Genomic DNA, 55,374 nt, shown 5'->3' with positions numbered 1-55,374 from the left:
ACGAGATGCAGATCGGGCAGCGCCGCATTGGCAAAGCGGGTCGGCAGGTGAATGCGCCGATACCGGCCGGCCTGGCTGTTCACCTGGCTTTCGACCGACGGGGTGGCCGAGACCAGGACGACGGGAAAGCCGGAGATCCTCGCCCTGACCACGGCCATGTCGCGCGCATTGTAGAAGACCCGGTCTTCCTGCTTGAAGGCTGGATCGTGCTCTTCGTCGACGATGATGAGGCCCAGTTCCTCGAAGGGCAGGAACAAGGCCGAGCGCGCGCCCGCGACGACGCGGATCTCGCCCGTCGCCGTCTGCCGCCAGACCTTCTCGCGGGTGCGGGTCGCCAGATCGGAATGCCATTCGCCGGGCTTGGAGCCGAACCTGTCCTGGAAGCGTTCGAGAAAATTGGCCGTGAGCGCGATTTCCGGCAGGAGGATAAGCACCTGCTTGCCCCGCCGCAGCGTCTCGGCGATCGCCTCGAAATAGACCTCTGTCTTGCCCGAACCGGTGACCCCGTCGATCAACGCGACACAAAAGCCGCCCTTGGCGATGCCGTCGAGGATTTCGTCGGCAGCTTCCTTCTGCGGACCGGCAAGCCGATGAGCAGCGAAATCGGGATCCGGTCGCGCCACCAGCGGCGGCGGCGGCAGGAAAATCGTCTCGAACACGCCCTGGGCGGCGAGGCCGTCGATCACGCTCGCCGAAACGCCGCTCGCGTGTGCCAGCCCGCTCTTCGTCCAGGACAGCCCGTCGACCGCAAGATCGAGCACCTTGCGGCGGGCCGGCGTCATGCGCTCGGGTTCGACGCCGGAAAAGCGGAACCCTTCGACCATCGGTTCCGGGTCGAAGGCCGCCGGTGCCCGCAGCGCCATGCGCGCGACATAGCCGGGCGGGGAAAGCGTATAGGCCGCCACCCAGTCGAGGAAGGTGCGCATGTCCTTGTCGAGCGGCGGGCAATCGAACACTTTGCTGATCGGCCGCAGCTTCTTCGGATCGACCGATCCGCCGTCCGGTCCGTCCCAGACCACGCCGATGACCTGTCGCGGACCAAGCGGTACCTGAACGATCGACCCTGCCTCGACAGCCATTCCGGCCGGAACGCTATAGCTATAGGCAACGGGTGCCGGCATCGGCACCAGCACGGGCACGACACGGGAGGTTGGCAGCGGGCCGAAAAGTCCGGGCGAATCGTCTTTCATGGGACGTCATGTTTGCCCTTGCCTCCCACGAAAGGAAACCCAAAAGACTGCCCCTAAGAGAAAGGCCCGCAGCGACGGCTGCGGGCCTTTCGGGTTTCGCCCGGTCTTCCCCGGATAACTGCGGAACTTAGCCGTAGGTCGCGTATCGCGGCCGCGCCGCAGCCATCTCCGCACCCGCCTGCCGCAGCTGGGCAACGGCATTGCGGTTGCTGTCCGCAAGCTGGAACTGGCGAATGAGTTCACGCAGCCGCTGCGATTCCACCGCGAGCGTGGCACTCGACGCATTGGCCTCCTCGACCATGGCCGCGTTTTTCTGGGTTACCTGGTCCATCTGGTTGACCGCGCTATTGACCTCGGAGAGCCCGACCGACTGCTCGCGAGCGGAGGTGGCGATCGCGTCCATGTGCTGGTTCACGGTGACGATATAGGCCTCGATGGTCTTCAGTGCCTCGCCGGTGTCCTTGACCAGCTTGACCCCGCTTTCGACCTCGGTGCTCGAATTGCGGATCAGATCCTTGATCTCCTTCGCCGCATGGGCGGAACGCTGGGCGAGCTCGCGCACTTCCTGAGCAACGACCGCGAAGCCTTTGCCGGCCTCCCCTGCCCTGGCCGCTTCAACGCCGGCATTGAGTGCGAGGAGGTTTGTCTGGAAGGCGATCTCGTCGATGACCCCGATGATGTTGGCAATCTGGTTGGAGGACTGCTCGATCCGCAGCATCGCATCGACAGCACTCGCCACCACCTGACCAGAATGGGCAGCACTGGCATTGGCCTGGACGGCGACGGAGCGCGCCTCATCGGCACGCCGGGACGAATTTCCAACGTTGACGGTGATTTCGTCCAGGGCAGCCGCGGTCTCCTCGAGTGAGGCCGCCTGCTGTTCTGTCCGCTTTGACAGATCATCGGCGCTCTGGCTGATTTCGCGGGTTCCCGAGTCGATCGAGCGAGAGGCCTCGGCAACGGAGCTGAGCGCATTGCCGAGCTGGGCGACGGCGGCGTTGAAATCGCTGCGCAGGCTTTCGAATTCAGCCGCGAACGGTTCACGCAGCTGATAGGTCAGATTGCCGGCCGACAGCTGCTTGAGACCATCGGCAAGCCCCGCGGTCGCATGGGTCATGGCTTCCGCGCGGGCACGCTCGATTTCGGAATTGCGCCGGCGCTCACGCTCGCTCGCCTCCTGGCTGGACGCGGCCTCCTCCTCCAGCCGACGATTGGCGATGGCATTGTTTCGGAAGACCTCGACGGCTGCGGCCATGGCCCCGATCTCGTCCACGCGCCCGATGCCCGGGATGTCGCAGGACGTGTCGCCATCGGCGAGCGTGCGCATGCTTGCCGTCATCTGCCGGATCGGTCCGGAAATGCTGCGCGCAACCAGCCACATGGCGGCAACGCCACCGAGCGCGATCACCGTCGCCACTGCGATCTGCAGCACGCCGTCGCTGGCATTGCGTTCCGTCAGGTCCTGATCAAGCCGGGTGGCCTCGGCCATGGCAACCTCACGCGGCACGTCGATCATCACGGCCCAAGGGGTTGTGGTGCGGCCGATGACAATCGGCGAGAAGGCTTTGAAGAAGTCGCCATTGGCCTGGACTTCGTCCCTGCCGGAGCGAATGACGTCGATATACTTCGACAGATCCTTGTTGGAAGCATCAAAGGGCTGCCCGATTGTTTCGGGCTTTTCACTGGAAGCGACAACGAGCCCCATGTGACTGACGATCGAGACAGAGGCGTTTCCGCCGTAGATCGAAGCCTTTACCTGTTCGGCAAGCTTCTGGACGAAGGCGAGATCGAAGTCGGCCCCGGCCACGCCGGCAAACTTGCCGTTGACGGTGATCGGCACGGACATAGTTGCCAGATAGACGCTCTTACCCTGGACAATGTAGGGGAGCGGATCGAGGATGCTTTCGCCCTGACCCTTCTGCGGACCTATGTACCAGCCGCCTTTCATGACACCGTTCGGATGGTGGTCGGCGCTGTCATACTCGACGAGTGGCTGCAGTGCGACTTTGCCGGCGGCATCACGGGTCCAGTAGGGCAAGAAACGACCTGTGGCGTCCGACCCCATATCACGACGATTGCGGAAAGCCTCATCGGCACCATCGAGGGCATTCGGCTCCCAGGCGCTGTACGTACCGTTAAAGCGAGGGTTGTCCTTGAGCACGTTGAGAAGGATGGCATTGAGCTGGTCGCGGCGCGTTGCGGCCGGGGTCGAGGCTGCCTCGCCGGCCAGCATCTCGAAGCTGCGCGCCATGACACGAGCAGCATCAAAGGCGCCGTCAAGCGACGTGCGGATGATGCCGGCTTGGGTGGACGCAAGAGTCTGGAGACTCTGCTTGGTTTTCACGTCCGTCAGACCGGTCACGGCTCCGGCGACGAATTCACGGTTGTTGCTTGCGGCCACGATACCATAGCCGACCAAGCCGGCGGTGGCGGCCATCACGCAGATGCCGGAAAGAACCGCAATTTTAAGCTGTATAGACTTGAAGCGCATTCGCATTTCCCTTCACCGAGCGCGTGAGACAAGGGACCTGCGAAGGACGCTTCTAGCCCCTTTGTACGGGACTAGCTTGGGGGCGAGACTGGTTAACAAAGATCGATCGCCAAGACCCCACACAAAGGAGCTAATAAAGCAAATTCGAAAATTGTCGCAAAAGCGCGACATCTTGCCAATCAACGCTTCCCGACGATCAGTTCCCTGGTTTCCGCCACCTGCGTCTCACTGCACCGACGCCCGCCCTTGGACTGCAACCGGCGACAGTTCAAAGCGTGGAGGTAGGGCCTCTCTCAGGGCAGAAAGCGGACGTCAGAACGAAAAAGTCGCATTGCCATCCGCCGCAAGCGCATGAACGGTATGCCGTTCGAGCGCGGCCGTCACGTCGGCCGGATCACCGCTCAACTGGTCCGGCTGGATCATCCGGCCAACCGTGAAGTCGAACCGGTCGCCCTTCTTGTTCAAGAGTTCGTGGAATACCGTCATGTCGCGCAGTTCCGTCGACCATTTGGCGAACCAGTAGAAGAGCCCCGAATTGCGTGCCGCCATGTGAACCGGCAGGATCGGCAGATTGTATTTGCGCGACAGTCCGACCGCGGACGTCTTCCACGGCCTCTCATTCAACCGGCCGTTCGCCCAGTAGGCGATGCGCCCGGAGGGAAAGAGAACCGTCGCCTTCTGCTCCTCGACCGCCCGCGTCGTCAGCTTGAGCGTCTCGCGCGCCTTCAACTTGCTCTTGTGCTCCTCCCGCCACTCGACGGGAATGACCATCTCCGCAAAGCGCGGATTGACGCGCAGCGCATCACGATTGGCAAAGAACATCATGTCCGGCCGGCGCTCCTTGAGGAGGTCGAACATGGCGATGCCGTCCGCGATCCCGGTCGGATGATTGCTGACCAGGATGAACCCGCCACGGTCGGGGATTCGTTCGCCGAACCTGACATTGGTTTCAAGCCTGAGGATATCGCTGAGATATTCGAAGGCCTGGTAGCCGGGCATGTTGGCGATGTCGTTGGCGAACTCGATCGCCTTGGCATAGCGCAGCAATGTGTAGAGGAAGGGCCGCATGACCGGCCAAAGGGGGCTCTTGACGATCTTCTGGCCGCGCTCGGCAATCAGGGTATCGACGATGTGGCCGGGCTTGCCATGCGAAACCAGGGCCACGGCCTCGGCGAATTGCTCGAAAGTGGTCATCGAATCACGCCGCGTCATGCAAAACTCCGATCAAACCGGGCTCAATTCTATCGCAGTCCAATGTGATCGAAGAATGACAGACAATTCCTGCGTTAGCCATTCCCTAACGATCGGGATGACATGCTCCGCCGACATGATTTTGCAAAGGAAACAGCGTGGACAAGCTGCTGATTCTCGCCGCGGAGGACCTGCTGGCCGAACGGGCCGCCTGGCTGGAGAGTCTTGCCGGCGAACGCCGGCTCGCCGCCAACACGCTCGATGCCTATGAGCGCGACACCCGGCAGTTCCTGTCCTTCCTGACCGCCCATGTCGGCGGGCCGGCGAGCATCGGCGATGTCTCGGCCCTGCGCCCGGCGGACCTTCGATCCTTTCTGGCCTTCCGCCGCAAGGAAGGGGCCGGCGCCCGCTCGCTCGGGCGTCATCTGGCGGGTCTCAGGTCATTCCTCAGGCACCTCGAACGCAAGGGCCTGGTCAACGCCGCCGGCGCTGGCGCGATACGCTCCCCGAAGCAACCCAAGTCTCTGCCCAAACCGCTGTCCGGCAGCCAGGCGATGACCATCGTCAGCCGCGAGGCCCAGATACATGAAGAGCCCTGGATCGCGGCCCGCGATGCGGCGGTACTCACCCTGCTCTATGGCTGTGGCCTGCGCATCTCCGAGGCGCTCGACCTCACGCCGGGTGATTTCACCGGCCATCCGACTTCACTCCGCGTCACCGGCAAGGGCTCGAAGACCCGGCTGGTGCCCCTGCTTCCCGCGATCCACGAGGCCGTAGACGCTTACGTCAAACTCTGCCCCTATCACCTGCCGGCCACCGAACCGCTGTTTCGCGGGGCGCGCGGCGGCAAGCTGCAGCCGGCCATCATCCAGCGCGAGATGCAGCGCCTGCGCTCGGCCCTCGGCCTGCCCGATTCGGCAACTCCGCACGCGCTCAGGCATTCCTTCGCGACCCACCTCCTCGGCAGCGGCGGCGACCTGCGCACGATCCAGGAACTGCTCGGCCATGCAAGCCTTTCGACGACACAGGTTTATACCGGCATCGATGCCGCGCGCCTTCTCGACGTCTACGACAAGGCCCATCCTCGCGCCTGAGAAGCCGCCCGCATTAACCAAACCTCTTAAGGGAACGTGAGGGGCCCCGTCGTTAGAGTGCCGCGACCGAAAAACGGACGGGCTGATGATCGCGCTTTCCTTCGACCGCTTCCGCCACAGGCTGACGATGACGTCGCCGGGCGATGTTCTCCTCTGGCTCGCAGCAGCCCTGCCGCTGGCATTGCTTGCCGCGGTCGTCGTTGCGCTCCTGTCGGTCGCGCCGGCGAACGCCGCCGAACCGGTCACTTGCAACGGCAAGGATCTCTTGCCCGGCCTTCAGCAGAGTGACCCTGCCGCCTATCGGAAGATCCTCGCCGAGGCGGAGAAGACGCCGAACGGCAAGGGCCTCTTCTGGAAGATCGAAAAGGAGGGCCTCAAGCCCTCCTATTTGCTTGGCACGATGCACGTCACCGACCCGCGGGTGCTCACGATGCCGGCGGCGGCGCGCTCGGCGGCTGTCGAAGCCTCGACCATCGTCATCGAATCCGACGAGATCCTCGACGAGAAGAAGGCTGCCGCGGCGATGCTGATGCATCCGGAACTCACCATGTTCATGGACGGCACGACGATCCGCGACCATCTTTCCGCTGAAGACGCGACACTGCTGGAGGACGGCTTGAAGGAACGCGGGCTCGCCCTTGCCGCAGTCGCCCGGATGAAGCCGTGGATCATCTCGAGTTTCGTCGCCTTGCCGGCCTGCGAAATCGCCCGCAAGGCAGGCGGCGCCTCCTTCCTCGACAAGCTGATCGCCGAAGATGCGATCAAGTCCGGCAAGAAGGTCGCCGGACTGGAAACGCTTGCGGAGCAACTGAAGGCCATGGCCGACCTGCCGGTCGAATTCCATCTGCAGGCCCTGATCGAGACACTTGAACTTGGCGACCGCATGGACGACGTGATCGAAACCATGACGACGCTCTATCTTGCCGGCGAGACCGGCATGACGATGCCGATGCTGGCGGCAGTCACCCCAGGCAAGCCCGGTGAGGACGAGAGTGGCTACGCCGCCTTCGAACAGCGCATCGTGCTCGACCGCAACAAGGTCATGGCCGAGCGAGCGGCGCCGATGCTGGTCGAGGGCAATGTTTTCGTCGCCGTCGGCGCGCTCCATCTTCCGGGAAAGGACGGGCTGGTGGAGTTGCTGCGCAAGCAGGGTTTCACGGTCACCGCCGTCAACAGCTGAGCACCGCCGGATCGGCCAGGCGCGCCAGCGTCGTGCGAACGATCAGCCGGTGGAACGGTGTGACCGCCAGGATATAGAGCCGGCCGAAGAGATTGTGGCGGTCGACCAGCGTCGTCACCGCGACCCTGCTCCCCTCCGCTCCGGCAGGAAGCACGTCGACCACGATGCGGAAATCCAGATGCCGGTCATCGAAGCCGAGCACAACTTGGTCGTCGCGCACGCTGACCACCGGAAAAGCCCCGACCGAGCCCGCTTCACCGAGCTTCATTTCCGCGGCCTTCAGGCCGAACGGCGCCACGATGCGGTTGCGCAGCATGAGAAGCCCCCGGACCCAGGCCGGCGATTGGCCGAGCGCCAGCCGCGCCGCGCGGATCGCCGGCATGCCGCGCTCCGGCGACAGGACGACATAGCGATCGGCCCAGTCGGCGTCCGGCAGGGCGGAATGCGGAAGCGCCGGGTCTTCCGGAACAATATGCACCATGGCGCTTCCTCTTTTCTTTGCTGAACCGCAGGCCGTACTCTCAGCCCTTGGTCATGCGCTGGGCAACGGTGGTCTTCCAGACGAACTGATGCACCAGGACGGCCGCGACGTGCACGACGATGAGGATCCACATGAGCAGCTTCATCGGCCCGCCATGGATGCCGCCGGCAGCGCCGACGCCACCGTAATAGGCCAGCGCACCGGTGATCGGCAGGGCGAAGAACAGCAGGTAAAAGGCGCCGTGAGCAACCTTGGCGGCGATCTTACCCAGCGGCGGCTCATCGGCCGGAGCTTCCGGCGCGCCATGCGTGAGGCGCAGGATGACACGGATAATCGCAAGACAGAGCACCGCAATCCCGACATAGGCATGAATATTGGCCGATGCGATCATGTCCGCAGAGGGGGCCTGGCCCTCTTCGAAGGCTTCAGTCACCTCTTCCATGGCTTCGGCGAAGAGGAGATTGAAAAGGATCAGACCGGCCATCAGCCAATGGATCAGACGCTGGGGAATGGAATAGGAAAGAACGGGGGAGGAGGACATCAGAGTTGCCTTTTATCAATAGGTTGAGGGCAATTACCTCCGAATGATAAGGGCCGCGCCCTGCTAAGCAAGACGCGGCCCTCAACATGGAGAACTTTTAATCTCTGACCTGGATCACATGTGGATCGGTTTGAAGAAGGTCGCGAGCGCGGCTTCCTTGACGGCCTCCGACATCGTCGGGTGGGCGTGGCAGGTGCGGCCGAGGTCTTCCGACGAACCACCGAATTCCATCAGGACGGCCGCCTCGTGGATCATCTCGCCGGCACCGAAACCGACGATGTGCACGCCAAGCACGCGGTCCGTTTCCTTGTCGGCGAGAACCTTGACGAAACCGTCGGTGGCCAGCATCGCACGGGCGCGGCCGTTGGCGGTGAAGGGGAACTTGCCGACCTTGTAGGCGACGCCCGCGGCCTTCAGCTCTTCCTCGGTCTTGCCGACCGAGGCCACTTCCGGCTGCGTGTAGACCACGCCCGGGATGACGTCGTAGTTCACATGCCCATGCTGGCCGGCGAGGATCTCGGCGAGCGCCACGCCTTCGTCTTCCGCCTTGTGGGCGAGCATCGGGCCCTTCACGACGTCGCCGATGGCATAGATGCCCGGGACATTGGTGCGGTAGTGGCCGTCGATCTCGACGCGACCGCGGCCATCGAGGGCAACACCGGCTTCCGCCAGGCCGAGGCCTTCGGTGTAGGGCTTGCGGCCAGTGGCGATCAACACGACGTCCGCGTCGACGGTCTGCGCCTCACCGCCGTTGACGGGTTCGAAGGTGACCTTTGCGCCCTTGTCGGACTTTGCGACGCCGGTGACCTTGGCACCGAGGTTGAACTCCATACCCTGCTTGGCGAGCATGCGCTGGAACTGCTTGGAAACTTCGCCGTCCATGCCGCCGAGAATGGTGTCGAGATACTCGACGACCGTCACCTTGGCGCCGAGGCGCATCCAGACCGAACCGAGCTCGAGGCCGATAACCCCGCCGCCGACGACGATCATCTTGCCGGGAACCTTGTCGAGCGCGATGCCGCCGGTGGAGGACACGATGACCTTCTCGTCGATCTCGACGGCAACGCCCGGAATGCCGGCGACGTCCGAGCCGGTTGCGATGACGATGTTCTTGGTCTCGAGGATCTGCTCCTCGCCCTTGTCGTTAGTCACAGACACCTTGCCGGCCGAAACCACTTTGCCGGTGCCCTGGAAGCCGTCGATCTTGTTCTTCTTGAACAGGAAGGAAACGCCCTCGACGTTAGACTTAACGGTCGCGTCCTTGTGGGCCATCATCTTGGCGAGGTTGAGCTTCGGCGCAGCAACCTCGACGCCGAGCGCATCCATGCCGTGGGCCGCGTGATGAAAGGTCTCCGAAGCGTGCAGGAGGGCCTTGGACGGGATGCAGCCGACATTGAGGCAGGTACCGCCATAGGTGGCGCGCTTCTCGACCACCGCGACCTTGAGACCAAGCTGGGCGGCCTTCACTGCGCAGACATAACCGCCGGGGCCGGAGCCGATAATGATGACATCGTAAGACATGGGCTGCTTCCTTCGTTTCCGGCGACTAGCGTCCGCCGCTGACATTCAAGATGGCGCCAGTCACATAGGATGCCTGGCTGGACATGAGATAGAGAACTGCGTCGGCAACCTCGCCGGCCTGGCCGGGACGTTGCATGGGGATCGCCGAAGCCATGGCACTCGCCCGGTCGGGTATACCGCCGGACGCGTGGATATCGGTATCGATGATGCCGGGGCGGATCGCGTTCACGCGGATGCCTTCGGCTGCGACCTCCTTCGACAGGCCGACCGTGAAGGTGTCGATCGCGCCCTTGGAGGCGGCGTAATCGACATATTGTCCCGGACTGCCGATGATTGCCGCCATGGAGGACAGGTTGACGATCGAACCGCCTTGTCCGCCGTGCTTCGTCGACATCCGCCGGACCGCCTCGGCCGCGCAACGGATCTTGCCGATCACGTTGATCGCGAACATGCGGTCCAGGCGTTCCCGGCTGAAATCCTCGACGCGCTCGGCCTGGTCCACGACGCCGGCGTTGTTGACCAGGGCGTCGAGCCGGCCGAAGCGCTCGTCGAGAGCTCCGAAGATAGCGGCAATGCCCTCTTCGGTGCCGGTATCGCCCTGCACGATCTCGGCACGTCCGCCGACCGCCTGGATCTCATCGGCGAGCGCCTGCGCCGCTTCCTTCCGGGTGACATAGTTGATCAGGACATCCCAGCCCTGGGCGGCGGCCTTGCGGGCAACCGCTGCGCCGATACCACGGCCTCCGCCGGTGATCAGGACGACGGGCCGGCCGGTCATTTCGAGCACTCCTGACGCTCGAACACATCCCAGGACATCGCGTTCAGATCCTTGCCGATCACTGACCGTGAAACGGCGGGACCGAAGCCCGGCAGCAGCAGGCTGTCCGGCGCAGCGGCTCCTTCGGCCGGCAGGAGATCGATATGACCGGTCGCCTTGTCGGCAGCGTAGATGATGCCGGTCCAGATCGTGCAGGCAGCGAGATCCGCCCCCGTCACATCCCCTTCCGGACAATTATGCATCACCATCGCGACGGGGCGTTCGATTTCCGGGTCGAACATCACATGGCCTTCGACGGTCGTCTTGTTCGAAGGGGCGGTGAGCGTGAAGCGGTGGCTCACAGGCGTGTTTTCGCCGCTCGCCGCCTGGAAACGGATCTCCATGTTGGTTTCCGCTTCCCGATAGACGGCCCGTTCAATCGGGCAGTCTGCGGCGATCGCCGGCAAAGCGCCGCCGCAGAAAGCCAACGCGGTCCCCAGCGTCCGGCGGCGCCTCATCTCAATTCGCCTTTGCCGCGGCAAGCTTCAGCCCGAAGGCGATGAACACCAGACCGGACGCCCGGTTGATCCACTTGCTCATGCGAGAAAAGACCGCACGCATACGCGGCGTTGTCATGAAGAAGGAAACGCCGACGAACCAGGTGATCAGGCAGGTTGCCATCACGAGACCGTAGCCGAACTTCACCATGCCCGGCGTCGAGGCGCTGACGAGCGCCGAGAAGATCGACAGAAAGAAGAGAACCGGCTTGGGGTTCAGCGCATTCGCAAGGAAACCGAGACCGAAGGCCCGGAACGCGCTCTGGCGCGGCGCTTCCTTGTCACCGACAGAGGGCTCCAGCTCGGTCTTGCCGGCACGAAGCGACATCACGCCCATGTAGATGAGGTAGGCGGCACCCACCCATTTGATGATGCCGAACAGGAGAAGCGACTGCGAAATGATGATGCCGAGGCCGAGGATCGTATAGGTCACATGGAACATCAGCGACGTGCCGATCCCGACGCTGGTCAGGATCGCCGCGCGGCGCCCATGCACCATCGCCTGCCGCATGACCATCGCGGTGTCGGCGCCGGGCGCGACGATCGCGAAGGAGAAGACGGCCATCAGAGATGCGAGTTCCAGGAGATAGGCGTGCATCGTCGTTTCCCTTCCGGCGCAGCGCAAGTATGCGGCTGGCCGCTATGCCGGATTGCACGAGAGGCTGCCGGGGCAGCCTCTCGCAAGTGTTGTCTTAGAGATCGAGAACCAGGCGTTCCGGATCTTCCAGGCTTTCCTTGACACGAACGAGGAAGGTCACGGCTTCCTTGCCGTCGACGATCCGGTGGTCGTAGGAGAGCGCCAGATACATCATCGGACGGATGACAACCTGACCGCCGATGGCGACCGGACGATCCTGGATCTTGTGCATGCCGAGGATGCCGGATTGCGGCGCGTTGAGGATCGGCGAAGACATCAGCGAACCGTACACACCACCGTTGGAGATGGTGAAGGTACCGCCCTGCATGTCTGCCATCGACAGCGCGCCGTCACGAGCGAGCTTCCCGAGACGGCCGATATCCTTCTCGATTTCGGCGATCGACATCTGGTCGGCATCGCGCACGATCGGAACGACCAGGCCCTTGTCGGTGCCGACGGCGACGCCGATGTGGCAGTAGTTCTTGTAGACGATGTCGGTGCCGTCGATCTCGGCGTTGACGGCCGGGAGTTCCTTGAGCGCATGGGTCACGGCCTTGGTGAAGAAGCCCATGAAACCGAGCTTCACGCCGTGCTTCTTCTCGAAGATGTCCTTGTACTTGTTGCGCAGGCTCATCACGGCCGACATGTCCACCTCGTTGTAGGTGGTCAGCATGGCCGCGGTGTTCTGGGCGTCCTTCAGGCGCTTCGCGATTGTCTGGCGCAGGCGGGTCATCTTGACGCGCTCTTCGCGGACGGCGTCCTCGGCGGCCGAAGGTGCGCGCGGAGCGGCTGCCGGGGCCGGAGCGGCGACGGCAGTCACGCCCTTGGCGACGGCGGCGATCACGTCGCCCTTCAGAACCTGGCCACGCTTGCCCGAACCTTCGACCTGGTCGGCCGAGAGATTGTTTTCGGCAAGCATCTTGGCGGCGGCCGGAGCGGCCGGCATTGCGCCTGCGGCGGGAGCCGGAGCGGAGACGGCCGGGGCAGCAGGAGCGGCAGCGGCAGCCGGTGCGGCGGGCTTGGCGGCTTCAGCCGGAGCGGCGGCTCCAGCCGATGCACCTTCGGCGATCTGGCCGAGCAGCGCGCCGAGGCCGACGGTTTCGCCATTGGCGGCAACGATTTCGGTGAGCACGCCCGAAGCCGGAGCCGGAACCTCGACGGTTACCTTGTCGGTTTCGAGTTCGACGAGCGGTTCGTCGGCCTTGACGACATCGCCGACCTTCTTGAACCAGGTGCCGACGGTGGCTTCGCTGACGGATTCACCCAGGGTGGGTACGCGGATTTCTGTGGCCATGATCTCAATTCCGTTGATCAGAGAACGTTTCTGTCGATGGGGTCTCGGCGTTGGGAGGCATCAGCCCCCCAGCGCATCCTCGAGGAAGGCTTCGAGCTGGGCAATGTGCTTCGACATCAGGCCCGTCGCCGGCGAGGCAGCCGCCGGACGGCCGGTGTAGCGAACGCGCTGGTACTTGGCGTCGATATGGGCGAGCACCCATTCGAGATACGGATCGATGAACGACCATGCGCCCATGTTCTTCGGCTCTTCCTGGCACCAGACCATCTCCGCATTGCGGAAACGGGAAAGCTCGTTGATGAGCGCCTTGGCCGGGAACGGATAGAGCTGTTCGATCCGCAGCAGGTAGACGTCGTCGATGCCACGCTTTTCACGCTCTTCGAGAAGGTCGTAGTAGACCTTGCCCGTGCACATGACGACGCGACGGATCTTGGCGTCCTTCTGCAGCTTGATCGGACCATCCTTGATGACCTCGGCATCGTCCCAGAGCAGACGATGGAACGAACTCTCGCCGGCAAACTCCGACAGGCTGGAGATGGCGCGCTTGTGGCGCAGCAGCGACTTCGGCGTCATCAGGATCAGCGGCTTGCGGAAGTCGCGCTTCACCTGGCGGCGCAGGATGTGGAAGTAGTTTGCCGGCGTCGTGACGTTGGCGACCTGCATGTTGTCTTCGGCGCAAAGCTGGAGGAAGCGCTCCAGGCGGGCCGAGGAGTGTTCCGGACCCTGGCCTTCGTAGCCATGCGGCAGGAGGCAGACGAGACCGGACATGCGAAGCCACTTGCGTTCGCCCGACGAGATGAACTGGTCGAAGACGACCTGCGCGCCGTTGGCGAAGTCGCCGAACTGCGCTTCCCAGAGGGTCAGTGCGTTCGGACGGGCCAGCGAGTAGCCGTATTCGAAGCCGAGCACGGCCTCTTCGGAGAGCATCGAGTTGATGACCTCATAGCGGCCTTGGTTCGGCGCCAGATTGGCAAGCGGGATGAAGCGGTCTTCGGTCTCCTGATCGTAGAGGACCGAGTGGCGCTGCGAGAAGGTGCCGCGTTCGCAATCCTGACCGGAGAGGCGGATCTTGGTGCCCTCGACGCAGAGCGAACCGAAGGCAAGAGCTTCGCCCATTGCCCAGTCGAGACCTTCACCCGTCTCGATCATCTGCGCACGGTTGTCCATGAAGCGCTGGATCGTGCGATGCGCCTTGAAGCCTTCCGGAATGGTCGACAGCTTGCGACCGATTTCCTTCAGCGACTTCATCGGCACCGCGGTCTTGCCACGGCGCTGTTCGTCGGCATTGTCGGCGGTACGAAGACCGGACCAGGCGCCATCCAGCCAGTCGGCCTTGTTGGGCTTGTAGCTCTGACCGGCCTCGAACTCCTGCTCGAGGTGGGCGCGCCAGTCGGCCTTCATCTTCTCGAATTCGCCTTCGGAGATCAGGCCTTCCGCGATCAGGCGCTCGGCATAGAGCTGAACGACGGTCTTGTGGGCGCGGATCGCCTTGTACATCTTCGGCTGGGTGAACGCCGGCTCGTCGCCTTCGTTGTGGCCGAAGCGGCGGTAGCAGAACATATCGACCACGACTGGCTTGTGGAACTTCATCCGGTATTCGGTGGCGATCTTGGCGGCGTAGACCACGGCTTCCGGATCATCGCCGTTGACGTGGAAGATCGGCGCCTCGATCATCTTGGCGACGTCGGACGGATAGGGCGACGAACGCGAGAAGGCCGGATTGGTGGTGAAGCCGATCTGATTGTTGATGATGAAGTGCATGGTGCCGGCGACGCGATGGCCGCGCAGACCCGACAGGCCGAGGATTTCGGCAACCACGCCCTGGCCGGCAAAAGCGGCGTCGCCGTGCAGCAGCAGCGGCAGGACCTTGACGCGTTCGCGCAGCGGAATGATGTCGCCTTCCCAGACCTTGGCGAGCTGGTCCTGCTTGGCGCGAGCCTTGCCCATGACAACCGGGTTGACGATTTCAAGGTGCGACGGGTTTGCCGTCAGCGACAGGTGAACCTTGTTGCCGTCAAATTCGCGGTCGGAAGAGGCACCGAGATGGTACTTCACGTCGCCCGAACCTTCGACTTCGTCGGGCTTGAACGAACCGCCCTTGAACTCGTGGAACACGGCCCGATGCGGCTTCGCCATCACGTTGGTCAGCACGTTCAGACGGCCGCGATGGGCCATGCCGAACACGACCTCTTCAAGACCTTCCTGGCCGCCGCGCTTGATGATCTGCTCAAGCGCCGGGATCAGCGATTCACCGCCGTCGAGACCGAAGCGCTTGGTGCCCTTGTACTTCACATCGATGAACTGCTCGAAGCCTTCGGCCTCGATCAGCTTCGAGAGAATGGCCTTCTTGCCGTTCGCGGTGAATTCGACGCCCTTGCCGGGGCCTTCGATGCGCTCCTGGATCCAGTGCTTCTCGTCCGGATTGGAGATGTGCATGAACTCGACGCCGAGCGTCGAGCAGTAGGTCCGCTTGAGGATATCGAGCATTTCCGGGATGGTCGCGTATTCGAGACCAAGCACGTTGTCGATGAAGATCTTGCGGCTGTAGTCGGCCTCGGTGAAGCCGTAGGCTGCCGGGGAGAGCTCGTTGAAGTCCTCGACCGGGGCGGCGATGCCGAGCGGATCGAGATTGGCATGCAAGTGGCCGCGCATGCGATAGGCGCGGATCATCATGATGGCGCGCACCGAATCGCGAGTCGCCTGGAGGACCTGCTCGGCCGAGATCGTCTGGCCGGCGGCTTCCGCCTTGGCCTTGACCTTGGTCTCGACGACCTTCTCGATCTGGCCCCAGTTGCCGTCGAGCGCCGAGACCAGCTCGCCGTTGGCGGCGATCGGCCAGTTCTTGCGCTGCCAGGACGCACCGGCGGCGGCCTTTTTCACATCGGACGGATTTTCGGCAAGCGCCTTGAAGAAGGCCTGCCATTCGGCCGGCACGGATGCCGGATCGTCCTCGTAACGCGCGTGGAGCTGCTCGATATAGGCAGCGTTCGAGCCGTCGAGGAACGACGTGATCTGAAACTGCTCGTTGGCTTCTTGCCTTGCCATGGTGTCCTGCGAACGTTTCCGTCCGCCTCCCGACTTGAGGTGATGACCGGAGACCGGCCTGCCGCTTTCTTGGACCGCCCCGTGCGATCCGGATCTTAAAACGCCAAATCAGGCAGGCGGACCACACCTGGGTGGCCCTCCTGCCTGGCATTCGTTAGGTGGTCTCAGCCCTTGAGGACTTCAACCAGGGTCTTGCCGAGACGAGCCGGCGAAGGCGAAACCTTGATGCCGGCTGCTTCCATCGCGGCGATCTTCGATTCTGCATCGCCCTTGCCGCCGGAGACGACAGCGCCTGCGTGGCCCATGGTGCGGCCCTTCGGAGCAGTACGGCCCGCGATAAAGCCGGCCATCGGCTTCTTGCGGCCCTTCTTGGCTTCGTCGATCAGGAACTGGGCTGCATCTTCTTCAGCCGAGCCGCCGATTTCGCCGATCATGATGATCGAGGTCGTGGCTTCGTCGGCCAGGAACATCTCGAGCACGTCGATGAACTCGGTGCCCTTGACCGGGTCGCCGCCGATACCGACAGCGGTCGTCTGGCCGAGGCCTTCGTTCGAGGTCTGGAACACGGCCTCATAGGTGAGCGTGCCGGAGCGCGAGACGATACCGACCGAACCCTTGCGGAAGATCGAGCCCGGCATGATGCCGATCTTGCATTCTTCCGGCGTCAGGATACCCGGGCAGTTCGGGCCGAGCAGGCGCGACTTCGACTTGTCGAGCTTGGCCTTCACGCGGACCATGTCCATGACCGGGATGCCCTCGGTGATGCAGGTGATGAAGGGGATCTCGGCGTCGATCGCCTCGATGATCGCATCGGCGGCACCTGCCGGCGGGACGTAGATGACGGTCGCATCGGCGCCGGTCTTTTCCTTGCCTTCGGCAACCGTTGCGAAGATCGGCAGGGTTTCGCCCTTGGAGCCGGTCCAGTTTTCGCCACCCTTCTTGGGGTGGATACCACCGACCATCTGCGTGCCGTAGTAAGCAAGCGCCTGTTCGGTGTGGAAGGTACCGGTCTTGCCGGTCAGGCCCTGAACGAGGACCTTGGTGTTCTTATTGACGAGAATCGACATTGGTTCAGGTCCCTCAAATTAGCCGTTGATCGCCGCGACGATCTTCTTGGCCGCGTCGTCCAGGTCGTCGGCGGCCGTGATCGCAAGGCCCGACTCGTTCAGGATCTTCTTGCCGAGCTCGACATTCGTGCCTTCCAGGCGGACGACCAGCGGAACCTTCAGACCGACTTCCTGAACGGCTGCGACAACGCCTTCGGCGATGACGTCGCACTTCATGATGCCGCCGAAGATGTTGACGAGGATGCCCTCGACCTTCGGGTCAGCCGTGATGATCTTGAAGGCAGCCGCAACCTTCTCCTTGCCGGCGCCACCGCCGACGTCGCAGAAGTTCGCCGGCTCCTTGCCGTACAGCTTGATGATGTCCATCGTCGCCATGGCAAGGCCTGCGCCGTTGACCATGCAGCCGATGTTGCCGTCGAGCGCCACATAGGCGAGGTCCCACTTGGAGGCTTCGATTTCCTTGGCGTCTTCTTCGGTTTCGTCGCGCAGCGCCCGGACGTCGTCGTGACGGAAGAGCGCATTGCCGTCGAACGACATCTTGGCGTCGAGGACGCGCAGGTGGCCGTCCTTCATGACGATCAGCGGGTTGACCTCAAGCAGCGCCATGTCCTTCTCGTTGAAGGCCTTGTAGAGCGCCGGGAAGAGCGCCTTGGCGTCTTCGGCGGCAGCACCCGAGAGGGCGAGCGCCTTGGAGATGGCGGCAACGTCGGCAGCCGTCACACCGGCTTCCGGATCAATCGCGATCGTGTGGATCTTTTCCGGCGTGTCGTGGGCGACAGCCTCGATGTCCATGCCGCCTTCCGTCGAGACGACGAAGGCAACGCGACCGACCGAACGGTCGACCAGCAGCGAGCAATAGAGCTCGCGGTCAATGTCGGCGCCGTCTTCGATGTAGAGACGGTTGACCTGCTTGCCGGCATCACCGGTCTGGGCGGTCACCAGCGTGTTGCCGAGCATTTCCTTGGCGTGCGAAACGACTTCGTCGATCGACTTGGCAAGGCGGACGCCACCCTTGGCATCCGGACCGAGTTCCTTGAACTTGCCCTTGCCGCGGCCGCCGGCATGGATCTGGCTCTTGACCACATAAAGCGGTCCCGGGAGCTTCTTCGCGGCAGCCTCGGCCTCTTCGACCTTGAGGATCGCCACACCTTCGGCGACCGGTGCGCCGTAGCCCTTCAGGAGAGCCTTGGCCTGGTATTCATGAATGTTCATCGTCTTGTCCCTGTCTTGGGCCGAATGGCAGTTACTTGAGGGCGGGGGCGATATTGATGCAGGCTTCGCAGAGGCCGGCGACGGCGCCGACGGACTTCTGGAAGGCTTCTTCCTCGGCCTTGTTCAGGTCGATTTCGATGATGCGCTCGACGCCGCCGGCGCCGATGACAGTCGGCACGCCGACATACATGTCCTTCACGCCGTACTGGCCGGACAGGAACGCGGCGCAAGGCAGGACGCGCTTCTTGTCCTTGAGGTAGGATTCAGCCATCTCGATGGCCGAGGCAGCCGGAGCGTAATAGGCAGAGCCGGTCTTCAGCAGGCCGACGATCTCCGCGCCGCCGTCACGGGTGCGCTGGATGATCTCTTCGAGGCGTTCCTTGGTGACCCAGCCCATCTTGACGAGGTCGGTCAGCGGAATGCCGCCGATCGTGGAGTAGCGGGCGAGCGGCACCATCGTGTCGCCGTGGCCGCCGAGCACGAATGCCGTGACGTCCTGGACCGAAACGTTGAATTCTTCCGAGAGGAACAGGCGGAAGCGGGCCGAGTCGAGAACGCCGGCCATGCCAACAACCTTGTTGGTCGGCAGGCCCGAGAACTTCTGCAGGGCCCAGACCATCGCGTCGAGCGGGTTGGTGATGCAGATGACGAAGGCGTTCGGGGCATACTTCTTGATACCGGCGCCGACCTGTTCCATGACCTTGAGGTTGATGCCGAGCAGGTCATCGCGGCTCATGCCCGGCTTGCGGGCGACGCCGGCGGTGACGATGCAGACGTCTGCGCCTTCGATGGCGGAGTAGTCGCTGGCACCGGTCAGCTTGGCGTTGAAGCCTTCGACCGGGGAGGACTGGGCGATATCGAGGCCCTTGCCCTGCGGGATACCGTCGGCGATGTCGAACAGGACAATATCGCCCAGCTCCTTGAGGCCGGCGAGATGCGCCAGCGTTCCACCAATCATTCCAGAACCGATAAGAGCGATCTTGTTGCGCGCCATTGAAGTGCTTCCTTTTAGATCCAAAACCAAGGCTGACGGCCTCATATAGCCGGGCATTGTGAAAATTCGCATAACGACACTTGAAAAAAACTGCAACCGATTATTTTTGGCGCAGTATTTTCAATCGGTTAGATCATAAAATTCTTACGTAAACGTCAAATATTATGACGTAGAAGCGTCACAATTGCCCGCGCTGAGCCTTGTGCAGCGTCAGATAGTCGGCACTGCGCATCTCGAAAAGCCGCGAAACGGTGCGGTCGAACTCGAAACCTTCGGTACCCTTCTTCTCGGTGAGAAGCTCTTCGGGCATGGCCTCGGCCGAGGCGAAGAGACGGACGGACGCGTCGTAGAGTGCATCGACAAGGATAATAAATCGTTTCGTCTCGTTGCGCTTCGCCGGTCCGAGATGGGGGATGTGGTCGATGAACACCGCATCGAAGCGCTTGGCGATTTCGAGATAGTCCGAGGCCCCCAGTGGCCGCTCGCACAACTCGGCGAAACTGAAGCGTGCAGCGCGACCGACGGAACGCGGCACGGGAACGACACGCCCCTTCATGTCGATCTCCGTAGCAGCTTCCGGCCGCCCTTCCGTGACCCGCTTCCAGGCAAGATCCATCAGGCGGTCGGCATCGGGCGAGAGAGGCGCGGCATAGACCGGCAGGCTCTCCAGCTTTTCCAGGCGGTAGTCGGTGGGTGAATCGAGCGTCGTCACATCGACGTGCCGCTTCAGGAGCTCGATGAAGGGCAGGAAAAGCCCACGGTTCAGGCCGTCGCGGTAGAGATTGCCCGGTTCGACATTCGACGTGGCAACCAGTGTGCAGCCACGGGCAAAGAGCTCGGTGAACAGCCGCGCGAGGATCATCGCATCGGCGATGTCGGTCACGGTGAACTCGTCGAAGCACAGAAGCTCCGCCTCTTCGCGCAGCGCCGCGGCAACCGGCGGAACCGGATCGGCCTGCCGCGTCTCACCGTTCTTCAGCTTCATCCGGTGGGCGTGGATGCGCGAATGCACATCGGCCATGAATTCGTGAAAATGCGCACGGCGCTTCTTCTCGACCGGAGCGAGCTTGAAGAAGAGGTCCATCAGCATGGTCTTGCCGCGCCCGACACTACCGTGCACGTAGAGCCCACGAACGGGCTGCAACGGCTTGCGCTTCTGCGCGAACATCCAGCCGAGCGCGCTCTTCTTGGCGGCCGGCTTGCGCTGTTTCATGTCCTGGAGAATTCGATCGAGGTGGTCAGCCACCTCCATCTGCGCCTTGTCCGCCCTGAGCGTGCCGGCCTCGGTCATTGACCGCAATTGCTCGGCGACGCTCAGCGCGTAGTCGGGGATGGGCTGCATGCGCAAGCTCCGCTTGAAACGCGGGGCGCCGCCGGGGCCACCGCCGCTCGGCTTTGATGGATGGGGAGCTTAGCGGCTCAGGCTGATCGGCTGTCCGGTGCTGACCGTGCCGTCGAAGCGGGCGTCGGCTGTCTTGTAGAGACGACCCAGCTCATTTCCGCTGCGATCCTTGAGGACGACCTGCTTGCCGGACACTTCCCAGGAGCCCATGGCAGTCAGCGGGCCGGCGCAACCGCGCGTGCCGCCGCGCGAGCCGCTGCCGAGGTTGGTGAGGGTCAGGAACATGTCGCAGGACGCGCCGGCGCTCGATACGCGCCAGTTGCCGACCATCGATTCCTTCGTCACGTCGAGTGCGGTTGCCGGGGCAACGCCGGCAGCGGCGGTCTGCGTTGCAGCCTGCGGCGCCGCCGGGAACTGGCCGGGCGCGCCACCGGGCGGCGGCAGCTGGCCCGACTGGACCGAGGGGACGGGCTGGGCTTCGAGCGGCGGAAGTGAGGATGCGCCGGAATCGGCGCCACTGAAGGATGTCCGCTGGCAGCCTGCCAGAGACAGAAGGACCGCGACGCCCGTTGCCGCATATTTCAACTTCATCACCACACTCCCGGTTGACCGCATTTGGCCGGTTGTCGTCCCGAAACAAGGCGGAATTATCGCGAAAGGGACGAGCGAATCAAGACGCTAGCAATAAACGAACCGGCGGGGCCTCGAAAGGAGGCCCGCGCCGGGTCGATTGATTAAATGGGTCGCGATCCGGGGAAAGCAACCCGCATTAAGCATGGACGCCGATCAGAAGCGGCGTTCGACCATCATCTTCTTGATCTCCGCGATGGCCTTGGCCGGGTTCAGACCCTTCGGGCAGGTCTGCGCGCAGTTCATGATGGTGTGGCAGCGATAGAGACGGAAGGGATCTTCCAGGTTGTCGAGGCGCTCGCCCTTGGCTTCGTCGCGGCTGTCGATGAGCCAGCGGTAGGCCTGCAGCAGCACGGCCGGACCGAGATAGCGGTCGCCGTTCCACCAGTAGCTCGGACAGGAGGTCGAGCAGCAGGCGCAGAGGATGCACTCGTAGAGACCGTCGAGCTTCAGGCGGTCTTCGTGGCTCTGCTTCCATTCCTTGGCCGGCGGCGGCGAAACCGTCTTCAGCCAGGGCTCGATCGAACGGTGCTGGGCATAGAAGTTGGTAAGATCCGGCACGAGGTCCTTCACCACCGGCATGTGCGGCAGCGGATAGACCTTAACGGTACCGTTGATCTCGTCCATGCCCTTGGTGCAGGCGAGCGTGTTGGTGCCGTCGATGTTCATCGCGCACGAACCGCAGATGCCTTCGCGGCAGGAGCGGCGCAGCGTCAGCGTCGGGTCGATGTTGTTCTTGATGTACAAGAGACCGTCGAGAACCATCGGCCCGCAATCGTCGATATCGATGTAATAGGTATCGATTCGCGGGGTCTGGCCGTCATCCGGATTCCAGCGATAGATCCGGTATTCGCGGACGTTCTTGGCACCGGCCGGCTTCGGCCAGACCTTGCCTTCGCTGATCTGCGAGTTCTTCGGAAGAGCGAGTTCAACCATATCCAGTTCCTCTCGAGATCAGTAGACGCGGGCCTTCGGCGCGATCTTGTAGGGATCGATGCCGTCGGCGATCAGGTCGGTGTGAACCGGACGATAGTCGAGCTTCACGTCGCCGGCTTCGGAGACCCAGGCGAGCGTGTGCTTGCGCCAGTTCTCGTCGTCGCGACCGGCGAACGGGCCGCTGGTATAGTCCTCGCGCGCATGGCTGCCGCGGCTTTCCTTGCGTGCTTCCGCGCCGTAGACCGTGGTGATGGCGTTTGCCATCAGGTTGTGCAGTTCCAGCGTCTCGACGAGGTCGGAGTTCCAGACCATGGAACGGTCTGTGACCTTGACGTCCGGCAGTTCCTTCCAGATCGCCGAGATGCGGCGGCAGCCGCTTTCGAGCGCTTCCTGGGTCCGGAACACGGCGGCGTCTTCCTGCATCGCCCGCTGCATCTTGTCGCGCAGCACGGCGGTCGGGGTCGAACCCGAGGCGTGGCGCAGACCGTCGAAGCGATCCATGATCTTGTCGCAGGCGGCGATGTCGAGCGCCGGAACAGGCTCGGACTTGTCGATGACCTGACCGGCGCGGATCGCGGCGGCACGACCGAAGACGACGAGGTCGATCAGCGAGTTGGAGCCGAGGCGGTTGGCACCATGGACCGATGCGCAGCCGGCTTCGCCGACGGCCATCAGGCCGGGCGCGATGCGTTCCGGGTTCTGGGCGTCGGCGTTCAGCACTTCGCCCCAGTAGTTCGTCGGAATGCCACCCATGTTGTAGTGAACGGTCGGCAGAACCGGGATGGGCTCGCGCGTCACGTCGACGCCGGCAAAGATCTTCGCCGATTCCGAGATGCCCGGCAGGCGCTCATGCAGAACCGCGGGATCGAGATGATCGAGATGCAGGAAGATGTGATCCTTGTTCTTGCCGACGCCGCGGCCTTCCCGGATTTCCATCGTCATGCAGCGCGAAACGACGTCGCGCGAGGCGAGGTCCTTCGCGGACGGAGCGTAGCGCTCCATGAAACGCTCGCCTTCGGAGTTGACGAGATAGCCGCCTTCGCCGCGAGCGCCTTCGGTGATCAGACAGCCTGCGCCGTAGATGCCGGTCGGGTGGAACTGCACGAACTCCATGTCCTGGAGCGGCAGGCCGGCGCGCGCGATCATGCCGCCGCCGTCGCCGGTGCAGGTGTGTGCCGAGGTGGCCGAGAAATAGGCGCGGCCGTAACCGCCGGTCGCCAGCACCACCATCTTGGCGGCGAAGCGATGGATCGTGCCGTCATCGAGGTTCCAGGCAACGACGCCGGTGCAGCGACCATCGGGCGCCATGATCAGGTCGAGGGCGAAATACTCGATGAAGAATTCGGCATTGTTGCGCAGCGACTGGCCATAAAGCGTGTGCAGGATGGCGTGGCCGGTACGGTCGGCGGCAGCGCAGGTACGCTGTACCGGCGGGCCTTCGCCGTAGTTCTGCATGTGACCGCCGAACGGGCGTTGGTAGATCTTGCCTTCCTCGTTGCGCGAGAAAGGAACGCCGTAGTGCTCGAGCTCATAGACGGCCTTTGGGGCTTCCATGGCGAGATACTGCATGGCGTCGACGTCGCCGAGCCAGTCGGAACCCTTGACGGTGTCGTAGAGGTGCCACTGCCAGCAGTCCGGCGTCATGTTGGTGAGCGAGGCGGCGATACCGCCCTGGGCGGCAACGGTGTGCGAGCGGGTCGGGAAGACCTTGGTGATGCAGGCCGTCTTGAAGCCCTGCTCGGCCATGCCGAGCGTGGCGCGCAGGCCGGCGCCACCGGCACCCACGACGACGACGTCATAGGAATGGTCGACGTACTTGTATGCCTTGCCGTTCTGAGCGGCTGAACTGTTCGATGCCATGATGGTTTATCCTACGAATGCGATCTTCAGAACGGCGAAAAGACAGAGCCCGCCGACCAGGATTGCGAAGAACGTGTTGAGCATCAGCAGCAGCAGCTTGGTCAGTTCGACGTGGATGTAGTCCTCGATGACGACCTGCATGCCGAGCTTCATGTGAACGACGCCGGAGACGACCACGAGGCCCATGATCACGGCCACGACCGGGTTGGCCAGAGCGCCGACGACTTCCGCGTAGGGAGCGCCGCCGTAGCAGACCAGGAAGCCGACGAAGAAGATGATGAGCGGGATGTTGGCAACGGCCGTCAGGCGCTGGCGCCAGAAGTGCTCAGTGCCTTCCTTTGCCGAGCCGAGGCCCCGTACCTTGCCGAGCGGAGTGCGCATATCCATGTTCGTGACCTCAGGAGCGAACGGCGTAGGCGATTGCCCACACGAGAAGGGTCAGCGCCACCGAACCGATGATGTTCGCCTTGGCGAGCTTGGTGGAAAAGTGCTTGTCGAAGCCGTAACCGACATCCCACATGAGGTGGCGCAGGCCGCCGAGCATATGGTGCAGCAGGGCCCAAGTATAACCCAGGAGGATGAGGCGGCCGATGATGGTGCCCATGAACCAGGTGACCCATTCGAAATAGGCAGCACCCGTCGACGCGGCGATGAGCCACCAGGCGACGAGGATCGTGCCGAAATAGAGCGCACCGCCGGTGATGCGATGCAGGATCGACATGACCATGGTGGGGATCGGCTTGTAGATTTGCAGGTGCGGCGACAAAGGCCGATTGTTTGTCACATTCGCCATCAGAACCTCGCGGCGTTTCGATGCGATCCGAATTCTCGGACAATTGCGGGCAATGACTAAACCCCGAGTGGGTGCATTGCATCATTCGCGACGTTTAATCGCCGAAATGACGGACGACAAGCCCATTCACCCGCCGATTCCAATTTAATCGATTGGGATGAATACAACTTTATGCCAAGGGCCGACGTTAAGCCTATTCTCCTAAAAAATCCTGCGTTCCAATGACTTTCCCGAAAAAATCCGACATGGTGCCGTTAACGATTTGTTAACCGCAACCGATCTCGACGGAGAGGCATCCATGGTCACGCGTCTTGCCCGCACCGGGCTGATCGTCGCAACAGCGACATTCCTCGCAATTTCCTCTCTGCCGCTGGCGGCGGGCGACTACGGCCATGCGCCGCGCCCGCGCCTGCATCATGAGCGTGGCCAGCATCATCAGAACCACGACGACGCCGTCATCGGCGGCGCCGGCCTTCCCTCGGTCGTGCCGGGCATCGGCACCTTTGCGGGCTCCATCTCAGCCGTGCGTGTTCGCGGATCGGGCATCTATTTTGCCGTTGAAGGTTCGAAGAGCGACGTGGTGGGCTATCGGCCCCCACCGGCCAAGATCATCGAGATCGGGGCCAAGATGGAGGATGCCGCCTGCGCCTATGAAGCCGGCGTCTGTGTCATCCGGCCCCGGAACTGACGAGCGCAGTCAGCGAAAGCGCCAGACGGTCGTCTTCTTGACTTCGCTGTCTTCGAGCACGCGCGTGACCGGCACCTCGTAGGTCGCGAGCGCCTCCAGCCTTTCGGTCGGCCGGTAGCTGCGCCCCGGATCGCCGACCAGCACCCGTCTTCCCTCGGCAGCGAGCGTGCCGAACCAAGAGACCAGCGCATTGGCGAAGTCGCGATCGTAGAAGACGTCGCCCGCGAGCAGCACGTCCGCATCAAGGGGGCCGCCGATCAGGTCTTCTCCGACGAAGGCGATTTCGACGCCGTTTTCCGCGGCATTCAGGCGGATGGCCGTCTCCGCCCATGGATCGATGTCGGCGGCGACGACTTCTCTGGCACCAGCCAGCCTTGCCGCGATCGCGACAAGGCCTGAACCGCTTGCGAAATCCAGCACCCGCTTGCCGCGCACTTCTTCCGGATGGTCGAGAATGTAACGCGCAAGCCCCTGCCCGCCGGCCCAGGCAAAGGCCCAGAACGGCGGCGGAAGGCCGATCTCCTGAAGGTCTTCCTCCGTCTTCAGCCAGAGATCATGGACCTCGCTTGCCAGCCACAGCCGGATTTCCGGCACATGCGGCGGGGCCATCAGGCTGGTATTGGAGCGGATGAAGAGTTCCGGATCGGTGTACAAGCCACCCCCTCAGCGCGGCGGATTGTCGAGCCCGCCCATCCGGCAGACTTCAAGATATTCGTCTTCCGTGACCGGCTGGACGGAAAGCCGCATCGAGGTCACGAGCGACATCGCGGCGAGCTTTTCGTTCGCCTTGATGTCCTTGAGCGACACCGGCTTCGGCATGTCCATCACGGCGCGGATGTCGACGCAATCCCAACGGGCATCGCCTTCGGCCGTCGGATCCGGATGCGAAAGCGCGCAGACCTCGGTGATGCCGACGACTTCGAGTCCCTCGTTCGAGTGATAGAAGAAACCCTTGTCGCCGATCTTCATGGCCCGCATGTTGTTTCGCGCAAGATAGTTGCGCACGCCCGTCCATTCGGTGCCGGCAGCCCCTGCATCCTTCTGCATCTGCCACGACCACTTGAAGGGTTCGGACTTGTAGAGCCAGAAAGCCATGTCGCCCTCAAGCCTCCGGATTGTTGAAGACCCAGTTGTAGGGCTTGATCTCGACATTGGCGAACAGGCCGACCTTGGCATAGGGGTCCTCGGCCGCGATCGCCTTGGCACCTTCGATGTCGGCGGCGGCGATCAGCAGCATCGAGCCGCAGGGCTTGCCGTCGGAATCGAGGAAGGGGCCGCCGATCTTCAGCGTGCCGGCGGCATTGAGACCATTCAGCCATTCGACATGGGCCGGACGGGTCTCCATGCGCAGGTTGAGATGGGCGGGCTTGTCGGCGCAGATCACGGCAAAAAGCATGTCTTGGTCTCTCCTTGTTTCCTCAGCGCCCGTCACTCGGTGGTGATCGGCCGCGACATCAGTTGTTCGATCGCAGTCGGAATGTCGAGGCTACCCTCGATGATCGCGGTCACCGCATCGGTGATCGGCAGGCTGACCGCCAGCCCCTCGGCAAGCCGCGAGGCGACCGCCGCGGCGAATGCCCCCTCGACCAGCTGGCCGCGGGAGAAGTCGATCGGTTCGCCCCGGCCGAGCGAGATCCCGAAACGGAGGTTGCGCGACTGGTGGCTGGTCGCGGTGAGCACGAGGTCGCCGAGGCCCGAGAGCCCACGCACGGTATCCGCCTTGCCGCCCATCGCGGCGATCAGCCGGGACATCTCCGCAAGGCCGCGCGCGATCAGGGCCGCACGGGCCGAATCGCCGAGACCCATACCTTCGACGACGCCGCAGGCAATCGCCAGCACATTCTTCAACGCGCCGCCGAGCTGCACGCCGATGCGGTCGTCCGACGCGTAAAGACGGAACGTGCGTCCGGAGATCGCCTTGGCCAGGCCTTCTGCCTCGGCGAGCGAAGCAGCCGCGATCACCATGGCGGTCGGCAGACCGCTTGCGATGTCGGCGGCAAAACCGGGCCCGGAAAGGGCGGCGATGGAATGGTGGGGCAAGGCCTCTTCCAGCACGTCGGTGAGAAGCCGCGACGTCGCGCGGTCTATCCCCTTGGCGCAGGTGACGACGGTCGCGCCGTCCTTAAGGTAGGGGCCATAGGCCATCGCCGCATCAACCTGCGCCTGGGACGGCATGGCGAACAGCACGGTCTCGGCTGCGGAGAGCACTTCCGGCTCGTGAGAGTAGTTCAGTGCGTCCGGCAGGCGGATGCCGGGGAGAGCCGCGTCGTGCACGCCGTCGTTTCGCAGGTCCGCCATCAGTGAGGGATCGCGCCCGACCAGCGTCACGTCGGCCTTTCCTTCAAGGGCGATCACGGCGGCCAGGGCCGTTCCGAAGGCGCCCGCGCCGACCACGGCGATCGTGTCTCTCTCACTCATGCCTTCGCTCCACGTTTGCCGTGGCCGATCACGGCCTGCGCCCCCGCATCAAGTGGCCAGCGGGAACGTGGCTGGACGTCGAGCGTGTCCGAAGGCAGGCCCGTTCCCATCCGCTCGAGCCCCGCCCAGGCGATCATCACGGCGTTGTCGGTGCACAGATGGTGCGGTGGCGCGACGAATCGGAAGCCGTGGCGATCGCAGAGCGACTGCAGCGTGCGGCGAAGTTCCTGGTTCGCCGCCACCCCGCCGGCGACCACGAGGGCCGGCATGCCTTCGCGATCGGGGAATTCGGCAAGGAACCGTTGCAGGCCACGACCGATCCGGTCGTCGAGGGTTCGGGAAATCGCCCTCTGGAAGGAGGCGCAGATGTCGGAAATATCCTGGTCTGTGACCGGCGCAATGCTTTCGGCAGCCTGCCGCACGGCCGTCTTGAGGCCGGAGAAAGAGAAATCGAGTCGCGCCTCGCCGACCAGCGGCCGCGGAAAGTTGAAACGTTTCGCATCGCCGCTGGCCGCCGCTTTCTCGACCGCCGGGCCGCCAGGATAGGGCAGTCCGAGAAGCTTCGCCGTCTTATCGAAGGCCTCGCCGAGCGCATCGTCGATGGTCGTGCCCCATCGCTCGTAGTCGCCGACGCCGCGCACGAGAACCAGCTGCGTATGCCCGCCGGAAACCAGCAGCATCAGGTAGGGAAAGGAAAGCCCATCCGTCAGTCGCGCGGTGAGCGCATGACCCTCGAGATGATTGACGGCATAGAGCGGCTTGCCCGTCGCATGGGCGATCGCCTTGCCGGTCATCAGCCCGACGATCAGTCCGCCGATCAGCCCCGGCCCTGCCGTCGCGGCGATCGCATCGATCTCGCCAAGCGTCGTCCCGGACCGGGCAAGGGCTTCCTCGATCAGGCTGTCCAGCGCCTCGACATGGGCGCGCGCGGCGATCTCCGGCACGACGCCGCCATAGGCGCTGTGCTCGTCGAGCTGGCTGAGCACCACGTCGGCCTCGATACGGCCCGTGCCATCCTCGAAGCGGGAAACGACCGCGGCGGCCGTTTCGTCACAACTCGTCTCGATGCCGAGAATGCGTAGTTTGGCGCTCATTTGCCCTGTTCGTTGATTGCGATCACCCGGAAACCGGTCTACGAGAACTTCCGGTAACAACGGATCAGATCGGATGCAAACAAAACCTTTCCGCATCGGCACGCGCGGCAGCCCGCTGGCGCTCGCCCAGGCCCACGAGACCCGCGACCGGCTGATGGCGGCCCACGGCCTTGCCGAAGACATGTTCGAGATCGTCGTCCTGTCGACCAAGGGTGACCGCATCACCGATCGTTCTCTCTCCGAGATCGGCGGCAAGGGCCTGTTCACCGAGGAACTGGAAGAGCAGTTGCTATCCGGCGATCTCGACTTCGCAGTGCACTCGTCGAAGGACATGCCGACCGTCCTGCCGGAGGGTCTGTTCCTGTCGGCCTTCCTGCCGCGCGAAGATGTCCGCGATGCCTTCATCGGCGCCGCTTCGTCGCGCCTCGTCGATCTTCCGCAGGGTGCGACGGTCGGCTCCTCGTCGCTCCGCCGCCAGGCTCTGATCCGCCGCCTGCGTCCTGATCTCAAGGTCATCACCTTCCGCGGCCTGGTCGACACGCGCCTGCGCAAGCTCGCCGAAGGCCAGGTCGACGCAACTCTCCTCGCATATGCCGGCCTCCGCCGGCTCGGCAAGCAGGACGTGCTAACGGAACTGCTCGACCCGAAGGATTTCCCACCCGCTCCTGCCCAGGGGGCGATCTGCATCGAAAGCCGCATCGGCGACGACCGAGTGAATTCCCTGCTCGAGGCGATCAACGATCACGCGACCTTCGATGCCGTCAGCTGCGAACGCGCCTTCCTTGCCGCCCTCGACGGCTCGTGCCGTACACCTATCGCCGGCTACGCCCGGTGCGAGGGCGACCGGATCACGTTTTCCGGCATGATCCTCACGCCCGACGGCTCCCGCTTCCATGAGATTCACCGCGAAGGTGACCGCACCGAAGCCCCCGCCATCGGCCGCGAGGCCGGCGAAGCAATCCGCGCCGAAGCCGGTACCGGCTTCTTCGACAGCTGGAGCTAGGGAAATGCGGGTTCTCGTGACCCGACCGGAACCGGCGGCGAGTATCACCGCCGCCGAACTGAGGCGCCGAGGGCACGAACCGCTCCTGCTCCCGCTTTTCGCGGCAGAACACGACATCGAATCGACGCGGGCGGCCCTTGGCCTCCCCCATGCGGCGCTCGCCGTCACCAGCGCCGAGGCCGTCCGCGTGCTTGCGGCCCTCGGCAGAGAAACGGACCGCTCCTTCGACACGCCGCTGTTTGCGGTCGGCGACAGGACCGCCCACGCGGCAAAAGCGCTCGGTTTTCATGACGTTCACTCAGGAGACAACGACGGGGTCCGCCTCGCCCGGCTGGTCGGGCAGAAGCTCGGCAGGACGGTCGGCGCGGCACGTCCGCTCCTCTATCTCGCGGGCGAACCCAGATCCCCGGGATTCGAGACGGAGCTTGCCGCCCTCAAAATACCGGTCGAGACCTGCTTATGTTACCGGATGCGCCCGCTTGCCCATTCGAAAGAAGAGATCAACCGGATTGTCGGATCGCACCCGGTCGATGCCCTCCTGCTTTATTCGAGCGAAGGGGCACGGCGCTTCTTTGAACTCGAACTGACGACTTCCCGCCCCGGCCAGTTCGCCGAAACGCGCGTATTGTGCCTGAGCGAAAAGATCGCATGCACGGTGCCCGAGCCGCATCGCCCGAAAACCCGGGCGGCGGCGGCACCAAACGAAGCGTCGCTATTGACCCTACTCTAAGGTCGAGGAACCAAAATTGATCTTCGCCCTTTCTTTCGCCGGTCCGACTGACTAGTTTTATTTGCACCGCAAGGAAATGAAGAGGTTGCCATGGTTTCCGGAAAGCCGCCCCGTCGCTCGAAGTCGCCAGACGACCCGGTCACCATCGACCTGACCGCCGAGGAAACGCCGTTCGAGACCGTGACGGGCGTGGCCGACGGCAGCGCCGACCCGGCACCGGAGGCAAATGGACCGTCCGCTGCCTTCACACTTGAAAATGCCGAAACGGCAAGCTTCAGCGAGCAGGCGGATTCACCGAGCGAAGCCGTTTCCGAAACCGGCCCGGCCGCCGATGCATCGACCGCAACCGGGGAACTGCGCGAGGCGCGCCCGGCGAAGTCCAGCCCGGCTCTCTCCGCGCTTGTCGCCGCCGGCATCTTCGGTGGCCTCGTGGCACTCGCCGGCGCCGGCAGCATGCAATATGCAGGCTATCTCCCGGCCGTTTCGCCCGCGGAGAAAGCGCCTGCAGATACTTCGGCACTGGCGGACGAGGTTGCCGTTCTGAAGGCGGAGGTCGCCAATCTCGCAAGCGCTCCCGCCACCGCGACGGATCCGCGCGCCGAGGAGCGCCTCGCCGCCCTGGAGGCCGCAATAGCCAATCAGACGACAGCGGCGCCGGACACCGCAGCGATCGAGGAACTGCGCCAGCGCCTGTCCGAAACGACCGCCGCGCTGGACGCGCTGAAGACCGAGATCGCCGGCAATGCCAGCGCCTTGGGCGAGACCGAAACTCGCCTCAACGCACGCCTCGCCGAGGCCGAGAAGAAGATCGACGCGCCACGTTCCGACGTCGAGATGGCCAAGGCCATTGCCTTGACGGCGCTGAAGTCAGCCACCGAACGCGGCGGCCCCTATATGGCCGAGCTTGATGCGCTTGCGGCCATCGCACCGGAGGACCCGGCGATCGAAGGCCTTCGCCCGCATGCGGCGACCGGCATTGCTTCCCGCGCCGAGCTCACCCGCCAGTTCGGTGGTGTGGCGGATGCGATTCTCGCGGCGATCCATCAGCCTGATCCGAACCAGGGCATCGGCGAGCGCTTGCTGTCGAGTGCGCTCTCGGTGGTCAAGGTTCGACCGGTCGGCAATGTCGAGGGTGCAACACCCGAGGCGATCATCGCCCGCATGGAAGACAAGCTGCAGAATGGCGACCTGAAGGGCGCCACCATCGAATGGGAAGGTCTTCCGGAGACAGGCAAGACCGTGTCGGCGACCTTCGTCTCGACACTCAAGGCCCGGATCGAGATCGAGACGCTGGTCGGCGACGCACTCGCCGCCACCGTCAGCGGCAAGAAGGGCTGAGGAACGAAACCGATGACCAGGATCCTGTTCTTCATTCTCGCCGTTCTGGCTCTCGGCTTTGGCTTCGGCTGGCTTGCCGATCGCCCCGGTTCGCTGTCGATCCTCTGGCAGGGCCAGCTGATCGAGATGAGCCTGATGGTCGCCGCCTCCATCGTCCTGCTGATTGTCGCCGTTTTCATGCTCGGCTGGTGGCTCATCCGAACCGTTTGGACCTCGCCCCATTCCGTCAGGCGCTACTTCCGTGCCCGCACGCGCGATCGCGGCTATCAGGCGCTTTCGACCGGCCTGATCGCCGCCGGCGCGGGCAATGCCGCGCTCGCCCGCAAGATGAGTGCCCGGGCGCGTGGCCTTCTGCGCGCCGACCAGGAACCGCTGATCCTCGTGCTCGATGCCCAGGCCGCCGTGATAGAAGGACGCCACGACGAGGCCCGCCAGCTTTTTCAGCAGATGACCGAAGATCCGGAAACCCGCGAGCTCGGCCTTCGTGGTCTTTATGTCGAGGCTGACCGCCTGGGAGCCCACGAAGCCGCCCGCCAGTATGCCGAGACGGCAGCCGAAGCGGCCCCCTACCTTCCCTGGGCCGCCAAGGCGACGCTGGAACATCGCTGCCGCGCCGGTCACTGGGACGATGCCATTCGCCTGCTGGATCAGCAGCGCGTGGCCCATGTGCTGAACCGCGCCGAGGCGGACCGCCTGAAGGCCGTACTGCTGACGGCAAAGGCTGAGGACCACCTTGAAGGCCAGCCCTCCGCCGCCCGCGACAATGCGCTTCAGGCGCTGAAGCTGGCGAAAGACCTGGTGCCGGCCGCGATCGTCGCCGCCAAGGCCTATCTCCGGGAAGACAACCTGCGCCGGGCCTCCAACGTGCTCGAACAGGTCTGGAAGCTCAACCCGCATCCCGACATCGCTCGGACCTATCTGCGGGCACGCAGCGGCGACAGCGCCGTCGATCGGCTGAAGCGTGCCGAACGGCTTGAGGCGCTGCGGACCAACAACACCGAATCCCTGCTGATCGTCGCCGAAGCGGCGCTGGACGCGCAGGAATTCGACAAGGCGCGCGCCAAGGCCGAAGCCGCCGCTCGCATGGAGTCGCGCGAACGCGTCTACCTGCTGCTGGCCGACATCGAGGAGGCAGAAACCGGCGACCAGGGCCGTATCCGCCACTGGATGGCCCAGGCGCTGAAAGCCGGCCGCGATCCGGCCTGGGTGGCCGACGGCCACGTATCCGACAAATGGCTGCCGGTATCCCCCTTAACCGGCAGGCTCGACGCCTTCGAGTGGAAGGTTCCCTTCGACCAGCTCGAAGGCCCGGTCGAAGAAGGTTCTGTCGGCGCCGCGGCACTGGCTCTCGAGACCCTTCCTCCGGTCAAGACGACGGAGATCGAGGTCGAGGCCCCGAAGCCAACACCGGTCGTCGAGGCAACCGCCGTGATCAAGGAGGCGGAACAGGCACCGGCCCGGACGACCGCGAAGCAGGCCGGCGACCGCACCGCCACCACGCCGGCCAAGGAACCGGAACCATTCTTCGGCCATGCGCCCGATGATCCGGGTGTCCGCAAGGACGAGCGTCGGTCGGAATCGGAACAGAAGAACCGCATGAAGCTGTTTTGAGGGAGAACGCATGCTGGAACAACTGCAAGCCTTCTTCCAGAGCCTGACCCAGAACCGGGACCAGAAGCCCTCGTTCGCACCGGACGACATCCGCATCGCCGTCGCAGGCCTCTGCCTCCAGGTCATGGATGCGGACGGCGTGATACATGCCGCCGAACGCGAAAAGCTGCGGTCGATCCTGCGCGAGCAATACCAGCTCGACGAGCCGTCCCTCGACGCTCTCCTGGAAGAGGGTGCACGCGCCGAAAGCGAGGCCGTGGACTATTACCGCTTTACGTCCGACCTCAAGCGCGCCCTCAATGACGAACAGCGCCAGCAGTTGATCGGCATTCTCTGGGACATCGTCTATGCCGATGGCACCCGGAGTGAAATGGAAGACCATGCGATCTGGCGGGTCGCCGAGCTTCTCGGCGTGTCGGGTCGCGATCGCGTGCACGCACGACAGGGCGCCAAGTCGCGCTCCGGCCTAACGGGCAATGATGATGCTTGACGTCCCGGCACGCTCGAAGGAACGCGCCCCGGTGCTGATCGTGCTGCATCAGGAACGGTCGAGCGCCGGACGCGTCGGCCAGATGCTGGAGGAAAAGGGCTTTCCGCTCGACATCCGCCGCCCGGTTCTGGGAGAGCCCCTGCCGCAAACCCTTGAAGCCCATTCCGGTGCCGTCGTCTTCGGCGGCCCGATGAGCGCCAACGACCCCGATGCCTTCGTGCGCACGGAAACCGATTGGCTGGCGGTCCCTCTCAAGGAAAAGAAGCCCTTCCTCGGGATCTGCCTCGGCGCCCAGATGCTGGTCCGGCATCTCGGTGGAAAGGTCGAGGCAGACAAGGACGGCCGCGTCGAGATCGGCTGGTATCCGATCCATCCGACCGAACACGGTCGTCTGCTGATGCGTTGGCCGCAGATGGTCTATCACTTTCACAGGGAAGGCTTCGACCTGCCGCATGGCTGCCAGCTCCTGGCCGAGGGCGATGTCTACCGCAACCAGGCCTTTCGCTATGGCGAGCAGGCCTGGGGCCTGCAGTTTCATGCCGAGCTGACCCGCGCCATGATGCAGCGATGGGTCGTGCATGGAGCACATCGTTTCATCATGCCGAACGCCCAACAGGGACGCGAGCATCTCGAAGGCCGCATGATCTTCGATGCTCCGCTTCGTGCCTGGCTATCGGAGTTCCTCGACCTCGTCTTCGTGAAGAACCCTCACTTCGCCTGAGTGTTGGGAGCTTCCAGACTGTCGATCTTGCGCAACTGCGGGAAACCCAGCGCCCAGACCACGGCAACCGCCAGCGTTCCAGCACCGCCAATCACGACCGCCGCCACCGGCCCGACGAGATGCGCCATCGTGCCGGCACGGAATTCGCCGAGTTCATTCGACGCTCCGACGAAAACCATGTTCACCGCATTCACGCGACCGCGTACTTCGTCCGGCGTCCACAGCGCAATCAGGGTCTCGCGAACATAGACGGACGCCATGTCGGCCGCCCCCATCAGCATCAACGCAGCGATTGAAAGCCAGGCCGTCTCAGACAGGCCGAAGACGATCGTGCCGGCGCCGAACAACGCGACGCCGATGAACATGAAGACGCCCGCATTGTGCCGGACCGGGAAGCTTGCGAGCGCGACCGCGACGAGAATGGCGCCGACGCCCGGCGCAGCGCGCAGCAGGCCGAGACCGAGCGGCCCGAGTGTCAGGATGTCCCGGGCGAACACCGGCATGAGCGCGATGGCGCCGCCGAGCAACACGGCGAAGAGGTCGAGCGAAATCGCCCCGAGAACCACCTTCTCGCCGAAAATGAAGCGGAAGCCGGCGAGGATCGTGTCCCAGGACACGGCCTTTGAGGGACTGCGCTGGGCGGGCTTCGCGACCATGAACACCAGGACGGCCGCCCCGATGAAGAACACGAAGGACACGGTATAAGCAAGCGAGGCGCTGACACCGTAAAGCAGGCCGCCGACCACCGGCCCGACGATCGAAGCGGTCTGCCAGGAGGACGAGTTCCAGGCAACCGCATTGCCAAGATCTTCCGGCGGAACGAGGTTCGGCGCCAGCGACTGGACGGCGGGGGCGTTGAAGGCACGCTCGATGCCGAACACCACAAGGATGCCGAAGACAAGGACGGGTTCGAAGGCATCAAACAGCGTGAGCAGCAGCAGGGCGCCCCCACAAAGAGCACTGACCACCATGCAGCTCGCCACGATCGCACGGCGATTGTAGCGGTCCGCCACAGAGCCGGTCACCAGGATCAGGAGTAGCGACGGCAGGAACTGCACCAGCCCGATCATCCCGAGAAGAAAGGCGCTGCCGGTCTCGTCATACATCTGCCAGCCAACGGCGACCGAGAGGATCTGCGTGGCGAATGCACCGAGGAAGCGCGAGATGAAGAAGCGGAGATAGGAAGTGTGCCGGAATGCCGCGAAGCGATCGGCGGACTGAACTGCAGACATCAAGGAAACTTTCCAGTCGGGCGAAAGCGCAACGGAACCGGCCGGTTCGCCCGTTAAACATGATTCGTCTTCCACCGGGCCGCAGTACTTGCCGGTTTAGTCGCCAATGTCTACATGTCTGTCAACCGAGAAATGGAGACCTGCATGCTCGCGCTGTTTCAGACGATCGATCTGGCATTGAACCTCTATACCTGGGTGCTTATCGCAAGTGCCATCTTCTCCTGGCTCTATGCGTTCAACGTGATCAATTCGAGCAACCGGTTCGTCAACTCGCTGGGCACCTTCCTCTACAACGTGACCGAGCCGGTCCTGCGTCCGCTGCGCCGCGTCCTGCCGGATCTTGGCGGCATCGACATTTCGCCAATCGTCGTGCTGCTCATCATCTTCTTCATCCGTTCGCTGATGTGGAACAGCATCGTTCCCCTGTTCTTGTGATCCGCCCCTACAAGGTCTTTGACGATCACCTGCGGCTCGCCGTTCGCCTGACCCCGAACGGCGGGCGTGACCAAATCGATGGCATTGAACCCAATGGCGACGGCGAGGCCCACCTGAAGGCCCGTGTGAGCTGCGTTCCGGAAAAGGGCAAGGCCAACCAGGCCCTCATCGTCCTCATCGCCAAGCGGCTGGGCGTACCGAAGTCCTCGATTTCCCTTGTGTCCGGCGACACCGCCAGACAAAAAATCCTCCGGATCGATGGCGACCCGGAGGATTTGGCAAGACGGATAGACGGGCTTGTCGCCCTCTGATCTTACTTCTGTGCCTTGAAGCGGTCGATCGCTTCGACGATCAGCTTCTTCGCGACGCTGACATCCTGCCAGCCCGCAATCTTCACCCACTTGCCGGGTTCCAGATCCTTGTAGTGCTCGAAGAAATGCTCGATCTGCTTCAGCGTGATCTCCGGCATGTCGGTGTAGTTTTCGATCTTGTCGTAGCGCTGGGTCAGCTTGTGTGACGGAACGGCGATGATCTTCTCGTCCTTGCCACCGTCGTCTTCCATGACCATGACGCCGATCGGGCGCACATTGATGACACAACCCGGAACGAGGGGACGCGTGTTGCAGATCAGGACGTCGATCGGGTCGCCGTCTTCCGACAAGGTGTGCGGAACGAAGCCGTAATTACCCGGATAGGTCATCGGCGTGTAGAGGAAGCGGTCGACGATCAGCGCGCCAGCTTCCTTGTCCATCTCGTACTTGATCGGATGGCCGCCGACCGGCACTTCAACAATGACGTTCACGTCATCCGGCGGGTTCTTGCCGATCTTGATTGCATCTATACGCATTTTCATCCCCATGGGAGTGTTGAAATCCCGCGTTTCCTAATGGGAATTCGGATGCAATGCAACACGGCTTTGGGCGAAGACCGTCGCCCAACGACTGCGAAAATCGACCTTTTCTCCTCCCTCTTCGCGCAATAGGATCGATCCTATCTGCGCTCGGGACGAGTGCCGCACGAGGGGGATATTCGATGACGACTGACGCAAGACCGACGACTGCGATTGCCATCTTCGCCATGCTGGCTCTGACCGGCCCGGTGACGGCCGCCGACAGTACCTACACAGATCTCGATCTGGACAAGTGCAAAACGATCGCCTCGGACGACATGGGCGCGATCATGAAGTGCAAGGGCCTCAAGGGCTACGACATTCACTTCCTCGAAGGCGATCTGCGCCAGAGCATGCTTTACGGCCCTGTCAGGAAAGAGCTCATTGAAGGCGCATTCGAGTCCTTCGAACCCTTCAACCACGTCAACACCAAGGTCGAGTGGCGCCTCGACGCCTCCGGAAAGCCGTTCGCCGCGATCCTGCGCTGGTTCATCGAGAACATCGGTGACACCGGCTCACCGACCAAGGAAGCCGAGGGACAGGTGCTCGTTATCTCGCGGGTGGCGCAGCCCGACGATGGGTTGAGCTGCGTCGTCGGCTATGTCGACGCTCTATCGAATGCGAACGCCAACGAACTCGCGCGACAGATCGCCGACAATGAGGCCAGAGACTTTGCCTGCGGCTATCAGGAGAGCATGTGGAAGGGCAAGCGTGGCGGCAAGACCAGCGAACCGACTCATGTCTGGCCGGAGGGTCTGGTACAAGAGTGACACCCTAGAGGAACGGAGCCGAAATGCTCAGTTCCAGATAAAGCCGAGCTTCTTCAACTGGACGTCGTCGAAGTCTTCCATGCCTTCGACGGCATCCACGCCGCCATTGGAGCGGAAGAAGTCGACCGCATGCTGGCTGTCTTCGAGACACCAGACGGCCATGCCGTTGCAGCCCAGCGATTTCAGGAGACGGCGAGCCTCGCCGAAAAGCGTGTGGCCAAGCCCGATACCCTGGTACTCGGGGCGCATGTAGATCTCGTAGATCTCCCCTTCCTGCGGAAGGGCGCGTGCCCGGTTGAGACCGAGCGTCGTATAGCCGGCGATGGTTCCCGCAACGTCGACGACGAGAATGGTTGCCGGTCCGCGGGTTGCCTTACGCCACCAGGTCTCACCGCGGCGCTCGATCATCTTGACCAGGGGACGATGCGGAATCAGGCCGGCATAGGTGTGCTGCCACGAGCAGCGGTGCGCCTCCGCTATGGAAGCGGCATCCTGCGGCTCCGCAGGGCGCACATCGATCGACAACGTCTTCATAACGCCACTTTCGCCGGACCGGAGACACTCGAACGACGACCTCATGCCGCCGCAAACATCTTCTCCGGAACCATCAACTGGACCATTAGATAGAAATTTAACGCAATCTTAACGCCCGCCGCAAGCCCGATGGCCGCCGTATGCACAAACAAAAACCCCGGCCGCGAGGCCGGGGTTCTAAAGGAGAGACGTCGTCCGCCAATCAGCCCTGTGCGGCCTTGGCCTTTTCCATGCGCTTGCGATCGTTCGGGTCGAGATACATCTTGCGAAGACGGATCGACTTCGGCGTGACTTCCATCAGTTCGTCGTCCTGGATCCAGGAAAGTGCGCGGTCGAGCGTCATGCGGATCGGCGGGGTGAGCTTGACTGCCTCGTCCTTGCCGGCGGCGCGGATGTTGGTGAGCTGCTTGCCCTTGAGAACGTTGACCTCAAGGTCGTTGTCACGGCTGTGGATGCCGATGATCATGCCCTGATAGACCTTTTCACCCGGCTCGATGATCATCGGACCACGATCTTCCAGGTTGAACATCGCATAGGCAACGGCCTCGCCCGAACCGTTGGACAGGAGAACGCCGTTGATACGACCGGAAATCGGACCCTTGTAGGGCTGATAGTCGTGGAACAGGCGGTTCATGATCGCTGTGCCGCGGGTGTCGGTCAGAAGCTCCGACTGGTAGCCGATCAGGCCACGGGTCGGCGCGAAGAAGACCAGGCGGACGCGGTTTCCGCCCGACGGACGAAGCTCGACCATCTCGGCCTTGCGCTCGGACATCTTCTGGACGACGACGCCGGAATGCTCCTCGTCAACGTCGATCACGACTTCCTCGATCGGTTCCATCAACTGGCCGGTCGTCGCGTCATTATGCATGACAACACGCGGACGCGACACGGCCAGCTCAAAGCCTTCGCGGCGCATGGTCTCGATCAGAACGGCGAGCTGAAGTTCACCGCGGCCCGAGACGAAGAACGAATCCTTGCCCTCGGCTTCCTCGATCTTCAGCGCGACATTGCCTTCGGCCTCCTTGAACAGGCGGTCGCGGATGACGCGGCTGGTAACCTTGTCGCCTTCTGTGCCCGCAAGCGGGCTGTCGTTGACGATGAAGGACATGGTGACGGTCGGCGGGTCGATCGGCTGTGCGGTCAGCGCCTCGGAGACCGAAGGATCGCAGAACGTGTCTGCAACGGTGCCCTTTGACAATCCGGCGATCGCGACGATGTCACCCGCATGGGCTTCGTCGATCGCCGTGCGCTCGATGCCGCGGAAAGCCAGGATCTTCGAAATACGGCCGTTTTCGATCAGCTTGCCATCCTGGCCGAGAACCTTGACGGCCTGGTTCGGTTTGATCGAGCCAGAGTGAATGCGGCCAGTGATGATGCGGCCCAGGAAGGGGTTAGCTTCAAGGATCGTGCCGATCATACGGAAGGCGCCATCTTCGTCGCCGACGCTCGGCTCCGGAACATGTTCCAGCACGAGGTCGAGCAGAGGCGCGAGGCCCTGATCCTTCGGACCTTCCGGATTGACGTTCATCCAGCCGTCACGGCCCGAACCGTAGAGGATCGGGAAGTCGAGCTGCTCGTCGGTGGCGTCGAGATTGGCGAACAGGTCGAAGACTTCGTTGATGACTTCCTCGTGGCGGCCGTCCGGACGGTCGATCTTGTTGATCGCGACGATCGGGCGAAGACCGACCTTCAGCGCCTTGCCGACCACGAACTTGGTCTGTGGCATCGGGCCTTCGGACGAGTCGACGAGAACGATCGCGCCGTCGACCATCGACAGGATACGCTCGACCTCACCGCCGAAGTCGGCGTGGCCGGGGGTGTCGACGATGTTGATACGGACGCCCTTCCACTCCACCGAGGTCGCCTTGGCGAGAATGGTGATGCCGCGTTCCTTTTCGAGATCGTTCGAATCCATGACGCGTTCTGCCACGCGCTGGTTTTCGCGGAACGAGCCGGACTGCTTGAGGAGCTCGTCGACGAGGGTCGTTTTCCCATGGTCGACGTGCGCGATGATCGCGATATTGCGAAGCTTCATGAAAAGATCTCTGATGGCTGGGGCGCGAAACGGGGTGCGGCGCCTTGTTTCTTTGGCGCGCTCATAGCCTGTTTTTTGCGTTTGCGAAAGGGGTAAGAGCTTCTGGCCCGTCAGACGGGGCTTCCGGGCCGGCTTTGGCCTTCCTAAATTCGACATGACAAGGCACCCCTTGAGGAGGAATACCCATTTTGGCCAGCCCGACAATGACACCCGCGGAACTGCAGTCCTATCTGCATGACCACATCCCGATCTCGGCCGCCATGCATGTCCGCGTCGCCGCCACGGAAGAGGAGAGCATCACGCTGGCGGCACCGCTCGCGCCGAACATCAATCACCGGGAAACGGTGTTCGGTGGCAGCGCTTCAGCCGTGGCGATCCTCTCGGCGTGGTCGCTTCTGCACCTGCGGCTGAAGTCGGAAGGGCTGGAAAGTCGTGTGGTCATCCAGCAAAATACGATGGACTACCTCGCACCGATCACCGACGACTTCACGGCGCGGTCCTACCTCGTCGATCCGAATGCCTGGGCCTCGTTCACACGGCTGCTGGCCCGGCGCGGGCGGGCGCGCATTCTGGTCGGCGCCGTTCTGGAGACGGGCGGCATCATCACCGGCCGCCTCGAAGGCGAGTTCGTGGCCTTCGTGAACACCAGACTGCCTTGACCAGCAGGCCCTAGTTGAGGCTGGTCGCCTTCAGGCCGCCAGCCCCTTCTTCTTCAGCATCGCGTCCGGGCTCGGAAGACGGCCACGGAAGGACGTATAGGCCACTTCCGGATCGACCGAGCCCCCGACCGAGTAGATATTTGCCTTGAGCTTCTCCGCCATTGCCGGATCGAAGGCGTTGCCGGTTTCCTCGAAGGCCGAGAAGGCATCCGCATCGAGCACTTCGGACCACATGTAGGAATAGTAGCCGGCCGAGTAGCCGTCGCCAGCGAAGACGTGCTGGAAGTGTGGCGTGGCATGGCGCATCACGAGCGACTTCGGCAAGCCGATCTTCTCGAGCACCTCCGCCTGCAGGGCCATCGGATCCTCGACTGCACCGCCGGTATGGAAGGCCATGTCGACGAGGGCTGACGACGTGAACTCGACTGCCGCGAAGCCGGCATTGAAGGTCCGGGCGGCCAGCACCTTGTCGAGGAGCGCTTGCGGCATCGGCTGTCCGGTTTCGTAGTGGACCGCGTAGGTCTTGAGGATTTCCGGAACCGTCAACCAGTGCTCATAAAGCTGCGACGGCAGCTCGACGAAGTCACGCGATACGCCGGTTCCCGACACAGAGGGATAGGTGACGTTCGACAGCATGCCGTGGGCCGCATGGCCGAACTCGTGGAAGAGTGTCCGCGCATCGTCGAGCGACAGGAGGGCCGGCCTCCCTTCCTCTGGCTTGGCGAAGTTGCAGACATTGTAGATGATCGGGATTTCGCCGGTAGCGCCATTCTTCAGGGGCAGTTTGTGCTGCGACTGGAACGAACTCATCCAGGCGCCCGAGCGCTTCGACGGCCGGGCGAAATAGTCTCCAAGGAACATGGCCACCAGCTTGCCGTTGCGGTCCCGGATCTCGAAGACCCGTACGTCGGGATGATAGCCGACCACATTCTTCAGCGGCACCGCCGTGATGCCGAACAATCGACCGGCGACATCGAAACAGGCTTCGATCACCTTCTCAAGCTGGAGGTAGGGCTTAAGCTCCGCTTCGGAAAAATCGAATTTCCGCGCCCGAAGCTTTTCGGCATAGTGGCGCCAGTCCCAGGGCATCACCTCGTGGTTCTTGCCTTCTTCCGCAACGAGCGCGCCCAGTTCGCGTTCCTCTGCCTTTGCCTGATCGACGGCCTTGTCCCAGACCTTCATCAGCAGTCCGTTCACCGCTTCGGGTGTCTTGGCCATGGTGTCGTCGAGCTTGTAGGCAGCGTAATTGGCATAGCCTAGCAGGCCGGCCTTCTCGGCGCGAAGTGACAGCGTCTCCTTGACGATGGCGCGGTTGTCGCTCTCGCCACCATTCATGCCGCGTGCCACCCAGGCGCGGAAGGCCTGCTCGCGAAGATCGCGGCGGGTCGAGAAGGTCAGAAACGGTTCGATGATCGAGCGGGACAGCGTGACCACATACGCATGGCCTTCGCCGCGGGCTTCAGCCACCGCCGCCATCGCCTCCTTGAGGAAATCGGGAATGCCGGCGAGATCCTCGCCGTCCTTGAGCGGCAGACACCAGGATTTCTCGTCGGCGAGCACGTTCTGGCCGAACTGCGCGCCGAGCCCCGCCAGGCGCTCGTTGATCGCCGCCAGCCGTTCCTGGCTCTTCCGCTCGAGCTTGGCGCCGGACTTGACGAAGCCCTTCCAGTGGCGCTCGAGCACGCGAAGCTCTTCGGTCGTCAAGCCAAGGCCGGCGCGCGCCTCCCAGAGTGTGTCGATCCGCCGGAAGAGATCGGCATTCATGCCGATCTTCGAGTAGTGGCGCGACATCTTCGGGGCAATGTCACGCTCAAGAGCCTGGATCGTATCGTTGCTGTGAGCCCCCGCCTTGTTCCAGAACAGCGCCGAGACGCGCGACAGCTCGTCACCGGCGGTTTCGAGCGCGATGATCGTATTGGCGAATGTCGGCGCTTCCGGATTGCCGGCGATGACATCGATCTCCGCATCGTGGCGAGCAAAGGCCGCCTCGAAAGCCGGAGCGTAGTCGTCATCGGAAACCGCCTCGAAGCGTGGCAGACCGTTCGGCCCGTTCCATTCGAAGACGGCGGGATTGACGGAAGACGATGTGCTCATGACGATTTCCCCTTGGCCTGACGGACGCCCGCGAAGCAGGCTCTTGTCATGCGATATGGTATTCGTGGCGCGAACTTGGCAAGCGTGGAGCCCGAAACCGACAAGATTTCTTACCCTCAGGCGCCAAGGCAACGCAATGAATGCCGTATTCTTCCTATCGCCAAATCGGCCTGCCGGGCCTATGGTCCGCGGCCATGCCTCGGCGACGACACAGCAGGCTCGGCTCGGCGCCTTTACAAATCGCAAGAACGGAATTGCATGACAAAGGCTCGCATGAGCGAACGCTGCACCTCGCTGATCGGCGCCCTCCTCACCACCATCGGCCCGGTTTCCATGGCCGTCTACACCCCCGCCATGCCGCAACTGGTCAAGGCCTTCGAGACGACCGACAGCGCCATCAAGCTCAGCCTCTCCATCTATTTCGGCGGATTTGCCGTCGCCCAGCTTCTTGCCGGTCCGGTCTCCGATGCATTCGGACGCCGCAAGGCCACACTCGTTTTCCTCGCGATCTACATCCTCGGCAGCCTGATTGCCGCCTTTGCCCCGACCGTCGACTTCCTGCTTGCCGGCCGCCTCATCCAGGGGATCGGCGCATCGGTCGGCGTCACAGTTTCCCGCGCGATCGTTCGCGACCAGTTCAACGGCGCGGAAGCGGCCCGGATCCTCAACATGATCGGCATCATGCTGGCGGTCGGGCCTGCCGCCGGCCCGACGCTGGGCGGCCTGGCGCTCGCGCTTTCCGGCTGGCAGGCGATCTTCTTTCTGATGGTCGTGTTCGGCATCGGCACCAGCCTGACGATCAGCCTGCTGATGGCCGAGACGACCACGCCGGATCGGGCCCTCATTCGACCGGATCGCCTCGCCCGGGCCTATGCCACGCTGATCTCGGATCCACGTGTGCTGTTCTCGGCACTGGTGCTCGGAGGCTGCATCGGCGCGCTTTATGCCCAGTCCACCATGCTGCCGTTCGTGCTGATCAACCATGTCGGCCTGACGCCCAGCCAGTTCGGCTTCGGTATGCTGATGCAATCCGGCTTCTTCTTTTCCGGCTCGGTCGCCCTGCGGCTCCTCGCCCGGCGGCTGGGCGAGCGCGGCTCACTGCTGGTCGGCCTGCTTCTCGTCGGCATCGGCGGCGCGGCGATCGCCCTTTCCGTCGAATTCGTCGAACCGAGCTTCCTGTCGATCATGGGACCCGTCGCCGTCTGTTCCTTCGGGATCGCCTTCGTCAGCCCCTATATCACCACTGCCGGGGTTGCACCCCATCCCGAGATTGCCGGGTCGGCTGCCGCGCTCATCGGTTTCATCCAGATGGCTTCTGGCTTCCTCGGCGGAGTCGCCGCGGCCATGATCGGCGATCCGCTGACGGCTTTCGGCACAGTCATCCCCGCGATGGAATTCCTGTCGATCGCCGCCTATCTCGCCTTCCTCTGGGCGCGGCGGCGCGCAGGTTGACAAAAAGCCCGCCGCTGCGCGCTGCAGCGGCGGGCTTCGACAGCATGATCGAATGGGCTGATCAGCCCTTCAGGTTACGCTTTGCCAGCGTGCGAAGGCGCAGAGCATTCAGCTTGATGAAGCCGGCCGCATCCTTCTGGTCATAGGCACCCTGATCGTCTTCGAAGGTGACCAGCTTGTCCGAATAGAGCGACTTTTCGCTCTCGCGGCCGATCACCATGACATTGCCCTTGTAGAGCTTCAGGGTGACTTCGCCCTCGACATGGCGCTGGCTGAGATCGATCGCCGCCTGCAGCATCTCGCGTTCGGGCGAGAACCAGAAGCCGTAATAGATGAGCTCGGCATAGCGCGGCATCAGCTCGTCCTTGAGGTGGCCAGCACCCCGGTCGAGCGTGATCGACTCGATCGCGCGGTGGGCCGCAAGCAGGATCGTGCCGCCGGGGGTCTCGTAGACGCCGCGCGACTTCATGCCGACGAAGCGGTTCTCGACGAGATCGATACGGCCGATGCCGTTGTCGCGGCCGTAGTCGTTGAGCTGGGCGAGGATGGTGGCCGGGCTCATGCGAACGCCGTTGATCGAGACCGCATCACCCTTTTCGAAGCCGATCTTGATGATCGTTGCCTTGTCGGGAGCGGCTTCCGGCGAGATCGTGCGCATATGCACGTATTCCGGAGCTTCCATCGACGGGTCTTCGAGAACCTTGCCTTCGGACGAGGAGTGCAGAAGGTTGGCGTCGACGGAGAAGGGAGCCTCACCCTTCTTATCCTTGGCAACCGGGATCTGGTGCTGTTCGGCGAACTCCAGAAGGTCGGTACGGCTCTTGAACGACCAGTCGCGCCACGGAGCGATGATCTTGATGTCGGGGTTCAGCGCATAGGCCGAAAGCTCGAAACGAACCTGGTCGTTGCCCTTGCCCGTGGCACCGTGGGCGATCGCGTCGGCACCGGTCTTCTTGGCAATGTCGATCAGGTGCTTGGAGATCAGCGGACGGGCGATCGAGGTGCCGAGCAGGTAGACGCCTTCATAGACGGCATTGGCGCGGAACATCGGGAAGACGAAGTCGCGGACGAATTCCTCGCGGACGTCCTCGATGAAGATCTCCTTGATGCCGAGCATCTCTGCCTTGCGGCGTGCCGGCTCAAGCTCTTCACCCTGGCCGAGGTCGGCAGTGAAGGTCACGACTTCGGCGTTGAGTTCCGTCTGAAGCCATTTCAGGATGATCGAGGTGTCGAGCCCGCCCGAATAGGCGAGGACAACCTTCTTCACGTCTTTATGCGATGCCATGATGAAAGTCCGTTCGTGAGCAGTGAGCCGCATGGACCAGGGCCCTTGGTTTGCGGCACTTTTAGCGAGATTATCGCGCCGCGCAAGGGGAAGGGACAAAGGGTCGCCGGTGCGCGGCAAAAAGCGCGGCATCCCGACGCCGTTTGACCGGAGCCGCCACGTTACCCATATCCAGCGGTGTTCGAGACAAACGAAGAGGGACACCGACATGCAACATCCAGCTATCGCCGAAGGCAAGGTCGCCGTCGTGACGGGGGCCGCATCCGGGATCGGACTTGCCGCCGCCAAGGCCTTCGCCAGAAACGGCATGTGCGTCGTGCTTGCCGATCTCGGTGGCGACCGCCTGGCGAACGCCTGCGCGCAGGTCGCCGAACTTTCTGCCCATCCCGACACCGACATCGTCGCCATCGAGACGGACGTCGCAAGACTCGACGAACTGGAGGCGCTCGAACGCGCTGTCATCCAGCGCTTCGGTCGCGTGCATGTGCTGATGAACAATGCCGGCATTCAGCCGGGCAGCAGCCTTTTCGGACCGCAGGCCAATTGGGACAACGTGATTGGCGTCAACCTGATGGGCGTCATCAACGGCACACGCACCTTCGGGACTCACATGATCGGCCACGGCGAGCCCGCGCTGATCATCAACACGGGCTCCAAGCAGGGCATCACCACGCCGCCCGGAGATCCGGCCTACAACGTCTCCAAGGCGGGCGTGAAGGCGTTCACGGAAGCGCTTCAGCATGAACTGCGCAATACGCCGGACTGCAAGGTGGCCGCCCACCTGATGATCCCCGGCTTCGTCTTCACGGCCCTGACGGCCAACGGGCGCACGGAAAAGCCCGAGGGTGCTTGGACCCCGGAAGAAACCGTCGACTTCATGCTGGAGAGCATCGGGCGCGGCAACTTCTACATTCTCTGCCCCGACAATGAAGTGAACCGCGCCACCGACGAGAAGCGCATTCTCTGGGCGGCCGGCGACATCGTCGAAAACCGGCCGCCGCTCTCGCGCTGGCATCCCGACTACGGTGGAAAGTTCAGGGCTTATCTCAACGGTCAATAAGCCCGATTGGCAATCGCTCGGCAGCCCGGTATGGAGGATGCGAAAACATCGCCCGTACCGGGTTTTCTATTGTGGAACCGATCCATGGAATTCATTCCGAGCCTGCCCACCTTCCTTGCCTTCAGCCTCGCAATCCTTCTGCTCGCAATCACCCCGGGACCGGACATGACGCTCTGGATCAGCCGCTCGTTGCGCGACGGCCGTGGAAGCGGCCTCATGGTGCTGGCGGGCACGAGCTTCGGCATTTCGATCCATACGATGCTGGTCGCCTTCGGCATCTCGGCACTGATCGTCGCCTCGCCGACCGCCTTCCTGGTCCTAAAGACCGGGGGCGCCGGCTATCTGCTCTGGCTCGCCATCCAGGCGATCCGCCACGGCTCTAACTTCGTGATCAAGGCCGAGGGACAGCGGCAAGCTTCCGCCTCGAAGGCTTTCCTCAACGGCCTGTGGGTCAATCTGCTGAATCCCAAGGTCATCATCTTCTTCATGACCTTCCTGCCGCAATTTGTCAGCGCCAGCGACCCGCACGTCACCGGCAAGCTGATCTTCCTCGGCATCTGGTCGATCATCCTGTCGCTGCCGATCGGCCTTGCCATCATCTTCTTGGCAGACGTCCTGTCCTCCTGGCTTCAGGCGAACCGAAAGGTCCTGCGCGCCATCGACTACACCTTCGCCGGCGTCTTCTCGATCTTTGCGGTCAAGATCCTCTTCACCCAAGCTCGCTGATCTTTCTGCACAAACGAGAAAGGCGCCTGACCCTGACGGGCCGGCGCCTTTTTCTCGTTCTCCACTCGGCGATATCAGCCGATCAGCAGCTCGTCGTCGTCGAGCGTCTGGCCGCGAATGCGGCGGAACATGTCGATTAGATCCTCGACCTGCAGGTCCTTCCGGTTGTCCCCTGCAACGTCCAGCACGATCTCGCCGCCATGCAGCATGATCGTCCGGCTTCCGTAGTCGAGTGCCTGACGCATCGAATGGGTGACCATCAGCGTCGTCAGCTTGCGTTCAGAGACGATCGACTGGGTGAGCCCCATGATGAATTCCGCCATGCCTGGATCGAGCGCTGCGGTATGTTCGTCGAGCAGCAGCACGTCGGAACCGGCGAGCGTTGCCATCACCAGCGACACCGCCTGACGCTGGCCGCCGGACAGGAGATCCATGCGGTCGGCCATGCGGTTTTCAAGGCCGAGGTTGAGCGAAGCGATACGATCACGGAACTCGCCTCGGCGGGAACCGCCGAGCGCTGAAGCAAGTCCGCGGCGCTTGCCGCGCTGCGAGGCGAGCGCAAGGTTCTCTTCGATGGACAACGCGCCACAGCTCCCGGCAAGCGGATCCTGGAAGACGCGGGCGACGAGCCCCGCCCGCGTCGCCGTGGCCTTGCGCGAGACGTCGGCAGCCCCGATCGAGACCCGCCCCGAGGTCGGCAAGACGTCGCCGGCGAGAACCCCGAGCAGGGTCGACTTGCCCGCGCCGTTTGAACCGATGACGGTCACGAAGGAGCCGGTCTCGATGGTCAGGTTGACGTTCTTCAGTGCCTGCTTCTGCAGCGGCGTTCCGCGGCCGAAGACGACGTCGATGTTCTCGAGCGAAATCATGCGGAAGCTCCTCCACGGCGCAGCCTCGGAAGGACGAGCGCGACCGCGACCAGCACGGCGGTCACGAAGTTGAGGTCAGAGGCCTTGAGCCCAAGCACGTCGCTCGACAGCGCCAACTGGATTGCAAGGCGATAGGCGATGGAACCGAAGACACAGCCGATGAGCGCGATCAGCAGGCCGCGCTTGCCGAACAGCGTTTCGCCGATAATGACCGCGGCCAGGCCGACGACGATGGTGCCGACGCCGGAGGTCACATCGGCAAAACCGTTGGTTTGGGCGAAAAGCGCGCCACCGAGGGCGACCAGCGCGTTGGAAAGCGCAATGCCGAGATAGATCTGGTTGTCGGTCTGCACGCCCTGTGCGCGCGCCATGCGCGCGTTGGCGCCGGTTGCACGCATCGCAAGGCCTGCATCGCTTTCAAGGAAGCGCCAGACGAGGATGACGACCGCGGCCACCAGCAGAAAGACGAACAAAGGCCGCACCAGGTACTCGGGGACTCCCAGGCCGTAGAAAGGGGTCAGCATCGTGTCCTGGTTGAGCAGCGCCACGTTCGGCTTACCCATCACCCTGAGGTTAACCGAAAACAGCGCGATCATCGTCAGGATCGAGGCGAGCAGGTTCAGGATGCGGAAGCGGACATTGAGAACCGCCGTGACGAGGCCTGCGGCAGAGCCGGCCAGCATGGCAATGCCTGTGGCGACCCAGGCGTTCAGCCCGGCAATGATGAGAACGGCGGCGACGGCAGCACCGAGCGGAAAGGAGCCATCGACGGTCAGGTCGGGAAAGTCGAGCACGCGAAACGCGAGATAGACGCCGATCGCCACGAAGGCGAAGACCAGACCCAGCTCAACGGCACCCCAGAAGGCGATTTGGCTCACGGTGGAAAAGTCCTTGTAGGCCACGCACCGCCGTTTCGCCGCGGCGTGATACGCAGGCAGTTGGCGGGGCCGCGCAAGCACGGCCCCGGTTGTCGAAAGTTACTCGATGGTCTTGGTGGCGCGGCTGGTGATGCTTTCGGGGAAGGTCACGCCCATCTTGGCCGCAGCCTTCTTGTTGATCACCAGATCGGTGCCGGCCGCGACGGTGACCGGGATGTCACCCGGCTTTTCGCCCTTGAGCACGCGCGCGACGATCTCGCCGGTCTGCTTGCCGACATCGAAATAGTTGAAGCCGAGGGCGGCGAGCGCACCGCGGTTCACCGAGTCCGTGTCGCCGGCATAAAGCGGGATCTTGGCTTCTTCGGCGACGCCGACGGCCGCTTCGAACGCCGACACGATCGTGTTGTCGGTCGGGACGTAGATCACGTCGGCGCGGCCGACGAGCGCACGGGCAGCACCCTGAACCTCGGCAGACTTGGTGGCGACCGATTCAACGACCGAAAGGCCAGCCTTCTCCGCTTCAGCCTTGAGGGCCGCGAGCGTCGAGACCGAATTGGCTTCGGCAGTGTTGTAGATGAAGCCGATCGACTTGGCGTTCGGCGTGATTTCCTTGATCAGCGCGACGTGGTCGGCGACCGGAGACATGTCGGAAAGGCCGGTGACGTTGCCGCCCGGCTTCTGCATGTCCTTGACGAGCTCGGCACCGAGCGGGTCGGAAACGGCCGTGAAGACGATCGGAATGTCGCGCGTCGCGGAAACTACGGCCTGGGCCGACGGAGTCGAAATCGGCACGATGACGTTCGGTGCATCGCCGACAAACTGACGCGCGATCTGCGCAGCCGTGCCTGGATTGCCCTGAGCGGACTCGTAGACGAACTTCAGGTTTTCGCCTTCCTTGAAGCCAGCGGCCGCAAGCGCTTCCTTGACGCCGTCACGGGCGGCATCGAGGGCCGGGTGTTCGACGATGGCGGTAACGGCGACGGTAACCTCTTCGGCCTTGGCCGGCAGGATGAGGGCGGTAGCAGCGAAAAGTGCGAGTAGCGTGGCGCGCATTGAATGCCTCCAATTGTTGGGTATGCCGTCGATCGTCTTAGGTAAGCGGTCGCTTGAAATCAATTCGCCCGCCCCGATGGGGACGATGATTTCTCGTGATGGATTGTCGCACCCGCGACCTAGCTTCCTCAGTCGTCCTCGCCGTGATTGGCAATCATCATGGCCTCGAATGCCAGGCGCTCAGTCTTGCGCATGCGCTCCGATTCCGACTTCAGCTGGCCGCAGGCAGCGAGAATGTCACGGCCACGCGGCGTGCGGATCGGCGAAGCATAGCCGGCCTGGTTGATGAAGTCGGCGAACTTCTCGATCTGCTCCCAGTCCGAGCACTGGTAGTTGGTGCCCGGCCACGGATTGAACGGGATGAGGTTGATCTTGGCCGGCACGCCCTTCAAAAGCTGGATGAGGCCCTTGGCGTCCTCCAGACTGTCGTTGACATCCTTCAGCATCACATATTCGAACGTGATGCGGCGGGCGTTTGAAAGGCCGGGATAAGCGCGGCAGGCCTCGATGAGTTCCTTGAGCGGATACTTCTTGTTGATCGGCACGAGCATGTCACGCAGTTCGTCGCGAACCGCATGCAGCGAGATTGCCAGCATGACGCCGATCTCTTCGCCGGTCCGGTAGATCTCCGGTACGACGCCCGAGGTCGAAAGGGTGATGCGGCGCTTCGACAGCGACAGACCGTCGCCGTCCGACGCGATCAGCAGTGCCTTCTTCACTTCCTCGAAATTGTAGAGCGGCTCGCCCATGCCCATCATCACGATGTTGGTGATCTTGCGGTCACTCGACGGGATCATCGCGCCCTGCGGCACGTCACGGTCGGGAAAATCGCCAAGCCGGTCGCGCGCCAGAAGCAGTTGGGAAAGGATCTCCTCTGCAGTCAGGTTGCGCACCAGTCGTTGCGTGCCGGTGTGGCAGAAAGAGCAGGTCAGCGAACAGCCGACCTGGCTCGAGATGCAAAGCGTACCGCGGCCTTCCTCGGGGATGTAAACGGTTTCGACTTCCACGGGACGGCCCGCTCCGCGTGGCGGATAACGCAGCAGCCACTTGCGGGTGCCGTCGTTCGAGACCTGCTCCTCGACGATCTCGGGCCGGGCAATGCTGAAATTGGCTTTCAGCATTTCGCGCATGTCCTTCGAGACATTCGCCATGGCGTCGAAGTCAGATACACCGCGGACATAGAGCCAGTTCCAAAGCTGGCTGACGCGCATCTTGATCTGCCGCTCGGGAACGCCCTTTTCCCTGAGCATCGCGCCAAGCTCCTCGCGGTCGGCACCGATCAACGTCGGTTTCTCCACGATGGTCGCGGCGGCCGGCGCACTGCGGACAGTCTCACGCCCTATCACATTTTCCATGACAGCCATTCGCATAAACCTCTTCGATCAAACGCACCCCGATCGCCGCTGACGCGACGACGGCACCCGACCGGCATGAACCTAGAAATCGCGCCGGACCCCATGCTGAAGGACGCATTTTCCGGCTTTTCCGGCGCTCTAGCAGTTTTTTCGGCATTCGTCACGCCGAATATGGGTCACCGCGGCTGCCGCCGGAAACGCAAAGAGGCCGGCAAATGCCGACCTCTTCGAAAATCCGGATCGTCGTGGATCCTACTTGCAGTTCTCGATCTTCTTGAGCGCCGCCGAAATACCCGACAGCGAGTAGCTGTAGGACGTGCCAGTGCCGCGCGCCGAGGTCGCCTTGACCGTCATCGACGAACCCGTCTTCATGGCCGCGACGAGCGCCGGCTCTTCAGCCGCGTTCTCGACCCAGGCCGAGGTATCCTTCACGAACATCACGAAATTCTTGGCGTCGATCGTGACATTGACCTTCGAGGCTTCCTTGAGCGGATAACCCATCATCGCCTGCGGTTCGTAGGAGATGTTCTGGCCGGGACGCTGCGACACGACGAAGAAGATATCCCCGTGATTGACTGCCGGCGGCTCCTTGGCCGTCGGCACGGACAGGACATAGCAGACAGTCCCCCCGTTCGACTTGTAGGAATAGGCGCCCCATGCCTTGAACTGCTCGATACGCGTGGGCGACTGCGCTGCAGCCACAGCGCTGCTTGCGAGAATGATTGCCACTGCGGTTACGCTACTTCTTACGAACATGTCTTCCTGCCGGTTGCTTGTCCATCCACCGCCCGGCCGAGGTAAGCCGGACATTCCATCGTCAAAACTTGATTCAGTATGACTTAATTTACGTTACCAAACCGTCAACAGCGAGACGATTCCGGGTCGCAAACCATATTCCGCGGGAAAAACATGCCTTGTTTCGCGACATCAATGCGACCAAGAGCAGCCTCCCCATGAAAAATGATCTAAAATGAAGAAATCTGGCGAGAGTTGGGCTTGAGGAGATTTCCCTGGAGACCTTTTCCGCCCGGGAAGAGAAGGCAAGCAACGACCGCCGCCTCAATCATGACGGGATGCGCTGTTTCGTCGCCGGCCTGGCGTAGTCGTCAGGCCGTGCCCTCCTCGGGCGCATCGGCGAGCATTCTGTCTGCCGATTCGTAATGTCGGTCCTTGATATGCCCGTTGATCAGCGCGATTGCGGTGGTGAGCACGGCGATATCGTCGGTGAAGCCGATCAGCGCGAACATGTCGGGGACCGCATCCAGCGGCAGGACGAAGTAGCCGAGGGCAGCCAGCAGTACTCCGCGCACGCGCAGCGGCGTCTGCCGGTCTGTGGCGCAATAGAAGGCGGCAATGACATCGCGCGAAAACGGAACCTGCCGCATCGCCTTTCTCATGGTCGGCCAGAATTTTGCCCGGACATTGGTCTCCTGGCGTTTCTGCGTCTCTTCGTCACCCGGCAAGAGGATTTCGCCGATCTTGATATCGTCCATCGTCTTTCGACCCTCGTATTTGGACCCGATCAAAATATGGTGATCGCGGTGATGAAATCAATCACGCCCGCCCGCCGCACGGTCCATCGCCGCCGCGAGGCGGAAATCCAGATCGGTCAATCCCTGGACGGCATGGGTGGTTAGCTTCACATCCACATGCCGATAGACATTCGACCACTCCGGGTGGTGGTCGAAACGCTCGGCGGCCAGCGCCGATCGGGTCATGAAGGCAAAAGCCTCGCCGAAATCTGTGAACACGAAATGCCGGGAAATGGCCGAACCGTCCTCCGACAACGTCCAGCCGGATGCGGTATGCAACCGCTCATCAATTGCAGCCTTGTCGAGTTTTTCGTATTTCATGGCGTTAGTGCTCCTTCCTGCGGAACCCACCGATGTACCCGTTCCCCGTCCTGTTCGTCTGCCTCGGCAACATCTGCCGCTCGCCGCTGGCCGAAGGCATATTCCGCCACCTGACCGCACTTGGTGGCCAGGAGGAGCGCTATCCGACCGACTCCGCCGGCACCGGCGGCTGGCACATCGGCCATGCGCCCGACCAACGGTCGATTGAGGTCGCACGAATGAACGGCATCGACATTGCAGGCCTGCGTGCCCGCCGCGTGGCTCCCGAGGACTTCAGGCGCTTTGGGCTGATCCTCGCGATGGATCACGACAATCTGCGAAACCTCAAGACGATGGCGCCGCCGGACGCGACCGCCCGGGTGGCCTTGTTCTCGGCATTTTCAACAGGCAAGGAAGCCGACGTCCCGGACCCCTATTACGGTGGGATCGACGGCTTTCAGGCCGTCTACACCATGCTCTTTGCCGGCTGTACGTCCCTTGTCGAGAAGCTGGAAAGCGGCTCGTGGAGCGGGAACACCTCTTCGGTGAGGTAAGGGCCGCCGCCCACCGACTCCTTGGATGACAAGAGCACGAAGCGCGTGACCGTAAACGGCGATGTGTGGAAATCGCCGCGACCGGCAAGGTAGTGCACCACGTCATCGACTCGGCAGGACTTGAGCCGCGCCAGCGTCACATGGGGCATGAATTTGCGCGGATCGGACGGCAAGCCGATGCGCTGGCAGATCCGTTCGATCTCCGCCTGGAGGGCATACATTTCCGGGGTCGGCGTCACCCCGGCCCAGATCGAATGGGGCTTCTTCGAACCGAAGGACCCGATGCCTGTCAGGCTGAGATTGAATTCCGGGCGGTCGATGCGGTCCAGTCGATCGACGATCTCGTCGGCGGTCCGGCCGTCGACGTCTCCGATGAAACGCAGGGTGATGTGGTAGTTCTCCACATCGATCCATCGTGCTCCGGGGATACCGCCGCGCAAAAGGGAGAGGCTCAAAGCCGCGCTACGCGGAATTTCGAGGGCAGTGAATAATCTCGGCATCGCGAGCTCCCCGAATCTATTTGCAGATGCACACAGCGAATCACGCAACGCTCAGCCGTGCAAGCTAATATTTCAGCGATCCCCGATGGTTTTCACGAAGCCCCGTACAACCGGAAGCATGCGCTCCACCATCACATCGACCCCCTTCGCATTCGGATGCATTCCATCCTCCAGCTGAAGATCCGGACGAGTGACCACCCCGTCGAGCACGAAGGGATGGAAGGGCAGCGCGTATTTCGCCGCAAGCTCCGGGTAG

Annotated in this window: 57 protein-coding genes (2 of these 57 running past the window's edge); 17 read left to right on the top strand and 40 right to left on the bottom strand. The window is 63.0% G+C overall.

Annotation, left to right across the window (positions count from 1 at the left end; translation table 11 throughout):
• The 3 genes from ACX93L_RS18275 to ACX93L_RS18265 all read right to left on the bottom strand — a co-directional run.
• Positions 1-1,190, bottom strand: the 5' portion of a protein-coding gene (locus ACX93L_RS18275; RefSeq protein WP_459406130.1) for a primosomal protein N'. 1,015 nt of this gene lie to the left of the window's left edge; 1,190 of the gene's 2,205 nt are visible here — the first part of the coding sequence; the start codon lies at positions 1,188-1,190; its stop codon lies off the left edge, out of view.
• A gap of 127 nt (positions 1,191-1,317) precedes the next feature.
• Complete coding sequence (locus ACX93L_RS18270) at positions 1,318-3,681, bottom strand: methyl-accepting chemotaxis protein (protein ID WP_459406129.1); 2,364 nt, start codon at positions 3,679-3,681, stop codon at positions 1,318-1,320.
• A gap of 312 nt (positions 3,682-3,993) precedes the next feature.
• The gene (locus tag ACX93L_RS18265) at positions 3,994-4,893 is read right to left on the bottom strand and encodes a GNAT family N-acetyltransferase (RefSeq protein WP_459406128.1); all 900 of its coding nucleotides are present in this window, start codon (positions 4,891-4,893) and stop codon (positions 3,994-3,996) included.
• 137 nt (positions 4,894-5,030) lie between these two features.
• Here ACX93L_RS18265 and ACX93L_RS18260 point away from each other — a divergent pair, with 137 nt between their 5' ends.
• Together ACX93L_RS18260 and ACX93L_RS18255 are read left to right on the top strand one after the other, a co-directional pair.
• Positions 5,031-5,966: a tyrosine recombinase XerC gene (locus ACX93L_RS18260; protein WP_459406127.1), complete on the top strand. Its 936-nt coding sequence runs from the start codon at positions 5,031-5,033 to the stop codon at positions 5,964-5,966.
• 85 nt (positions 5,967-6,051) lie between these two features.
• On the top strand, positions 6,052-7,146 hold the full coding sequence (locus ACX93L_RS18255) for a TraB/GumN family protein (protein WP_459406126.1): 1,095 nt from the start codon (positions 6,052-6,054) through the stop codon (positions 7,144-7,146).
• On the opposite strand, the gene ACX93L_RS18250 is transcribed toward ACX93L_RS18255, so the two are convergent.
• The 17 genes from ACX93L_RS18250 to sdhC form a co-directional block, all read right to left on the bottom strand.
• Positions 7,136-7,627 (bottom strand): DUF2867 domain-containing protein, encoded by a 492-nt coding sequence (locus ACX93L_RS18250; RefSeq protein ID WP_459406125.1) that lies wholly within the window; start codon positions 7,625-7,627, stop codon positions 7,136-7,138. The two genes, ACX93L_RS18255 and ACX93L_RS18250, sit on opposite strands and share 11 nt — an antisense overlap.
• A gap of 40 nt (positions 7,628-7,667) precedes the next feature.
• A complete protein-coding gene (locus ACX93L_RS18245) occupies positions 7,668-8,168 on the bottom strand; it encodes a cytochrome b (protein ID WP_459406124.1) in 501 nt (166 codons plus the stop codon).
• Between the two features lie 114 nt (positions 8,169-8,282).
• Complete coding sequence (gene lpdA / locus ACX93L_RS18240; protein WP_459406123.1) at positions 8,283-9,689, bottom strand: dihydrolipoyl dehydrogenase; 1,407 nt, start codon at positions 9,687-9,689, stop codon at positions 8,283-8,285.
• 25 nt (positions 9,690-9,714) lie between these two features.
• A complete protein-coding gene (locus ACX93L_RS18235) occupies positions 9,715-10,467 on the bottom strand; it encodes an SDR family oxidoreductase (protein ID WP_459406122.1) in 753 nt (250 codons plus the stop codon).
• Positions 10,464-10,964: a hypothetical protein gene (locus tag ACX93L_RS18230; protein WP_459406121.1), complete on the bottom strand. Its 501-nt coding sequence runs from the start codon at positions 10,962-10,964 to the stop codon at positions 10,464-10,466. Before ACX93L_RS18230 ends, ACX93L_RS18235 begins: the two co-directional genes overlap by 4 nt.
• 1 nt (position 10,965) lies before the next feature.
• Positions 10,966-11,601, bottom strand: a complete 636-nt coding sequence (locus ACX93L_RS18225) for a LysE family transporter (protein WP_459406120.1) — start codon at positions 11,599-11,601, stop codon at positions 10,966-10,968.
• Between the two features lie 94 nt (positions 11,602-11,695).
• Positions 11,696-12,934 (bottom strand): 2-oxoglutarate dehydrogenase complex dihydrolipoyllysine-residue succinyltransferase, encoded by a 1,239-nt coding sequence (gene odhB, locus ACX93L_RS18220; RefSeq protein ID WP_459406119.1) that lies wholly within the window; start codon positions 12,932-12,934, stop codon positions 11,696-11,698.
• Positions 12,935-12,994: 60 nt separating this feature from the next.
• Positions 12,995-15,979 carry a 2-oxoglutarate dehydrogenase E1 component gene (locus ACX93L_RS18215; protein ID WP_459406118.1) on the bottom strand — a complete coding sequence of 995 codons (2,985 nt, stop codon included), beginning with the start codon at positions 15,977-15,979 and terminating at the stop codon, positions 12,995-12,997.
• Positions 15,980-16,143: 164 nt separating this feature from the next.
• Positions 16,144-17,046 carry a succinate--CoA ligase subunit alpha gene (gene sucD / locus ACX93L_RS18210; protein WP_459406117.1) on the bottom strand — a complete coding sequence of 301 codons (903 nt, stop codon included), beginning with the start codon at positions 17,044-17,046 and terminating at the stop codon, positions 16,144-16,146.
• Positions 17,047-17,064: 18 nt separating this feature from the next.
• Complete coding sequence (sucC, locus tag ACX93L_RS18205; RefSeq protein ID WP_459406116.1) at positions 17,065-18,258, bottom strand: ADP-forming succinate--CoA ligase subunit beta; 1,194 nt, start codon at positions 18,256-18,258, stop codon at positions 17,065-17,067.
• Positions 18,259-18,289: 31 nt separating this feature from the next.
• Entirely contained in the window at positions 18,290-19,252 is a 963-nt protein-coding gene (gene mdh, locus ACX93L_RS18200) for a malate dehydrogenase (RefSeq protein WP_459406115.1), read from the bottom strand.
• Between the two features lie 178 nt (positions 19,253-19,430).
• Positions 19,431-20,594 carry a cell division protein ZapE gene (zapE, locus tag ACX93L_RS18195; protein ID WP_459406114.1) on the bottom strand — a complete coding sequence of 388 codons (1,164 nt, stop codon included), beginning with the start codon at positions 20,592-20,594 and terminating at the stop codon, positions 19,431-19,433.
• 69 nt (positions 20,595-20,663) lie between these two features.
• On the bottom strand, positions 20,664-21,185 hold the full coding sequence (locus ACX93L_RS18190) for a protease inhibitor Inh/omp19 family protein (protein ID WP_459406113.1): 522 nt from the start codon (positions 21,183-21,185) through the stop codon (positions 20,664-20,666).
• A 195-nt stretch (positions 21,186-21,380) separates the two neighbouring features.
• Entirely contained in the window at positions 21,381-22,160 is a 780-nt protein-coding gene (locus ACX93L_RS18185) for a succinate dehydrogenase iron-sulfur subunit (protein ID WP_169593724.1), read from the bottom strand.
• A gap of 18 nt (positions 22,161-22,178) precedes the next feature.
• Positions 22,179-24,020 (bottom strand): succinate dehydrogenase flavoprotein subunit, encoded by a 1,842-nt coding sequence (gene sdhA / locus ACX93L_RS18180; protein ID WP_459406112.1) that lies wholly within the window; start codon positions 24,018-24,020, stop codon positions 22,179-22,181.
• A 6-nt stretch (positions 24,021-24,026) separates the two neighbouring features.
• Positions 24,027-24,407, bottom strand: a complete 381-nt coding sequence (gene sdhD, locus ACX93L_RS18175; protein WP_459406111.1) for a succinate dehydrogenase, hydrophobic membrane anchor protein — start codon at positions 24,405-24,407, stop codon at positions 24,027-24,029.
• A 10-nt stretch (positions 24,408-24,417) separates the two neighbouring features.
• A complete protein-coding gene (gene sdhC / locus ACX93L_RS18170; RefSeq protein WP_459406110.1) occupies positions 24,418-24,813 on the bottom strand; it encodes a succinate dehydrogenase, cytochrome b556 subunit in 396 nt (131 codons plus the stop codon).
• Between the two features lie 298 nt (positions 24,814-25,111).
• Between sdhC and ACX93L_RS18165 the strand changes: the two genes are divergently transcribed.
• Positions 25,112-25,501: a hypothetical protein gene (locus tag ACX93L_RS18165; RefSeq protein ID WP_459406109.1), complete on the top strand. Its 390-nt coding sequence runs from the start codon at positions 25,112-25,114 to the stop codon at positions 25,499-25,501.
• Positions 25,502-25,510: 9 nt separating this feature from the next.
• On the opposite strand, the gene ACX93L_RS18160 is transcribed toward ACX93L_RS18165, so the two are convergent.
• From ACX93L_RS18160 to tsaD, 5 genes are read right to left on the bottom strand one after another with little or no spacing between them, the layout of a single operon-like run.
• Positions 25,511-26,155 carry a class I SAM-dependent methyltransferase gene (locus ACX93L_RS18160; RefSeq protein ID WP_459406108.1) on the bottom strand — a complete coding sequence of 215 codons (645 nt, stop codon included), beginning with the start codon at positions 26,153-26,155 and terminating at the stop codon, positions 25,511-25,513.
• A 9-nt stretch (positions 26,156-26,164) separates the two neighbouring features.
• Positions 26,165-26,596: an EVE domain-containing protein gene (locus tag ACX93L_RS18155; RefSeq protein ID WP_459406107.1), complete on the bottom strand. Its 432-nt coding sequence runs from the start codon at positions 26,594-26,596 to the stop codon at positions 26,165-26,167.
• Positions 26,597-26,603: 7 nt separating this feature from the next.
• Positions 26,604-26,897, bottom strand: a complete 294-nt coding sequence (locus tag ACX93L_RS18150) for a YciI-like protein (RefSeq protein ID WP_459406106.1) — start codon at positions 26,895-26,897, stop codon at positions 26,604-26,606.
• A gap of 32 nt (positions 26,898-26,929) precedes the next feature.
• Positions 26,930-27,919: an NAD(P)H-dependent glycerol-3-phosphate dehydrogenase gene (locus ACX93L_RS18145; protein ID WP_459406105.1), complete on the bottom strand. Its 990-nt coding sequence runs from the start codon at positions 27,917-27,919 to the stop codon at positions 26,930-26,932.
• Positions 27,916-29,013, bottom strand: a complete 1,098-nt coding sequence (tsaD, locus tag ACX93L_RS18140) for a tRNA (adenosine(37)-N6)-threonylcarbamoyltransferase complex transferase subunit TsaD (RefSeq protein ID WP_459406104.1) — start codon at positions 29,011-29,013, stop codon at positions 27,916-27,918. The genes ACX93L_RS18145 and tsaD overlap by 4 nt, the downstream gene beginning before the upstream one ends.
• Before the next feature lie 73 nt (positions 29,014-29,086).
• Here tsaD and hemC point away from each other — a divergent pair, with 73 nt between their 5' ends.
• The 6 genes from hemC (at position 29,087) to ACX93L_RS18110 (ending at position 34,906) form a co-directional block, all read left to right on the top strand.
• Positions 29,087-30,016 carry a hydroxymethylbilane synthase gene (hemC, locus tag ACX93L_RS18135; RefSeq protein ID WP_459406103.1) on the top strand — a complete coding sequence of 310 codons (930 nt, stop codon included), beginning with the start codon at positions 29,087-29,089 and terminating at the stop codon, positions 30,014-30,016.
• A gap of 4 nt (positions 30,017-30,020) precedes the next feature.
• On the top strand, positions 30,021-30,746 hold the full coding sequence (locus ACX93L_RS18130; RefSeq protein ID WP_459406102.1) for a uroporphyrinogen-III synthase: 726 nt from the start codon (positions 30,021-30,023) through the stop codon (positions 30,744-30,746).
• A 90-nt stretch (positions 30,747-30,836) separates the two neighbouring features.
• Entirely contained in the window at positions 30,837-32,084 is a 1,248-nt protein-coding gene (locus tag ACX93L_RS18125) for a COG4223 family protein (RefSeq protein ID WP_459406101.1), read from the top strand.
• A gap of 12 nt (positions 32,085-32,096) precedes the next feature.
• A complete protein-coding gene (locus ACX93L_RS18120) occupies positions 32,097-33,695 on the top strand; it encodes a heme biosynthesis HemY N-terminal domain-containing protein (protein ID WP_459406100.1) in 1,599 nt (532 codons plus the stop codon).
• A 10-nt stretch (positions 33,696-33,705) separates the two neighbouring features.
• Positions 33,706-34,185, top strand: a complete 480-nt coding sequence (locus ACX93L_RS18115) for a tellurite resistance TerB family protein (protein ID WP_459406099.1) — start codon at positions 33,706-33,708, stop codon at positions 34,183-34,185.
• The gene (locus ACX93L_RS18110; RefSeq protein ID WP_459406258.1) at positions 34,178-34,906 is read left to right on the top strand and encodes a glutamine amidotransferase; all 729 of its coding nucleotides are present in this window, start codon (positions 34,178-34,180) and stop codon (positions 34,904-34,906) included. The genes ACX93L_RS18115 and ACX93L_RS18110 overlap by 8 nt, the downstream gene beginning before the upstream one ends.
• On the opposite strand, the gene ACX93L_RS18105 is transcribed toward ACX93L_RS18110, so the two are convergent.
• Positions 34,894-36,138 (bottom strand): MFS transporter, encoded by a 1,245-nt coding sequence (locus tag ACX93L_RS18105; protein WP_459406098.1) that lies wholly within the window; start codon positions 36,136-36,138, stop codon positions 34,894-34,896. The genes ACX93L_RS18110 and ACX93L_RS18105 overlap by 13 nt on opposite strands.
• A gap of 114 nt (positions 36,139-36,252) precedes the next feature.
• On the opposite strand from ACX93L_RS18105, the gene ACX93L_RS18100 reads away from it, so the two are divergent.
• Both ACX93L_RS18100 and ACX93L_RS18095 read left to right on the top strand, forming a co-directional pair.
• Positions 36,253-36,573: a YggT family protein gene (locus ACX93L_RS18100; RefSeq protein ID WP_459406097.1), complete on the top strand. Its 321-nt coding sequence runs from the start codon at positions 36,253-36,255 to the stop codon at positions 36,571-36,573.
• Positions 36,570-36,884, top strand: a complete 315-nt coding sequence (locus ACX93L_RS18095; RefSeq protein ID WP_459406257.1) for a DUF167 domain-containing protein — start codon at positions 36,570-36,572, stop codon at positions 36,882-36,884. Before ACX93L_RS18100 ends, ACX93L_RS18095 begins: the two co-directional genes overlap by 4 nt.
• A 2-nt stretch (positions 36,885-36,886) precedes the next feature.
• Here ACX93L_RS18095 and ppa read toward each other — a convergent pair whose 3' ends face one another.
• Positions 36,887-37,420: an inorganic diphosphatase gene (ppa, locus tag ACX93L_RS18090; protein WP_154720346.1), complete on the bottom strand. Its 534-nt coding sequence runs from the start codon at positions 37,418-37,420 to the stop codon at positions 36,887-36,889.
• Positions 37,421-37,605: 185 nt separating this feature from the next.
• On the opposite strand from ppa, the gene ACX93L_RS18085 reads away from it, so the two are divergent.
• A complete protein-coding gene (locus tag ACX93L_RS18085) occupies positions 37,606-38,232 on the top strand; it encodes a hypothetical protein (protein WP_459406096.1) in 627 nt (208 codons plus the stop codon).
• 27 nt (positions 38,233-38,259) lie between these two features.
• On the opposite strand, the gene ACX93L_RS18080 is transcribed toward ACX93L_RS18085, so the two are convergent.
• Together ACX93L_RS18080 and typA are read right to left on the bottom strand one after the other, a co-directional pair.
• Positions 38,260-38,766 (bottom strand): GNAT family N-acetyltransferase, encoded by a 507-nt coding sequence (locus ACX93L_RS18080; RefSeq protein WP_169593682.1) that lies wholly within the window; start codon positions 38,764-38,766, stop codon positions 38,260-38,262.
• Between the two features lie 202 nt (positions 38,767-38,968).
• The gene (gene typA / locus ACX93L_RS18075) at positions 38,969-40,801 is read right to left on the bottom strand and encodes a translational GTPase TypA (protein WP_459406095.1); all 1,833 of its coding nucleotides are present in this window, start codon (positions 40,799-40,801) and stop codon (positions 38,969-38,971) included.
• A gap of 188 nt (positions 40,802-40,989) precedes the next feature.
• Between typA and ACX93L_RS18070 the strand changes: the two genes are divergently transcribed.
• Entirely contained in the window at positions 40,990-41,460 is a 471-nt protein-coding gene (locus ACX93L_RS18070; protein ID WP_459406094.1) for a YiiD C-terminal domain-containing protein, read from the top strand.
• Between the two features lie 30 nt (positions 41,461-41,490).
• On the opposite strand, the gene ACX93L_RS18065 is transcribed toward ACX93L_RS18070, so the two are convergent.
• A complete protein-coding gene (locus ACX93L_RS18065; protein ID WP_459406093.1) occupies positions 41,491-43,554 on the bottom strand; it encodes a M3 family metallopeptidase in 2,064 nt (687 codons plus the stop codon).
• Between the two features lie 258 nt (positions 43,555-43,812).
• Between ACX93L_RS18065 and ACX93L_RS18060 the strand changes: the two genes are divergently transcribed.
• Complete coding sequence (locus ACX93L_RS18060) at positions 43,813-45,006, top strand: multidrug effflux MFS transporter (protein ID WP_459406092.1); 1,194 nt, start codon at positions 43,813-43,815, stop codon at positions 45,004-45,006.
• A gap of 61 nt (positions 45,007-45,067) precedes the next feature.
• Here the strand turns inward: ACX93L_RS18060 and ACX93L_RS18055 are convergent, their stop codons facing one another.
• Positions 45,068-46,291, bottom strand: a complete 1,224-nt coding sequence (locus tag ACX93L_RS18055; RefSeq protein ID WP_169593675.1) for an argininosuccinate synthase — start codon at positions 46,289-46,291, stop codon at positions 45,068-45,070.
• Positions 46,292-46,499: 208 nt separating this feature from the next.
• On the opposite strand from ACX93L_RS18055, the gene ACX93L_RS18050 reads away from it, so the two are divergent.
• Together ACX93L_RS18050 and ACX93L_RS18045 are read left to right on the top strand one after the other, a co-directional pair.
• Positions 46,500-47,351, top strand: coding sequence for an SDR family NAD(P)-dependent oxidoreductase (locus tag ACX93L_RS18050; protein WP_459406091.1), 852 nt, complete (start codon positions 46,500-46,502; stop codon positions 47,349-47,351).
• Positions 47,352-47,435: 84 nt separating this feature from the next.
• Complete coding sequence (locus tag ACX93L_RS18045; protein ID WP_169593670.1) at positions 47,436-48,077, top strand: LysE family translocator; 642 nt, start codon at positions 47,436-47,438, stop codon at positions 48,075-48,077.
• Between the two features lie 74 nt (positions 48,078-48,151).
• Here ACX93L_RS18045 and ACX93L_RS18040 read toward each other — a convergent pair whose 3' ends face one another.
• The 7 genes from ACX93L_RS18040 to ACX93L_RS18010 form a co-directional block, all read right to left on the bottom strand.
• Positions 48,152-48,946, bottom strand: a complete 795-nt coding sequence (locus ACX93L_RS18040) for an ABC transporter ATP-binding protein (protein ID WP_459406090.1) — start codon at positions 48,944-48,946, stop codon at positions 48,152-48,154.
• Positions 48,943-49,824, bottom strand: coding sequence for an ABC transporter permease (locus ACX93L_RS18035; RefSeq protein WP_459406089.1), 882 nt, complete (start codon positions 49,822-49,824; stop codon positions 48,943-48,945). Before ACX93L_RS18035 ends, ACX93L_RS18040 begins: the two co-directional genes overlap by 4 nt.
• Before the next feature lie 99 nt (positions 49,825-49,923).
• Positions 49,924-50,877: an ABC transporter substrate-binding protein gene (locus tag ACX93L_RS18030; protein ID WP_169593662.1), complete on the bottom strand. Its 954-nt coding sequence runs from the start codon at positions 50,875-50,877 to the stop codon at positions 49,924-49,926.
• Between the two features lie 128 nt (positions 50,878-51,005).
• The gene (gene rlmN, locus ACX93L_RS18025; RefSeq protein ID WP_459406088.1) at positions 51,006-52,232 is read right to left on the bottom strand and encodes a 23S rRNA (adenine(2503)-C(2))-methyltransferase RlmN; all 1,227 of its coding nucleotides are present in this window, start codon (positions 52,230-52,232) and stop codon (positions 51,006-51,008) included.
• A 252-nt stretch (positions 52,233-52,484) separates the two neighbouring features.
• Positions 52,485-52,988 (bottom strand): invasion associated locus B family protein, encoded by a 504-nt coding sequence (locus ACX93L_RS18020; RefSeq protein WP_459406087.1) that lies wholly within the window; start codon positions 52,986-52,988, stop codon positions 52,485-52,487.
• Positions 52,989-53,338: 350 nt separating this feature from the next.
• Complete coding sequence (locus ACX93L_RS18015; protein WP_459406086.1) at positions 53,339-53,725, bottom strand: YkvA family protein; 387 nt, start codon at positions 53,723-53,725, stop codon at positions 53,339-53,341.
• Between the two features lie 57 nt (positions 53,726-53,782).
• Positions 53,783-54,085 (bottom strand): 4a-hydroxytetrahydrobiopterin dehydratase, encoded by a 303-nt coding sequence (locus ACX93L_RS18010; RefSeq protein WP_459406085.1) that lies wholly within the window; start codon positions 54,083-54,085, stop codon positions 53,783-53,785.
• A gap of 32 nt (positions 54,086-54,117) precedes the next feature.
• Here ACX93L_RS18010 and ACX93L_RS18005 point away from each other — a divergent pair, with 32 nt between their 5' ends.
• Entirely contained in the window at positions 54,118-54,618 is a 501-nt protein-coding gene (locus ACX93L_RS18005; RefSeq protein WP_459406084.1) for a low molecular weight protein-tyrosine-phosphatase, read from the top strand.
• Here ACX93L_RS18005 and thpR read toward each other — a convergent pair.
• A complete protein-coding gene (gene thpR / locus ACX93L_RS18000; protein WP_459406083.1) occupies positions 54,531-55,118 on the bottom strand; it encodes an RNA 2',3'-cyclic phosphodiesterase in 588 nt (195 codons plus the stop codon). The two genes, ACX93L_RS18005 and thpR, sit on opposite strands and share 88 nt — an antisense overlap.
• Before the next feature lie 72 nt (positions 55,119-55,190).
• A protein-coding gene (locus ACX93L_RS17995; RefSeq protein WP_459406082.1) for an arylesterase crosses the window boundary here: on the bottom strand, positions 55,191-55,374 show its final stretch. Its footprint extends 458 nt past the window's final position; the window shows 184 of its 642 coding nt (coding positions 459-642); its start codon lies off the right edge, out of view; the stop codon is at positions 55,191-55,193.

This window comes from Rhizobium sp. CAU 1783 (assembly GCF_054551725.1).
Note: the sequence above shows the minus strand (reverse complement) of the source record. Positions and strands in the feature narration are given on the sequence as shown.

What these genes read in the sequence shown, in the direction of transcription:
- ACX93L_RS18215 (WP_459406118.1), bottom strand. Translation starts at nt 15,979, where the DNA reads ATGGCAAGGCAAGAAGCCAACGAGCAGTTTCAGATCACGTCGTTCCTC.
- ACX93L_RS18105 (WP_459406098.1), bottom strand. Translation starts at nt 36,138, where the DNA reads ATGTCTGCAGTTCAGTCCGCCGATCGCTTCGCGGCATTCCGGCACACT.
- ACX93L_RS18270 (WP_459406129.1), bottom strand. Translation starts at nt 3,681, where the DNA reads ATGCGCTTCAAGTCTATACAGCTTAAAATTGCGGTTCTTTCCGGCATC.
- lpdA (WP_459406123.1), bottom strand. Translation starts at nt 9,689, where the DNA reads ATGTCTTACGATGTCATCATTATCGGCTCCGGCCCCGGCGGTTATGTC.
- ACX93L_RS18055 (WP_169593675.1), bottom strand. Translation starts at nt 46,291, where the DNA reads ATGGCATCGCATAAAGACGTGAAGAAGGTTGTCCTCGCCTATTCGGGC.
- ACX93L_RS18120 (WP_459406100.1), top strand. Translation starts at nt 32,097, where the DNA reads ATGACCAGGATCCTGTTCTTCATTCTCGCCGTTCTGGCTCTCGGCTTT.
- sdhC (WP_459406110.1), bottom strand. Translation starts at nt 24,813, where the DNA reads ATGGCGAATGTGACAAACAATCGGCCTTTGTCGCCGCACCTGCAAATC.
- sucC (WP_459406116.1), bottom strand. Translation starts at nt 18,258, where the DNA reads ATGAACATTCATGAATACCAGGCCAAGGCTCTCCTGAAGGGCTACGGC.
- ACX93L_RS18230 (WP_459406121.1), bottom strand. Translation starts at nt 10,964, where the DNA reads ATGAGGCGCCGCCGGACGCTGGGGACCGCGTTGGCTTTCTGCGGCGGC.
- ACX93L_RS18155 (WP_459406107.1), bottom strand. Translation starts at nt 26,596, where the DNA reads ATGGCTTTCTGGCTCTACAAGTCCGAACCCTTCAAGTGGTCGTGGCAG.
- ACX93L_RS18010 (WP_459406085.1), bottom strand. Translation starts at nt 54,085, where the DNA reads ATGAAATACGAAAAACTCGACAAGGCTGCAATTGATGAGCGGTTGCAT.
- typA (WP_459406095.1), bottom strand. Translation starts at nt 40,801, where the DNA reads ATGAAGCTTCGCAATATCGCGATCATCGCGCACGTCGACCATGGGAAA.
- ACX93L_RS18185 (WP_169593724.1), bottom strand. Translation starts at nt 22,160, where the DNA reads ATGGTTGAACTCGCTCTTCCGAAGAACTCGCAGATCAGCGAAGGCAAG.
- zapE (WP_459406114.1), bottom strand. Translation starts at nt 20,594, where the DNA reads ATGCAGCCCATCCCCGACTACGCGCTGAGCGTCGCCGAGCAATTGCGG.
- odhB (WP_459406119.1), bottom strand. Translation starts at nt 12,934, where the DNA reads ATGGCCACAGAAATCCGCGTACCCACCCTGGGTGAATCCGTCAGCGAA.
- ACX93L_RS18130 (WP_459406102.1), top strand. Translation starts at nt 30,021, where the DNA reads ATGCGGGTTCTCGTGACCCGACCGGAACCGGCGGCGAGTATCACCGCC.
- hemC (WP_459406103.1), top strand. Translation starts at nt 29,087, where the DNA reads ATGCAAACAAAACCTTTCCGCATCGGCACGCGCGGCAGCCCGCTGGCG.
- thpR (WP_459406083.1), bottom strand. Translation starts at nt 55,118, where the DNA reads ATGCCGAGATTATTCACTGCCCTCGAAATTCCGCGTAGCGCGGCTTTG.
- ACX93L_RS18190 (WP_459406113.1), bottom strand. Translation starts at nt 21,185, where the DNA reads ATGAAGTTGAAATATGCGGCAACGGGCGTCGCGGTCCTTCTGTCTCTG.
- ACX93L_RS18020 (WP_459406087.1), bottom strand. Translation starts at nt 52,988, where the DNA reads ATGTTCGTAAGAAGTAGCGTAACCGCAGTGGCAATCATTCTCGCAAGC.
- ACX93L_RS18165 (WP_459406109.1), top strand. Translation starts at nt 25,112, where the DNA reads ATGGTCACGCGTCTTGCCCGCACCGGGCTGATCGTCGCAACAGCGACA.
- ACX93L_RS18250 (WP_459406125.1), bottom strand. Translation starts at nt 7,627, where the DNA reads ATGGTGCATATTGTTCCGGAAGACCCGGCGCTTCCGCATTCCGCCCTG.
- ACX93L_RS18005 (WP_459406084.1), top strand. Translation starts at nt 54,118, where the DNA reads ATGTACCCGTTCCCCGTCCTGTTCGTCTGCCTCGGCAACATCTGCCGC.
- rlmN (WP_459406088.1), bottom strand. Translation starts at nt 52,232, where the DNA reads ATGGAAAATGTGATAGGGCGTGAGACTGTCCGCAGTGCGCCGGCCGCC.
- ACX93L_RS18265 (WP_459406128.1), bottom strand. Translation starts at nt 4,893, where the DNA reads ATGACGCGGCGTGATTCGATGACCACTTTCGAGCAATTCGCCGAGGCC.
- ACX93L_RS18235 (WP_459406122.1), bottom strand. Translation starts at nt 10,467, where the DNA reads ATGACCGGCCGGCCCGTCGTCCTGATCACCGGCGGAGGCCGTGGTATC.
- ACX93L_RS18080 (WP_169593682.1), bottom strand. Translation starts at nt 38,766, where the DNA reads ATGAAGACGTTGTCGATCGATGTGCGCCCTGCGGAGCCGCAGGATGCC.
- ACX93L_RS18015 (WP_459406086.1), bottom strand. Translation starts at nt 53,725, where the DNA reads ATGGACGATATCAAGATCGGCGAAATCCTCTTGCCGGGTGACGAAGAG.
- ACX93L_RS18115 (WP_459406099.1), top strand. Translation starts at nt 33,706, where the DNA reads ATGCTGGAACAACTGCAAGCCTTCTTCCAGAGCCTGACCCAGAACCGG.
- ACX93L_RS18085 (WP_459406096.1), top strand. Translation starts at nt 37,606, where the DNA reads ATGACGACTGACGCAAGACCGACGACTGCGATTGCCATCTTCGCCATG.
- ACX93L_RS18245 (WP_459406124.1), bottom strand. Translation starts at nt 8,168, where the DNA reads ATGTCCTCCTCCCCCGTTCTTTCCTATTCCATTCCCCAGCGTCTGATC.
- ACX93L_RS18065 (WP_459406093.1), bottom strand. Translation starts at nt 43,554, where the DNA reads ATGAGCACATCGTCTTCCGTCAATCCCGCCGTCTTCGAATGGAACGGG.
- ACX93L_RS18255 (WP_459406126.1), top strand. Translation starts at nt 6,052, where the DNA reads ATGATCGCGCTTTCCTTCGACCGCTTCCGCCACAGGCTGACGATGACG.
- ppa (WP_154720346.1), bottom strand. Translation starts at nt 37,420, where the DNA reads ATGCGTATAGATGCAATCAAGATCGGCAAGAACCCGCCGGATGACGTG.
- ACX93L_RS18100 (WP_459406097.1), top strand. Translation starts at nt 36,253, where the DNA reads ATGTCTGTCAACCGAGAAATGGAGACCTGCATGCTCGCGCTGTTTCAG.
- ACX93L_RS18050 (WP_459406091.1), top strand. Translation starts at nt 46,500, where the DNA reads ATGCAACATCCAGCTATCGCCGAAGGCAAGGTCGCCGTCGTGACGGGG.
- ACX93L_RS18045 (WP_169593670.1), top strand. Translation starts at nt 47,436, where the DNA reads ATGGAATTCATTCCGAGCCTGCCCACCTTCCTTGCCTTCAGCCTCGCA.
- ACX93L_RS18225 (WP_459406120.1), bottom strand. Translation starts at nt 11,601, where the DNA reads ATGCACGCCTATCTCCTGGAACTCGCATCTCTGATGGCCGTCTTCTCC.
- tsaD (WP_459406104.1), bottom strand. Translation starts at nt 29,013, where the DNA reads ATGAGCGCCAAACTACGCATTCTCGGCATCGAGACGAGTTGTGACGAA.
- ACX93L_RS18125 (WP_459406101.1), top strand. Translation starts at nt 30,837, where the DNA reads ATGGTTTCCGGAAAGCCGCCCCGTCGCTCGAAGTCGCCAGACGACCCG.
- ACX93L_RS18145 (WP_459406105.1), bottom strand. Translation starts at nt 27,919, where the DNA reads ATGAGTGAGAGAGACACGATCGCCGTGGTCGGCGCGGGCGCCTTCGGA.
- sdhD (WP_459406111.1), bottom strand. Translation starts at nt 24,407, where the DNA reads ATGGATATGCGCACTCCGCTCGGCAAGGTACGGGGCCTCGGCTCGGCA.
- ACX93L_RS18060 (WP_459406092.1), top strand. Translation starts at nt 43,813, where the DNA reads ATGACAAAGGCTCGCATGAGCGAACGCTGCACCTCGCTGATCGGCGCC.
- ACX93L_RS18110 (WP_459406258.1), top strand. Translation starts at nt 34,178, where the DNA reads ATGCTTGACGTCCCGGCACGCTCGAAGGAACGCGCCCCGGTGCTGATC.
- sucD (WP_459406117.1), bottom strand. Translation starts at nt 17,046, where the DNA reads ATGTCGATTCTCGTCAATAAGAACACCAAGGTCCTCGTTCAGGGCCTG.
- ACX93L_RS18150 (WP_459406106.1), bottom strand. Translation starts at nt 26,897, where the DNA reads ATGCTTTTTGCCGTGATCTGCGCCGACAAGCCCGCCCATCTCAACCTG.
- ACX93L_RS18030 (WP_169593662.1), bottom strand. Translation starts at nt 50,877, where the DNA reads ATGCGCGCCACGCTACTCGCACTTTTCGCTGCTACCGCCCTCATCCTG.
- mdh (WP_459406115.1), bottom strand. Translation starts at nt 19,252, where the DNA reads ATGGCGCGCAACAAGATCGCTCTTATCGGTTCTGGAATGATTGGTGGA.
- ACX93L_RS18040 (WP_459406090.1), bottom strand. Translation starts at nt 48,946, where the DNA reads ATGATTTCGCTCGAGAACATCGACGTCGTCTTCGGCCGCGGAACGCCG.
- sdhA (WP_459406112.1), bottom strand. Translation starts at nt 24,020, where the DNA reads ATGGCATCGAACAGTTCAGCCGCTCAGAACGGCAAGGCATACAAGTAC.